Source organism: Ruegeria sp. YTSC192 (assembly GCF_059609705.1).
On sequence record NZ_JBXWMG010000013.1, the window covers coordinates 54,359 to 111,238 of the forward strand.

Consider the following 56,880-nt stretch of genomic DNA (forward strand, 5'->3'; position numbering starts at 1 on the left):
ACAGGCTGTCCACGGCCTCATTCGGCAGGATGCGGTCATAGACCACCATAGTGAACAGTGATGTCGCCAATCCCAGAATACTGGTCACCATCGCCGCGAGGATGATCTGAACATACACGCCGCGCAGATCGTTGAACGCCGACCAGAACCAATGACCTTGCGGTGTCGCGCGATCCTCGTCCGCGCGGCGGGCGCGTGAGGCGCGCAGGATCCAGCGCGCCTTGGCGATGCGCTGGTCCTTACGTCGCCATATCTGCGGCTCGGTCGATCCGCTGCTGGCATCAATGACAAGAAAGCGGTCCTTGTCTTCGCGGTCGAGAACCACAAACGGCACCCCATCCGCATCGAAGGCCAGAACCGGGAACAGGATCGGGTCCAGCTTGGTCAATCGCGCCTTGCCGAAATCGGCCTTGTATCCTGCCGCCTCAAGCGCGCTGACCGCGTCCTTGACCGCGTAAGCCTCGTTGCTGCCCTTGAAAACGCGGAACAAATCCGCCTCGGACAGCCCGTGGCCCAACCGCTCGGTCAAAAGCTGAAGATGTGTGATCAGCGGGTCTGCGGCGGCTGGGGTCATGGGGATATCACAAGGTTGGATCAGTCGGTTGCGCGACGCCCACTGCATCCAGAATATCGCCGGTCACGGCCAGCACCGCATATTCGGCCCGACGCGCCTGCGCCTCAAGCTGGATGACCCGGACTTGCGCCAGATTCAATTCGCGCAGAGCGTCCAGAATCTGCACTATGGTCGAACGACCGATGTTGAACTGCCCCCGCGCCGCATCAAGCGCCTGTTCGTTGATTTCAACCGCACGGCGCGCTGTCGCAAGACGTCGCTGGATCGAGCTCGTCTCTTCCAGAGCCTGAGACAGGCTGCGTTGCAATTCGCGGCGCAGCTCTTCTGCGTCGGCCTCACTTTGCTGCAGATTGGCCCTTGCCGTTTCCACATTGGCACGGGCCGACCCACCCTGATAGATCGGGACATTCACGCCCAGACGGGCCTGCGCGCCATTGTCGATACTGCCTTCGTTGAAGTCGGTCTCAAGGATCGCGGACAGGGTCGGGCGGGTGGCACGCTCGGCCAGGACAACCTCTTGCTGACGCACCTGGGTGACGGCGACCTGTGTGCGCAGACGTGGGCTGCGCTCGACCATCGCCTGCGAGGTCGTACCCGCCAGAACCGGGGCCGGAGGGATGGTTGGAATGACGCTGGGGCGGCTGCCGAACAGTTCGATCCAGGTGGCGGTCGCCAGTTCGACATCCGTTTCGGCCTGCGCCAATTCCGTCTCGGCATTGGACTGACGGCCCTGACCGGCCAGCAGATCCGCAACCGAGCCTGCACCGGCGTCAAACCGCGATTGCAGGTCACTGACCAGTGTCTCGGTGCGTTCAAGGTTCTGCCGTGCCTGATCTTCAAGACGACGGTTGCGATCAAGGTCAATGATGGCCTCGATCGCCTCAAAACTCTGGGCGCTCAGCTCGGACAGTTCGCTCAGCCAGGTCTGGCGCGCCTCGATCTGTCGCAGCCCGATACGGCCCGAGACCTTACCCCCATCATAAATGATCTGGCTAAGCCGCAGGATCGGCACCGTATCCCCCTCGGACGTCAGCGAGGTCTCGGCATTCAACTGAGGTCGGAACGCACCCCTTTCGGCCTCGATCCGGGATTGCGAGGCCAGAACATTGGCGGTTCCCGCCGCTGTCGTCGGAGAGGTGGCGACCGATCTGCGCACCAGCTCGGCAAATTGCGTGCGCGCAACGCTGCCCTTCAGGTTGCTTTGCGCCGCCGCAGGCTGCGTGGTGGGTTCGGCTGCAGGGTCAAACGACTGCGTGCCCCGCAAATCCTCACTGCACCCCGCCAAAACAAGTGTGGTCATCACAACCGACAACCAAGTCTTCATGGTGCCAACGCTCCTGGTTTCAATTCTGCGCCCGCCAGAAGATCATCGGTCAATGCATCCAGAAAAGCGCTGTCTTCCTCTCGCGTTACAGGAGTATTCCGCGGTTGGGAAGCAACCTTGGGACTTGCCGTTCTTTTTAAATGTGTGCGTGACAATAACTGCGCATATGCGGCCCCCAGCGCACCGGTTTTCGCCAGATCAGACAGGTTTTCTGCCGGCAAAGCACGCAGCGCATCCTCATCCGTTTGAAACAGTTGGACCGTGTCGCTGGTTTTGTGAGACGTCGGCTCCAGAACACCCGCCTCATGCAGGGATGCTCCGATTTTATGCAGCGCATCCAAGCCCGTGACAAAACGGGAGAACGCTTTGGTAAGCGGCTCTAACCTCGGGTGCAATTGCGCGCCGTCATAGATCGGTTGTCCGGTTTCGCCGATACAGCTGGAATCCTGCCAGATGCCAAGCACAAAACTGTCGGCGTCCGGCAATAGGGTAAACGGATACATGCGCAGCAGGAACGGCACGTGGGTCAATTCCAGCCCCGCCTCCGAACGCAACGGGGCAAGCGCGTGCCACTTGCCTTTAGCCTGCGCAAAGAACCAGGGCATCTCCAGCGTTACAGATGACAGTTCAGATGCCCCGACCAGAACCGAGGGCACATGGTCGGCAAAACCGAAATCGGAAGGACTGCGCCAGCATAAGCCAGCGCAGTCCTTGTGTGTCAAAGGCCGCGGCGTGATCGCGACGGGTAAAGCCATGGGCACCCTCCGGGGCGTTAAACCAACTCGGACGCGGGCGGCAGGTCGATTTCCGAATAGACCAGGAAGCCGTCCAGATTGTACCCACCCAGATTGCTGCCCGAAAGCCCACTGACATCCGCGTTGGTAAAGCTCGCGATGGTATCGCCCAAGGTATAATTCGCCCCCGGCGCACCACCTTCAATCAGATCCTGCAATACGGCGTTTCCGCTTTGATCGAAGAACAGAGCGAATTCGCCCGGCCCAATCGGATCAAACGTTGCCGCAATCGAGTCCAGATTCCCCTGATCAGTCGCATCGGCGACCTCCCATGCGATTGAGAACACGGCCAGATCTTCCGCGACCACAATCCGGTCACCGGAGTCTTCGCTATCGGTGAAGCGGAAGCCGTTGATCACATTGGTGCCCGAGTCCGCAGGGTCGATATAGATGAACGCACGATCCTCCGCCGGGGTGCCTCCTGCGATATCGACCGTATCAGCGCCGTCGCCAAGGATGATGGCTGCATTGCCGCCCCCGCTGAAGGTCACGGCATCGTCGCCACCGCCCGCCTCGATCCAGTGATCGACGCCTTCGATACGGATATCCTGCGCCGTATCGTCAGCGACAACGATCAAATCGCGCGCGCCAAGGCCGAGCGAATAGTCAATCGCACCTTCGTTCGTGGCGCTGTCCAGCATCGCGGCAAAGTCGGCAAACGGAATTCCAAGATCCGTCAGTGACCAAACCGGGCTGCCATCCAGGGTCAGGGTGGCTTCGTTGACTGTGCCAGACAGAACCTCGCTGCCGGGTAGGCCGGACAGGGACAGCCCTGTGCCGGTGATCGACAAGGCGTAGTTTTCCGCCGCACCGACTTCGAAGAAGGTGAACTCGGTCGGCGATTGCGTCTGCAGGAATTCGGTGATTTCCGATGCGATCAAGGCAAGGTTCCCCGCGCCGTTGATCGTCAGCGTGGCCGGGTTGTTCATCCGCCCCGGCGACAGCGAAAGAAGCTCTTCCGCGATCGAGTTCTCAAGGTCCTGCGCGCTCAACCCAACAAGCGTGACCGTGTCATCCGCACCCAGATTGAACCGCAAGGACGGCTGACCATCAAAGGTGACATCCTCATAGTCCGGCAGCCCGAAGTCAAAATCACCATCGCGCGTTTGCAACTGATCCACATCGATGTCGAAGTTATAGACGACGTCATGACCCTCACCCACGATAAAGATGTCTTCGGATGCACCACCTGTATAGGTGTCGGCACCGCCGCGCCCTTCAAGGACCGAGCCAGTATCTGCTGCCGTCAGTGTGTCATCGCCGGTACGCGAGCCACGAACCTCTTCGACATTTGACAGGGTATGGGTAAAGGCCTGGCCATCCCATGTACCGGTTGCGATCCCTGTTGCCAGGTTCACGGTCACCCCGGTGGTCACGTCGCTCCGGTCATAACGCACAACGTCATACCCACCAGCCGCATCCAGAACATCGGTACCTGCGCCCAGAATGAAGCGTTCATCCCGGTCCGAGCCGGTCACGTTGTCATCCTCGTCAAAGGTCCGCAATTCAATCCGACCACCCGAGCCTGTCACGTTCAAGTCGATGGACCCGCCAGTAAAGGTAATGTCGCCGGTATCGAGGTTTGCAGTCGTCGGGCCACTGCCCGTATCAATACGGATGATGCCCGAGTTCAGGTCAGCATTGATTGTGTCATCACCGCCCGCATAGAACGCCCCGAACCACGAGAATCCGCTGCCCTGAGTGATATTGATCGTATCGTCCCCAGAGGTACTTGTGATCCCGAGGCCAAAGGCTTCGCCGGGTGCAAGTGGGTCGGTAATGGTATCGAAGCCATCGCCGAACTTATTCACCGAACCCTGATTGTTGGCATAGTCGACAAAGGCCTCAATCGGTCCGGTCAGACCGTCATAGCGCAGCTCGACAAAGCTCTCGCTGTCCGCGTTTGACAGATCAAACTCATCATCCCCAAGAGAGCCGTTGATGACGTCATCTCCATCGCCACTGGACAGCGGGTTGATGAAGTCGTTGCCATCTGTCCCGTCGATAACGTCCGGACCGTCTGTTCCGATGATCGGATTGACCGCAAAGCGATCCGCGTATTCCTGCTGGAAATTCGCAACTGTCCAGTCTTCGAACAGAATCGTCGCGCCATCTGGCAAGGTAATCCGGATATCATCGCCGATCTGTTCGGCGTTTTGCACAGCTAGGGCGATCTCTTCATCCGTGGCACTGTTGTCCAGTTCGATATCGTCGATCCCGGCTTCAAAGTCGCGAATGATGTCGTTGCCGCGCCCGACGATGAACAGGTCCTCGCCAGCGTTGCCCTGCAACGTATCATCACCTTCGCCACCGATGAGGATATCGTTACCCGCACCGCCGGTGACCGTGTCGTTGCCGCCACGACCATCCAGGAACGAGCCCGTATCCGCCGCTGTCAGGGTATCGTCGCCTGTCCGGGACCCCCGCACCTCTTCGACGTTTGACAAGCTGTGCGAGAAGGCCTGACCAGCCCACATACCTGTCGCAAGCCCGGTCGCAAGGTTCACGGTCACACCGGTTGTCACGTCACCACGGTCATAGCGCACGGTGTCGTAGCCACCACCTGCATCCAAGGTGTCAGTTCCCGCACCCAGAATGAAGCGCTCATCCGCGTCTGAACCGGTGATAGTATCATCTTCGTCAAATGTCCGAAGCTCAATCCGGCCGCCAGAGCCTGTCGCATTCAACTGAATGCTTCCGCTGGCAAAGCTGATCAGACCGGTCGAAAGGTCGGCCGTGGTCGCCTCGCCGCTTGTGTCGACACGGACGATACCCTCGTTCAGGCTCGCGTTGATCGTGTCATTGCCGCCAGCATAGACAATCCCGGCCCACGAGAAGCCGGTGCCCTGCGTGATGTTGTAGGTGTCATCGCCAGCGGTTCCGACAAGCCCGATACCAAGGGATTCCCCGGTTGTGTTGGGGTTGGTCAGCGAATCAAACCCATCCGCGCCCTTGTCGACAAAGCCCGTATTGTTGGCATAGTCGATCGAGGCCGTGATCGGGCCGCCCAGCGCAGAGTAGTTCAGCTCTACAAAGCTCTCGCCACCGGAGTTCGAGAAGTCGATCTCATCATCACCGGTCGAGGCATTGACGACATCAAACCCATCATCATTGCCCTGCGGGTCGATGAAATCGTTCCCGTCGGTGCCCTCCAGTACGTCATCACCGAAGGTACCGATAATGTCCTCACCGCCAGCGTCGTTTTCGGCCTGTAGCTCGGCAACCGTCCAGCCTTCTAGCCGGAGCGTTGCACCGGTCGAGGCGAATGTGACCACAACTGCGTCGCCGTCCTGCACCGCTGCTGCTACGGCTGCGTCGACTTCAGCGTCGGTATAGGCAGGGTCCAGCTCAATCGAGTCGATGGCATCGCCCTGATAGTCCTGAATGGTGTCGTTGCCACGCCCGACAAAGAACGTATCCGCACCATCACCACCGATCAGCAGGTCGTCGCCGTCACCGCCGATCAGCGTGTCATCGCCACCGCGACCTTCCAGACGTGAGCCGGTGTTGGCCGCCGTCAGATTGTCATCTCCGGTTCGTGAGCCGCGCACGCGTTCAACATTGGACAGGGTATGGGTAAACGCCTGACCGTCCCAGATACCGGTTGCCACCCCGGTTTGCAGGTTCACGGTCACTCCGTCAGTCACGACGCCACGGTCATAACGCACGGTATCGAAACCGCCGCCCGCGTCCAGCGTATCGGTGCCTGCGCCCAGAATGAAACGCTCATCCGCATCAGAGCCGGTCACATCGTCATCGCCGTCGCCGGTCTCCAGCTCGATCTGGCCACCGGAGCCGGTCACGTTCAGATCAATCGAGCCGCTGGCGAAGGTGATGTCACCCGTGGTCAAATCCGCTGTGACATCTTCATCTACCGGGCCAGGGGTCACCGCATTCACACGCACGATGCCGGTGTCCAGCGTCACATTGACCGTGTCATCGCCGCCTTCGTAGAAGATGCCCGCCCATGTCTCAACGCCGTCCTGTACGACGGTAAATGTGTCGTCGCCCTGCGTGCCGACAAGGCCGACCCCGAACGCCTCGCCCGGTGTTTCGGGGCTGATCAGCGTGTCGGTACCATCGGCGCCTTTGTCTACCGAACCCGTATTGTTGGCATAGTCCAGTGTCACGTTGATCGGGCCATCCAGCGCAGCGTAGTTCAGCTCAACAAAGCTGGTGCCGCCGGATGTGCTCAGGTCGATTTCGTCATCCCCCAGTGAGCCATTGACGATATCGAGGCCTCCAGCCTCACCATCATTGCCTTCGGGGTTGATCGTGTCGTCACCGGGTGTGCCCGACAGCTCATCATCGCCGCTGGTGCCGGTGATCGTCTGACCGACCGCACCCACCAGAACCGACCGATCTGTCGTCGCGCTGGTATTGCCCAGCGCGTCTTCGGCAACCGCGGTGACCTGGAAATTTTCGGTCGGCACATCCGCCGCGGCGAAAGTGACCGAGAAATCACCATTCACGTCCGCATTTGCCTGCTGGGATTCTGCACCGATCGTGACGGTAACTGTGCTGAACGCCTCGGCCGTGCCCGAGATGACCAGATCGTCAGCCTGCTCGGCCGGGTCGATGAAGTCGTCACCGGATATTACGTTCAAAACCGGGGCATCAGGCGCTGTCACATCAACCGAGAACCCTCCGCCATCAACCGAACCACTGCTGAGAGAGGTCGGCGGTAGGGTTGCCTCGGCGGAAACAGAATAATCACCGCTGGCATCCGGCAGGTCCGCCTCAGCGAAGGTGACGCTCCAGCTGCCATCGGGGGTCACAGCGGCCTGCTGATCCTGACCATCAATCGTTACGGTGACCGTGCTGCCTAACCGGCCCAAGCCGGACACCACCAGCCCGGCGGCCAGTTCGGTCGGGCCAAACGTGCCCGAGACCGGGTTGATTGTGGGCGTCAGTGTCGAAATCGGCTCAACCGTCACGGCCTGAGTGGCCTCGGCACCGGTATTGCCCGCCGCATCCGTGGCCGTTGCGTTGATTGAGAAATCCGCGTCCGGGACATCCGCTGCGTCGAAGGTCACCGAGAACACGCCGCCATCGTCTGCGACGGTGGTTTCCACGACCCCATTGATCTCAACCTCGACGGTGACAAACGCCTCAGCGGTGCCGTTGATGGTCAAGTCTGCGTCTTGCTCTTCCAGATCCAAAGCATTGTCGCCTGCAACACTGTTTATCACTGGTGCATCGGGGGCGGTCACATCAACCGAGAACCCTCCGCCATCAACCGGCCCGCTGGTAAATGCAGTCGGCGGCAAAGTGGCGACGGCAGAAACTGCATAGTCACCAGTCGTCGCAGGCAGGTTGGCCTCGGCGAAGGTCACGCTCCAGTTGCCATCGCCGTCCACGACGGCCTCCTGATCCTCACCGTCAATCGACACGGTGACCGTGCTGTCGGTGCGACCTGTGCCGGTGACCGTCAGACCCGCGGCCAGATCGCCCGCACCCAGAACACCCGAGACCGGGTCAATAGTGGGGGTCAGGGCTGATTCCGGCTCGACCGTGATCGCCTGCGTCGCCGAGGCGCTGGTATTGCCCAAATCATCCGACGCAACTGCGCTGATGGAAAAGTCCGAAGTCGGAACGTCAGCGGCATCGAAGGTGACGCTAAACACGCCGCCGACACCGGCCACGTCTGACAGGGTGACGCTGCCGATTGTAACCTCAACTGTCGCGCCTTCATCCGTGGTCCCGGTCACCGTCAGATCCGCGCCGCTTTCTTCCAGTTCGATGGCGTTGTTGCTCGCTACCGCATCCAGAACAGGTGCAGCTGCCGCGTCCAGATCGACTGAGAAACCACCACCCGAGACCGAACCGCTGGCGAACGATGTGCCTGCCAAAGTCGCCGTGGCAGAGACCGTGTAATCCCCCGTCGCATCCGGCAATGCGCTTTGAGCAAAGGTGGTTGTCCAGTTGCCATCGCCATCAACGGTTGCGTCCTGCGTAACGCCGTCAATGTCCACGGTCACGGTGCTGCCCACGCGCCCGGTGCCGGACACCACTAGCCCTGCGGCCAGTTCGGTCGGGCCGAACGTGCCCGAGACCGGCGTGATTGTGGGCGTCAGTGTCGAAACCGGCTCAACCGAAATAGGCTGCGTGGCAGCGCCGCTTTCGTTGCCCAGCGGGTCTGTCGCCGTCGCGCTGACCGAAAAATCGGCGCCGGGAACATCAGCCGCGTCAAAAGTAACCGAGAACGCGCCGCCCACATCCGCAACCGCCGTTTCAACAGCACCGTTGAGGGTGACCTCAACCGTCGCGCCCGCCTCGGCGGAGCCGGTAATGGTCAGGTCTGCGCCCTGCTCTTCAAGCTCCAGCGCGTTGTTGCCCGCGATAGTGTCTAGCGACGGTGCATCGGGGGCTGTCAGATCAACCGAGAACCCTCCGCCATCAACCGAACCGCTGGTGAACGAGGTCGGCGGTAGGGTTGCCACGGCAGAAACAGTATAGTCACCGCTCGCGTCCGGCAGAACGCCTTCGGCAAAGGTCACGCTCCAGTTGCCGTCGCCGTCCACGACGGCGTCCTGATCCTCGCCATCAATCGAAACGGTGATGGTGCTGCCCGCACGACCTGTGCCGGTGACCGTCAGGCCCGCTGCCAGTTCCGCAGCCCCCAACGTGCCCGAGGCCGGATCAACAGTCGGGGTCAGGGTCGACTCCGGTTCGACCGAGATGGCCTGTGTCGCCGGACCGCTGGCATTGCCCAGATCATCCGACGCGACAGCGCTGACGGAGAAACCCGAAGTCGGAACATCAGCGGCATCGAATGTGACACTGAACGAGCCATCTGTAGCGGCCGTATCCGTCAGAGTCACACTGCCGATCGTTACGGCGACAGTGGCACCCGCCTCGGCGGTACCGGAAACAGACAGGGGCGACTCGCGCTCTTCCAATGCCAGGGCGTCGTCGCTGGACACCGCATCCAGGACAGGTGCCGCTGGAGGCGTCAGATCAACGTCAAAGCTGCCACCCGAAACCGCCGGAACGGTGAATACAGACGACCCCGAGGGCGCGGCAGCGACCTCAACCGTGTAAGCCCCGCTTGCTGTGGGAAAATCAGCGGCATCAAAGGTGATTTGCCAATCGCCATCGCCATCAACTGTCGTGGTCCGGCTGACGTCAACGGTTGCGTCGTCGCCATCGCTGAAGGTCACGCGGACGATACTGCCAGGGCGACCGGTGCCCGACACGACCGGGGCGCTATCCAAGTTTGATGGGCCGTATGTAGCCAAGAAGTTTTCAGAATCGACAACTGGTTGCAGCGGAACGATATTGTCCGCCTCGTCAGCAAGATCTTCAGGATCAGTCGTAGCGATATCACCGGATTCCACCAGATCGACCAGCGTCCCTTGAGCGACTTCCTGGTTGGCAACGATGTCGTTTTGCAGCTCTCCAATATCACTTGGGTCCGCGTTTTCTACAGCTTCATCAATGTTTTCGTTCAGCGCCTGAACCGCATTCGCAATCGAAGTTGCCTCGCCCTCGTCGACGTCAGCCTGCTCCAGCGCTTCGGCAATCGCATCTGCGTCGCTCAGAACCGCAGATGGGTCAGGATCACCGGGGCCAGCCGCGGCGTCCAGCAACTGTTGCGCAAGCGATGCAGCCGCGGCCTCGGAGGCGTCCGAACTGCCTTGGGCGTCATCCTGCGTTGCAGCCGCTGCTGAAATGACAGCGGCAACTTGCGCCGCCGCCGCGAAAGCTGCGGCATCCGAGGGGTCGCTGGCGTTTTCGATCTGTTCAACCGGGTCAAGTTCCAGCAGGTTGGTATCGCTGCTCAGACCCAGCGCGACGGCCAGTTGCTCATTCGCTTCGGCTGCGGTCAGCGGCGTGTCGCTGTCAGCGCTGGCTTCGACAAGGCTCTGAACAAGTGTGGTCAGGGGGGTGATGACGGTCGAACCCGCCGGAGCCGTCAGGGTGCCTGTGAAAGCCTGACCTGTTGACGAATCCGTACCACCAATCGACACGATCTTGGCCGTTGGGTTGGAGGCGTCCAGGGTGATCGAATAGTTACCCTGTTCATCGGTGATCGTATTCGGCTCGCCCGCGTCAAAAATCGTGTTGCCGTTCAAATCCTGAAAGACGGTGGCGTTGACCAGATAGCCATCCACAACCGTTCCGGTGGTGGGGCTGCTCGTCGAACCCGAACCACCATCGCTGCTGCCTCCGCCGCCGCCGCCACCTGCGGCCCCGGCAAGGGCGAGCCCGCCACCAACTGCGGCCAGCGTTCCCCCGGAAACGCCTCCGCCCGCTGCTGCGGCTTCTGCCATCTGAATGGCGACTGCTTCAGAGACGAGAACCTCGCTGCCCGACACGGTGAAGCTGCCCGCAGGCAGGCGCATGACAGCCCCGTTCTGCAGCGTGACCTCGGCGGCGCCATCCGGCAGAATCTCAATGGATTTCACCCCGTCCAGGGTGCGCAAGGATACCTCTGACGACTGCGCCTGCGCTGTCTCTGCACTCATCAACACAAGGATCAGCGCCGTGCCACCTGCGGCCATCTTGGCAGCGGATTTCGCCGCCAGTTGCTTGAGAAAGTCGCCCCGCCCCTTGGTATCGGTGGGAACCCGCACAGGTTGCGCCATCGAAGCTGGCAGCGCTTTGATGGACTGATCAAACTCGGCTGAGACACCGCGCAATTCAACCGTGGACAGGGAAAACGAAGACGTGCGGGCCAGGCGGCCTGTCAGTTGCGACTGCATATTCATGTGAGAGATGGCTCCATCGAAAATACTGGTAAAGAGGGGCCAATAACGAACCCCGGCTATTCGTCGGCGAAAATTTGCTTCTGCACCTTAGAAAACAGGCGATGTTCGCCCAAGGTAGAGATATTTATACCTTCACAGGTCAATTAGGTTTTCTTTCAAGGCGATGGCGAGCGCCTGCTCGCGGGTTGACGCACCCAATGCCTTGCGGGCGAGTGAGAAGTGCTTGTTCACAGCGGCTTCGCTGATGCCCAGACGTTCAGCGATACGGGCCGTCTGGCACCCGTTGGCCAGCAACTCCAATACTTCTTGCTGACGTTGTGAAAGGACCTGGGTCATAGCTTTCAACTTCAGATTGGCTGGTGAATGAATTGGTTCGGTAATTGAAGTGGCCAAAAAGGCCGACAGCATCGTCAAATCGACAACACTGTTGTTTTGCGCAGTCTGCATGCTGTCGCCTGAACACAGCGTTACATATACCCCGCGCCGCCCAGGCTTGCCAAAGCGGGACCCGATCAACGAGGCCAGCCCGGCGGATTTCAATCCGTGGTCCAGCGCGTATTCCTTGTCGGATCGCGCATCCATGCGCTTCATCTGGCCGGATTCGACAATGTGGTATTCGTTCTGCCAGGCCAATGTCTCGAGCATGGCGTCGACCGACATGTAGTCTTCTTCAAGATATTCGGTAATCCAGTCATCCGGCATGTTGGTGTTCATCCAGAAGATCTGCTTTTTGGTCCCGTCGGCCTCACCAACCAGAATTGCGCCAATGCCCTGCTTCTGAGATTGCGCGACAGCTTCATTCCATCGATCTTCTGCGGACGTAAGTCCGGCCAGAGCATCAACGAAATCTATCAGCGCATTTTTCATAACGATCTGCGGCGTTCATTTCACTTGTTAAATTCACTTTTAATAAACAAATAGAGAAATTAAAATTTAGTCAACATTTTGGTGCTTTTCAGGTCTGGAAGAGGCAGTTTGTTTTCAGTGACTTGGCTTGTGATGAAGGTCTTCAATTATTCAAATAATTGATATCGTTTTGAGAGTAACCTCTCAACACTTGGAAAAGGGTCATGGAAAAAATACTATTCGACGATCAGTTCTTTTTGGGATTGCACCTCATCGCGGCACACTCCTGACTTTTTGGGCTTATTGTTCGTAATTCCAGAAGAACAGCCTGCATGGAACTTGGGCTAGCACCAATCCCCCAAGGCCTGCTGCCACATGGTCAAAGCAGCCACCGCTGCCGTATCAGCGCGCAGAATTCGTGGGCCGAGGCTGACAACATGCGAAAAGGGCAGTGCGCTCAATCGGGCGCGCTCGCGATCCGAAAACCCACCTTCGGGGCCGATCAGAATGGCCCAGGGTTGGCCTTTTTCCTGCGCGGCCAGTCGCAGGGCTGATCCGACCTCGGCCTCATTGCAGAACATCAACTGCCGATCCTGAGGCCATGCGTCCAGCATGCGATCCAGTTTTTGCAGCTCCGCGACCTCGGGCACGTAGGTGCCGCCGCACTGTTCGGCGGCCTCGACCGCATGCGCCTGAAGCCGATCCTGCCGGATACGTTCGGAGTTTGTATACTCTGTCTGCACCGGCAGAATGCGCGCGGCCCCCATTTCTGCGGCCTTCTCGACAATGAAATCCGTCCGCGCCTTTTTGATCGGCGCAAACAGGAACCACAAATCCGGCGGCAGTTGCAAAGGCCTGGTCTGCTGCAGGCAGGACAGAACGCCGCCGCGCTTGCCCGCCTCAGAGACTTCGGCCAGCCATTCGCCATCCCGGCCATTGAACAGCGCAATCTGCGCGCCAACGGATTGCCGCATCACGCCGAACAGGTAATGCGCCTGCTCACGCGTCAAAGGAACCGATTGCCCCTGACCCAAGGGCTGCTCTACATACAGTCTGATCTTCGCACTCATGAGACCCTACATATGCAAGGCAATGCTCCAACACCAGACGGTCAGGTCGCTGACGCTGTCACCGGCAATTGGGTGGACACCCGCGCGCCCGCCTTCACCCGCCCCTATCTGCGGCTGAGCCGGGCGGACAGGCCAATCGGAACATGGCTGTTGCTGATCCCCTGCTGGTGGGGGCTGGCGCTGGCGATCCTGAGCGATGGCGCGCCACGGCTGGAGGATGCATGGATTGCGATCGGCTGCGCCCTTGGGGCCTTTTTGATGCGCGGCGCGGGATGCACTTGGAACGACATCACCGACCGCCATTTCGACGCGCAGGTCGAACGCACAAAATCCCGCCCGATCCCCTCAGGTCAGGTCAGCGTACTACAAGCCGTGGTCTGGATGGGCCTGCAGGCGCTGATATCGCTGGGGATTCTGCTCAGCTTCAATACAGGCGCCATCCTAATGGGCGTTCTGTCGCTGGCGCCAGTTGCCCTCTATCCCTTTGCCAAACGTTTTACATGGTGGCCGCAGGTGTTTCTGGGACTGGCCTTCAATTGGGGCGCGTTGCTGGCTTGGGTGGCCCATACCGGATCGCTGGGCTGGCCAGCGGTGACGCTGTATCTGGCGGGTATCGCGTGGACGCTGTTCTACGACACGATCTATGCGCATCAGGATACCGAAGACGACGCGCTGATCGGCGTCAAATCCACCGCGCGTTTGTTCGGGGCGAATACGGCCAGATGGCTGAAGTATTTTCTGATCGCCACGGTCTCGCTGTTGGGGTTGGCGATCATCGACGCAGGCGTGCCGGATTCGCCGTTCTGGATTGTCACGATCGCATTGGGCGGGCCATGGGCCATGGGCTGGCATATGCTATGGCAGTTGCGCAATCTGAAAATCGAGGACAATGCCAGACTGCTGATGCTATTCCGGTCGAACCGGGATACCGGCCTAATTCCGCTGATCTTCCTCTGCGTCGCGCTGCTGCTCTGATTGCACCTGCGCGCCGGGGCCTGTACAAACCCGCCCAAACGCCCGAGGAGTCTGAAGCCCGCATATGCGTCTGCCCTATTTTGTAGCTGTTTGCCTGATCTTCCTTGTCTCTGCGGGCCTGTCCTTTTTGGCTGCGGGCTTCGCCGTGACAAAGGTCGAGGACGCCTCGGAATTCGCCGTCCGGCGCGCGCTGGACCTGAAAGGTCACAACTGGGCCGAGGTCGAATCCGACGGCCTGCGCGTCATTCTCACAGGCATCGCCCCGGATGAGGCGATCCGATTCAACGCCCTGACTGCCGCTGGAACCGAGGTCGATACCTCCAGGGTCATTGATGAGATGGACGTGGCCGCCACATCGGCGCTGGCTGCCCCAAGGTTTTCCGTGGAGATCCTGCGCAATGACAGCGGCGTTTCCGTCATCGGCCTGATCCCGGCCAGCGAGGACCGCGCGTCCCTGATGGACGGGTTGCAGGCGCTGGACAGCGACCATGCCGTTTCGGATTTGGTGGAAACCGCCGACTACCCGAAACCCGATGGCTGGGACGATGCGTTGGCCTATGCGGTGCTGGCTCTGTCCGACCTACCACGCGCCAAGATCTCGGCCAGCCCCGGCCTTGTCCGGATCACCGCGATTGCCAACAGCCAGCAGGAAAAAGAGCAACTGGAGCAAGACCTGACCCGCGCCGCGCCGCCGAGCGTGCGGATTGGTCTGTCCATTTCAGCCCCGCGCCCGGTGATCACGCCCTTCACCCTACGCTACCTGATTGACGAGGCCGGAGGGCAGTTCGACGCCTGTTCCGCCCAGGATGAAGACGCACGCGACCAGATCATCGCGGCGGCGGAGGGGGCTGGTCTTGCCGGACCCTCTTTCTGCACCATCGGTCTGGGTGTGCCATCCCCGCGTTGGGCGGAAGCCGCCGAACAGAGCATCAACGCGCTTGCCGAAATCGGGCAAGGATCGGTGACGATGTCGGATGCGGATATCACTCTGGTCGCCGTTCAGGGTACAAACCCCGCGCTGTTCGACCGCGTCGTGGGTGAGCTGGAAAACGCATTGCCCGAGGTGTTCGCCCTGCATGCCGTGCTGCCCGAACCCGAGGTCGCGGATGAAACCGGACCCGTCGAGTTCTCTGCCACCCGCAGCCCCGAGGGTTTGATCCAATTGCGCGGCCGTGTAAGTGACGACGTGTTGCGTGACATGGTCGACAGCTATGCCCGTGCGGCGTTTGGGTCCGACAATGTCCATACCGCGACCCGCGTCACATCAGATTTGCCAATGGATTGGCCCGTGCGTGTTCTGGCCGGGCTTGAGGCCCTGTCACAACTGCACAACGGCGCACTGACCGTAACGCCCGAATTGGTTGAGCTGAACGGCATCAGCCATGACGAAGAGGCCAAAGCCCGGATCGCGGGTCTGCTGTCGGACAAGCTGGGCGATGCGCAGAACTTCACCCTGTCGATCACCTATGTTGCTCCGCCCGATCCCGAAGATGCGCTGCCCGATCCTGAACTTTGTGAAGAAGGTATCGCTGAAATTCAGGCCACCAGCAAAATTGCGTTCGAGCCGGGCTCGGCCACCATTGCCTCGGAGTCGCGCGATACGGTGAACCAGATTGCCGACATCCTGCGTGATTGCGGTCCGATCCGGATGGAAATTCAGGGCCATACCGACAGTCAGGGCCGGGAAGAGATGAACCAGCAGCTCAGCCAGGCGCGGGCGCAGTCGATTTTGAACGAACTGCGCGGACGACGCATTCCGACCTCAAGCTATACGGCTGTCGGTTATGGCGAAACGCAGCCTATTGCCGACAATGACACCGAAGCGGGCCGCGAGGAAAACCGCCGGATCGAGTTCCGCCTGATCCGCCCGGAACCCGTTGAAGCGTCCGAGACCGGCCTTGAGGCGCTTGAAGCCGGAACGGAAGACCAGAGCGATACCTCCGCATCGGATGCGGAAGCAGAGGACCAGTAAGTTGAACAGACTAGAATTCATCATCGCCACCGCCGTCATCCTGTTCGCTGCTTTCTGCATGGGATGGTTTGCCAACTGGCTGGCCCACCGCCTGTCCCGCGTGCGCCAAAGCGACGTGGCCGATCTGGACCGTATGAGCCAGGAACTGCACGAGGCCGAGGAAACCCGAGATCAGGCCATCACCTATCTGCAGCAGCGCGAAGCCGAGTTGACCAACCAGCTGACCCAGACCGAGGCAGAACTGACCGCAGCCATGGACGGCCTGCGCGCCGCCCGGCAAGAAGCCGAAGAACTGCGCGGACGCATCAACAACGCGGACTAGGAATTTCTCAGGATTGGGATCTTCATGCGTATCAGTTGGTGAACGTCACACGAACCTGACCCAACCGTCATAGTTGGACCAGTAGTTAGATGAGAGTTCGACATCACACGGCGCCCCGGATCAAACATCCTTTGAGCAAAGAAATTAGGCGCAGAAGTGTTGATCAGTACGACGCGCGGCAGAAAAGGTCCGCAAGGAGCCCAAAGTCACTCATGCTGCAGAGACTTCAAACGACCGCTAAAGGAAAACCAGTCCAAGCCCTAATCAGCCCCGCCAGTCAAATCCTGGGCAAGCATCAACGCGTTGCCGTCGGGATCATAGAAGGTTGCTGTTTTGACCATGCCTTCAACGACATCGGTTTCGCCGTCAAATTTGACATTGGCCTCTTCCATCTTTTGCCGCGCCGTATCCAGGTCAGCGATACCGAAGACTGGAACACAGTTTCCAGGTGCGGGTTCCGTGTGTTCGCCCAAACCGATTGTCACACCCGTCGTCTTGGTCTGAAGCTCTGACCACCCGGCCTCATCCGCGTGGTAGATCGTTTCAAACCCAAGAACGCTGCCGTACCACTCTGCGCTTACATGACGGTCTTTGACAGACAGTGCGATGTTGATGGTTTCTTCTAGTGAGATGAGTGACATGGTCTTCCCTTTTGCGTACGGATATATTAACTATACTTTATGGACATAGGAACCTTTGTCAACACTACCTCAAGGGCTTGGGCCATTCCTATTCTGTCGAGCTTGCATGCAGGCATTGCCGGAAGACAAGCGCCGCTACTTGCCGCCACCGGAGCGAGCAGGACCGCTTTCGCGCAAAGCATGGACCACCTCGTTGCGATCGGACTGCTGGAAAGAAACCCCGGCTATGGCCATCCGTTGCGCCCAGAGTTTCGACTGACAGAGCTAGGAGTTTCCGCAGCTGCCCTTGCCAACAAAATTCAAAGTGTCATTGCTGAGAGAGATCAAGATTTGCTTCGGCGCTCATGGACCTTGCCCGTCCTGACTGCGATCCATCAGCCGCGTCACTTCAATGAGATCAAACGAAACCTGCGACCGATTACGGATCGTGCCTTGTCGCAATCGTTGAAGACGATGGAAACCAGAAGCTGGGTTCAACGGCAAATTGACGAAGCCGCCCGCCCGCCACGATCTATGTACTGTGCTGTGAACACTGGTGGTTTGATAAGCAGTGTTGCGGCCAGTGAAATCAGTTTTTCCGGATAAGCAGTCCTTCTTCGGCAAGCAACGAATGACGGCAATGTCCGCACATCCGACATTGGGTCAGAATTGCGTCACGTTTGGGCCAATGCTACGTGACGTGATACTGATTTGATTCAGAAAATTCGCGTCAAGAATCAGAGAATTGCGACGTCCCATCCCACCGCGTCAGCGCGTCTTCGTCTTCGTCCTTGGCCGCCACCCAATCGGCGCCCGAATTGGTGACCTCTTTCTTCCAGAACGGCGCGCGGGATTTCAGGTAATCCATCAGATATTCTGCAGCCTCGAACGCATCCTTGCGATGCGGTGCGGCTGTCGCGACCATCATGATCCGATCACCCGGAGCCAGCCTGCCGTGGCGATGGATCACCAGAACATCGCCCAATGACCAGCGCTGCTGCGCCTCTTGCGCGATCCTGGTCAGCGCGCGTTCGGTCATGCCGGGGTAGTGCTCGATCTCCATCACGTCCAGATCGCCCGAGGCCAGATCGCGTACGACACCCGTGAAGGTCACGATCGCACCGTTGGCGTCGTCACCTGCGGCAAAGGCGTTGGCCTCGGCCCCCAGATCAAACGCCTCTTCCTGAACCGCAATCCGCATCTCAGCCGCCCGTCATTGGCGGAAAGAACGCAACTTCGCGCACGCCGGCCAGTGGGGCGTCAAAATCCGATAACTCCTGATCCAAAGCCACCCGAAGCGCCGAGAGATCGGCAAAAGCCACGGCATAGCGATCCTCGCGCGCGCTGAGTTCGGCCACCAGATCAGACACGGTCGCAGCCTGCGTTTCGACCTTTTCTTTGGGCAGGCCGATGCGTTCGCGGACCCAGGCGAAATACAGCACGTCCATCGGTTAGCTCTCCTTCAGATGCGGCATGGCTTTACGTAGGTAGTCATAGCCGCTGATCAATGTCAGCGCTGCAGCAATCCACAGCAGCCACAGGCCGATGCGACCTGACCAGAACATCCCTTCAAGATGGGCACGAATGTTGTTGATATCCTCAACCTCTCCGGTCAGGACCTGATCTATGGTCGTGGGGTCCATGCCAAAGGTGGCCATAACGAAATTGTGCTCAAAAATCCCCTGCGAGAACAGAATGGCGATGGCAAACATCTGGGCCGTGGTCTTCCACTTGGCCAGTTTGGTCACCTTGAGCGTTCCGGCGACGTCACCCAGATATTCACGCAGGCCCGAGACGAACACTTCGCGAAACAGGATCACGGTGGCGGGTAGCACCAGCCACGGGGTCCAATGCTCGGTCGAATAGCCAACAAGGATCATCAGCGCGATCACGACCATGGCCTTGTCGGCAATCGGGTCCAGCATCGCGCCCATCTTGGTTTCCTGCTTCCAGGCCCGCGCCAAGTAACCATCGAACCAGTCGGTGATCGCGGCGGACATGAACAGGATCAAGGCAAACCAGTCGGCATAGGGACGGGTGAAATACAAAAACATCACGGCCAGACCGGGCGCGGCCAGCAGGCGGAGCAGGGTCAGAAAATTGGGCAAGTTCCATTTCATGCAGCGACACTACATCGCCGCCCGACTACATAAAAGACAGACAAATGAAAAACTGGCCCTTTCACAGAGGGTTGCGCGACAAAAAGTCAAAGGGTCGCAACCATGACCTCTCGGCCAAATACATCTTGGCGCGGGGCGGCTTTGCATTCAGATTGGCGCACGGCTCAGCAGCGACGGGATCCCATGACCGCACATATTCAGACCGACCCCCGATCGAACCTGATCGGAAGCACATGGATGATCGCCGGTATGGCATTGTTTGCGCTGGAGGATGCCTTGCTGAAAGGCGCGTCTGCGACTTTGCCGATCTGGCAGATTTTGATCCTGTTCGGCGCTGGTGGAACGGTGATCTTTGCAACGGCGGCTCTGCTGCGCGGGGCGAACCTGTTTCATCCCGACGTGCTGTCTCGCCCCATGAAAATCCGAGTGCTGTTCGAGATTCTGGGGCGGATGTTCTACGTGCTGGCCATCACGCTGACGCCTTTGTCCGCGGCAACCGTGATCCTGCAGGCCACTCCTCTGGTCGTGGTCGCGGGCGCTGCGTTGGTCTTTGGCGAAACCGTCGGCTGGCGACGTTGGAGCGCTATTCTCATCGGTTTGATCGGCGTTGTGATCATCATCCAACCGACCGGAGACAGCTTCTCGGCCCTTTCGATTCTGGCCGTTTTGGGCATGCTGGGTTTCGCTGGGCGCGATCTGGCCAGCCGCGCCGCACCCGCGACGCTGGGGACCGATGTTCTGGGCTTCTACGGCTTTCTCTGCGTTATCGTGGCCGGTCTGGCCTATCAGTTCTGGGAAGGGGTACCGATGGCTCCGCTGGACCTGAACACCGGCCTGCACGTGGCCGGAGCGATCCTGATGGGCACAGCCGCCTATGCCTCGCTCATGAAAGCCATGCGAACGGGTGAGGTCTCGGCCGTGACACCGTTCCGCTATTCCCGCCTGCTGTTTGGTGTCGGGTTGGGCGTGGTGATGTTTGGCGAGACGCTGGATCAGACCATGTGGATCGGCAGCGCACTGATCGTGGCCTCGGGGCTGTATATCCTGTGGCGCGGTCGAAAGGCCTAGATCGCTTTGCGTTTGATTTGAATCGAAATACGCTGCCTCTCCCTGCGGTCGAATGCGCATTTCGATGGTCTCACCTCAAGTAAAACGCAAAACGCTTTAACCCTTGTCGTGGAAGAAATCATAGACCTTCTGCGCCAACCCGGCCGAGATCCCCTCGACCGCTTTCAGATCCGCCAGATTGGCCCGGCTGACCGCCTTTGCACTGCCGAAATGAGCTAACAGTGCGCGTTTGCGCGCCGCCCCTACACCGGGAATTTCATCCAAGGGCGTCGCGCCCACGGCCTTGGCCCGTTTTGCACGATGGGTACCGATGGCAAAACGGTGCGCCTCATCCCTCAGGCGCTGAATGAAGTACAAAACGGGGTCGTTGCGTTTCAGGGCAAAAGCGCGTTGGCCGATGCGGTGGAATTCCTCTTTGCCGTGGTCGCGATCCACGCCCTTGGCGACGCCGACCATCGGGATGTCTTCGACGCCGTGTTCAACCATGATCTCATGCACCGCACTCACCTGCCCGGCCCCGCCGTCGATCAGCAGAAGGTCGGGCCACATGCCCTTTTCACGATCCGGGTCTTCCTTTTGCAGGCGAATGAAGCGGCGGGTCAGAACCTCTTTCATCATCCCAAAGTCATCGCCGGGCGTGAGGTCATCACCGCGGATGTTGAACTTGCGATAGGCGTTTTTCATGAACCCCTCGGGGCCAGCGACGATCATACCGCCGACCGCATTGGTGCCCTGAATGTGCGAGTTATCATAGACCTCAATCCGACCCGGCGGGGTATCGAGATCAAATGCCTCGGCCACACCACGCAGCAGTTTAGCCTGTGTGGCACTTTCCGACATGCGGCGGGCCAGAGATTCACGCGCGTTGCGCAAGGCACCTGCGACCAGTTCCTGTTTCTCACCGCGCTGGGGCACGAGAATTTCCACCTTGCGTCCGGCTTTCTCGGCCAAAGCTTGCTCCATCAGGTCAGTGTTTTCGATCCCGTCCGACAGGATCAGCTGACGCGGTGGTTCCTTGTTGTCGTAGAACTGACCAAGAAACGCCTCCATGGCCTCAGCCGGGGACACATCTGCGCCGACCCGAGGATAGAAATCCTTGTTCCCCCAATTCTGGTTCGCGCGGATAAAGAACACCTGCACACAGGCCTGCCCGCTATCCATATAAAGGCCGATCACATCCGCCTCGGCGACGCCGCGCGGGTTGATGCCTTGGCTGGTCTGCACCTGCGTCAGCGCCCGGATGCGATCCCGCAGACTGGCGGCACGTTCGAACTCCATCGCCTCAGACGCGGCCATCATCTGTTCGGCCAACTCTTCCTGCACCTTGGTGGAACGCCCCGACAGGAAGCGTTCGGCATCCTTGACGCTTTCGCGGTAGTCATCCTCAGAAATCAGCCCAACGCATGGCCCAGAACACCGCTTGATCTGATAGAGAAGACAAGGGCGCGTGCGACTGTCGAACATGGAATCCGAACAGTTGCGCAGAAGGAACGCTTTTTGCAGCTGGTTCAGCGTCCGATTCACAGCACCTGCATTGGCAAAGGGACCAAAATACGCACCCTTTTCCTTCTTCGCGCCACGATGCTTTTTGATCTGCGGAAAGGCATGATCCTTGGCGACCAGAATGTTCGGGAAACTTTTGTCGTCGCGCAGCAGGACGTTGTACTTGGGTTTGAGCTGCTTGATCAGGTTCTGCTCCAGCAGCAGCGCCTCGGTTTCGGTCCTCGTGGTCAGGAACATCATCGACGCGGTCGAGGCGATCATCTTCTCGATCCGCCCGGAATGTCCGGGGCGTGTGTAATTCGACACCCGCGCCTTTAGATTCCGCGCCTTGCCCACATACAGAACCCGGCTGTCCGTATCCAACATCCGATACACACCGGGCGAGCTGTCCAGCGTTTTCACATAGCGCTGAATACAGGCATAGCCGGTGGGCTGAAGCTCGGGTGTCGATTCGTCTTGGGTTGTCATGGGCCTGAGATATGATTCCCTGATCATGGCTGCAATCTTGCGCGCCCCAATTCAAGAGAAAACAAATCCACGACTTCTGTGGATAACTATGAAGATAAGTTTCCTTGAACGCGGATTTTTCCTTGTTTCCTTGCCTCTTCGTTAATTTGCCTAAAAAATAGGCATATACTCAAGTGATTGATTTATATGTTTATTTTTTTGTGCACTTAGCAAGTGTATGAAAAATAAGACGTTTTTGTAACGAACAAGTAACGAAAAAGGGAGCAGTGCAAAACTTGCGGCGGAAATACCTATTCCACACCCAGCACATCCGGCGTCTGCCATCCAAGATGCTGTCCGCCGTCCACACACAAAAGCTGCCCGGTGACGGCATGCGCGTCCAGAAAATAGCCCAGTGCGGCGGTGATATCTGACGGGTTCGACCCACGCTCCAGCACTGTGTTGGCGCGCTGCGCTTTGAAGTGCTGCGCGCTCTGACGATGGCCCTGCATAGTGGGCCCCGGACCGATAGCGTTGACGCGAATTGCGGGCGTCAGCGCCTGTGCAGCCGTGCGCGTCAGCGCCCACAGGCCCATCTTGGCGATGGTGTAGCTCATGAATTCGGGCGTCAGTTTCCGCACCCGCATATCAACCATGTTGACGATCAGGCCAGCGGCCTGCGGCTCTCCCTGCGCATCCGTCTCGGGTTGCAAGCCTTGGTCGGCCATGGCCTGAGTCAGAACGAAGGGTGCGCGCAGGTTGCTGTCGAGGTGCCGGTCCCAGCTTTTGCGCGTGGCCGTATGAATGTTGTCATACTCAAATACCGATGCATTGTTGACCAGACAGGTGATCGGCCCGCCCAGAGCCTCGGCCGCGCGCGGCAGCAGGGTGGTCACCTGCGCCTCATCCAGAAGATCGGCCTGTAGCGCCTCAGCTTGGCGGCCCAGCGCCTGTACTTCGGCAACTGTCTCAGCCGCAGGCTGTTCCGAGGTCGCATAGTGAACGGCCACATCGTACCCGCGCCCCGCCAGATACAGGGCCATGGCCCGACCCAAGCGGATTCCGGCTCCGGTTACTAGCGCGCGGGACATGGGTACCTCTTTCCGTCAGATCACATCAGCAATGTGGTGACATAAAGCGCATAAAGGAACGTCAACGCCAGCCCCCAGATCCGCGAAATGTCCTGTTTGAAGAACACAAACGGGATCAGCAGCAGCGATGCGCCCAGCATGACCCACAGGTCGAATTCAAGGAATTCCGGATCGACCGGGATGTTGCCGAACCAGGTGGCAATGCCGACGATGGCCAGCAGGTTGAACATGTTCGAGCCGATCACGTTGCCCAACGCCACATCCGCCTGACGCCGCAGCGCCGCCATGACAGTCGTCGCCAGTTCGGGTAGAGAGGTTCCGAGTGCCACAAGCGTCAAACCGATCACCGTTTCGCTGATCCCGTACATCAGGGCAATTTCGGTGGCGTTCTCGACCAGCAGATGCGCGCCCATGGGCAGACCGATCAGACCTAGGATCACGTAGATCAAGATCTTCCAATAGGGCATGTTCGGATCAGCCTCTTCCAGGCCGTCCAGCTCCTCATCATCATCGCATGCCCCTGCCGCATCTGCGCAGGCCTTGCGATGCGCCTTGGCTTCGCGAAAGGCGTTCCACAGGACCAGTCCGAGGGCGGTAAGCAATATGGCGCCGCTGATCAGATTGAACACGCCACAGAAAGCCAGCCCGATGAACAGGACACTCGCCAACAGCATGAAGACATAGTTCCTGCGGCTGTCGCATTCGCTGGTGTGTAGCGTCGCAAACAAGGCAGGCAGGCCCAGCACCAGAAGGATATTCGCCGTGTTGGAGCCTACTACATTGCCCAGCGCAAGGCCGGGGGCACCTTCGTCAATCGCGCTGATCGCAATCAGCAACTCGGGCGCAGACGTACCAAATGCGACGATGGTCAGGCTGATGATCAGCGCGGGCACACCCAGTCGAAGGCTCAGGTTCACCGCACCGCGCACCAGCGCATCACCCGCCAGCAGCAAGATCACCAACCCAAGGCCGGAGAGCAGCCATGCCGTCATGTCCGGCCTCCTTTTTCACAGGCGCAAGGGCCCTTGCCGATTCTGAACCGACCGCAGCGCGGGCATTTGGCAGAACTAAGGCGGTTTTGCCCCGGAAAGCGCAGCTTGCCGAACATCGCCAAAACACCCATGGCGACCAGAAACAGAGTGACGATCTTGATGATCACGCTACAGACCGAAACGCGCGAAGGCCGCCCGCTCCTCTAGCCCCGCTACGGCGTCCTGCGCCAGCGCGGCCCCGAAACGTGACCAAAGTGGTTTGCGCACGCCGTAACGGCGGAACTTCACCTTGTCGCCGAACCGCTCCTGCATCTTGGGTTTCAGATGGGCGACGCCTTCGATCAGGCCCAGCTCCTGCGCGCGCCGCGCCAGCCAGACCTCACCTGTGAACAGATCGGCATCCGCATCCAGTTTGTCGCCGCGACGGGCTTTGACATGGGTGATGAAATTCTCGTGGATGTCCTCCAGCAGGCCTTCCAGCCGCGCGACATCCTCTTCTTTTTCCGGGCGGAACGGGTCGAGCATGGATTTCGATTTCCCGGCCGTGTGAACGCGCCGCTCAAAACCCTGTTTTGCCAGGAACTCATGCGCCCCGAACCCGGCCGAGATCACACCGATCGACCCAAGGACCGAGCTGTCATCGGCCCAGATCTCGTCCGCTGCCGCCGCCAGCCAATACCCGCCCGAGGCCGCAACGTCCTCGACAAAGGCCACGACCGGTATCTCAAGCTCATCAGATAACCGCCGGATACGCGCGCCGATCAGAGAGCTTTGCACAGGCGACCCGCCGGGCGAGTTGACCTCAAGCGCGACGGCCACGGGCTTGCCCTTGCGAAAGGCCTTTTCCAGCACTGGCGCCAGCGCGGTATCGTTCAACGCGCCGCGCCCGGCCATGCCGATAGCACCGGACAGGCGAACGATGGCCACAACGGGCGGTTTTTTGACAAATGGCAGGCTGAGCTTCATGGGTGCCGATGTAGAGTGCCCCCAACGGCTAAACAAGGGACTCGCAGAACGCAAAACGCGGCGTTAGACAATTTCCTTACACCGATGGGCAAAAATGCAACGCCTTGACGCGTTTTGCGTTTTAGCTGCGGATGCGCCAGCCGGTTTTGAAGATCCACCAGATGATCGCAAGACACAGTCCGGTGAAGGCCACGATGGCCAAAAGGCTGAACACAATCGGAACATCAGCCAGCCCATAGAACGACCAGCGGAAGCCCGAAATCAGGTAGACTACAGGGTTGAACAAGGTGATCGTCTGCCACAACGGCGGCAGCATCGAAATCGAATAGAATGTGCCGCCCAGAAAGATCAGCGGCGTCACAATCAGCTGCGGCACCAGCGACATCTGTTCGAAATTGCTGGCCCAAATTCCGATTATGAACCCCAGAAGCGAGAAGCTGAGGCAGGACAGCACCAGAAACGCGGCCATCGCCAGTGGATGCTCGATCCGGATGTCGACGAAGAATGTCGCGGTCGCAAGAATCACCAGACCGACGAATAGCGCCTTGGTCGCCGCCGCACCCACATAGCCTATGACAATTTCGATGAAATTGACCGGGGCCGACAGCAATTCATAGATCGTGCCCAGAAACTTTGGAAAATAGATCCCGAACGACGCGTTCGAGATCGCCAGCATGACCACCGACAACATGATCAGCCCGGGCACGATGAATGCCCCGTATGAGACGCCCTCAACCTCTTGAATCCGGCTGCCGATGGCCGTGCCGAAGACCACAAAGTACAGCGAGGTCGACAGGACCGGCGACAGAAAACTCTGGGCCAAGGTGCGAAAAAACCGGGCCATCTCAAACCGGTAGATGGCGGCAATGGCGGTCCAGTTCATGCGGCCTCTCCCGATACCAGATTGACGAATATCTCTTCCAGACTGGATTGCCTTGTCTGCACATCCCGCAGGACTAGCCCCGATTGGGCCACGTCATTCAGCAATGTTGTGATCCCGGTCCGGTCCGCATTGGTGTCATAGGTATAGATCAGCGCATCGCCATTTCCGTTCAGAACCAGATTATGCGCGGCCAAACTGTCCGGGATCGCGGTGATCGGCTGGGTCAGCATGACCTCGATCTGTTTCTTGCCCATCTGCGCCATCAGGGTATCCTTGTCCTGCACCAGCAGCAGTTCACCCTTGTCGATGACGCCCACACGGTCGGCGATGGCTTCGGCCTCTTCGATGTAATGCGTGGTCAAAATGATGGTGACGCCCGCCTGCTTCAGCTCGGCGACGATCTCCCACATATCCTTGCGCAGCTCGACATCGACACCGGCGGTTGGCTCATCCAGAAACAGAATGCGCGGCTCGTGGGCCAGGGCCTTGGCGATCAGAACCCGGCGTTTCATGCCGCCGGAGAGTTCCTTGATCGCGTTCTTGCGTTTATCCCACAGCGACAGTTTGCGCAGGATCTCTTCGATCCGCGCGCTGTCGTTGCCATACCCAAACAGCCCGCGGGAAAACCGGACTGTGTTATAGACCTTCTCGAACGGCTCCAGCGCAATCTCCTGCGGCACCAGCCCGATCATCTTGCGGGCGGCGCGGAACTCGGCCTGTATATCGTGCCCACCAACCGAGACACTGCCCGAGGTCGGCGTGGTGATCCCGCAAATGGTCGAGATAAGCGTTGTCTTCCCCGCCCCGTTCGGCCCGAGCAGAGCAAGGATTTCGCCTTCCTCGATGTCCAGCGACACGCCTTTCAGCGCCTCAAACCCGTCCGCATAGGATTTGCGCAAATCCTTGATCGACAAAATGGTAGTCATGCCTGTTTCCCCGTTCTGGCAGAGACCCTATCGTTTCGCCTCCCGGTGGAACAGGCCAATTTCGCACAGAGCTCTGCGCAGAATTGCTGTAGGGTCCGGGGAACGCTGCACATACCGGAGAGATCCATGCTGAACGGAATACGCATCATCGAGATCGAGGGCCTGGGCCCCGGCCCTTTCGCCGCCATGTTGCTGGCTGATCTCGACGCGGATGTGATCACCATCCACCGCAAGGGCGGTAGCGTGACACCCGGCATGCCGGAACGCTCGGTGCTGGACCGGGGCAAACGGTCCATTGCGCTTGATCTCAAGGATGCAACCGACTTGAACACCGCCAAGGAACTCATCACCACCGCCGACGCGCTGATCGAAGGTTTCCGCCCCGGCGTGATGGAGAAACTGGGACTGGGGCCTGACATCTGCCATGCGCTGAACCCAAAACTGGTCTACGGCCGCATGACCGGCTGGGGACAGGACAGCCCCTTGTCACACACCGCCGGGCATGACCTGAACTACATCGCCCTTTCGGGCGCGCTTTGGTACGCGGCGCAACCTGAAACACCCCCACAAACCCCTGCAACCCTCGTCGGCGACATTGGCGGCGGCGCGATGTACCTGGTCACAGGCCTCCTTGCCGGTTTGCTCAACGCCCAGCGCACTGGTCAGGGTACCGTCGTCGATGCGGCCATCTACGATGGTTCGGCGCATATGATGAACCTGCTGATGAGCATGCGTCAAACCGGCAACCTGTCAGAAACGCGCGGCCAAAGCCTGCTTGACGGTCCACACTGGAGCCGCACCTACCGCTGCGCCGATGACGGCTTTGTCACGGTCCAATGCCTAGAGCCAAAATTCTATGCCGAATTCCTGAACATTCTGAACCTGTCACAAAACCCCGACTTGCAGCAGCAATTCAACCCCACGCTCTGGCCCGACCAAACCAAGCGACTGGAGGCCCTGTTCCTGACCAAACCCCGAGACCACTGGGCGGCGCTGTTTCACGAAACCAATGCCTGCGTCGCCCCGGTCCTTGACCCGGTCGAGGCGCAAAACCACCCCATGAACACCACCCGCCAAACCTGGCAAATCGTGGATGGCACGTTGCAAGCCGCCGCCGCGCCCCGTTTCTCGACCACGCACTGGAGCGCCAAACCCAGCCCGGCCCGAGGCGAACACACCCAAGACATTCTGGACGAACTCTCCGACCAGAACCAATCCGCCTCTTCATCTGGCTAAAAATATCTCGGGGGATGAATTGGCCAAAGGCCAAGAAGGGGGCTGGCCCCCTTCCTTTTACCGCCCGCGCACCGTGTCGATCATCAACTGCACGTTCTCAGGATCCGCATCCGGCGTAATCCCATGTCCAAGGTTGAAGATATGCGGTCCCTTGGAAAACGCCTCAACAATTTGCCGCGTCTCATCCACCAGCGCCTGACCGCCGGTGACCATATGGGACGAGGCCAAATTCCCTTGCACACAGCCATCAACCTGCACATGCGCCGCCGCCCAATCCGGCGCGACCGAGTTGTCCAGCGCGACACAATCCACACCAGTTGCCTTGGCAAACCCGACATAGCCCTCGCCCGCCTCGCGCGGGAAACCGATGACCGGAACACCGGGATGGCGTGCCTTTATGGCCTGCGTGATCACGCGGCATGGCTCAACCGCGTATTTCTGGAATGCGTCGCCTTTCAAAGACCCGGCCCAGCTGTCGAAGATCTTGACCACCTCGGCCCCGGCTTCGATCTGAGCCGACAGATACTCGATCGTCGCCAGTGTGATCCGCTCCAACAGAGCCTCGAAAAGGGCATTGTTCCCCTCGCGCAGCGCATGCGCAGGACCCTGATCAGGCGTACCACGCCCTGCGATCATATAGGTCGCGACAGTCCACGGCGCGCCTGCGAATCCGATCAACGTCGTCTCGGATGGCAGTTCCTTCGACAGAATGCGCACCGTTTCATAGACCGGGGACAGGGTCTCGTGAATGTCCTCAACCGGCTTCAACACGTCAAAGTCGGATTGCTGCGTGATCGTCGAAAGGCGCGGGCCTTCGCCTGTGACAAACCACAAATCCGCCCCCAGCGCCTGGGGAACCAGAAGGATGTCGGCAAACAGGATCGCGGCGTCAAACCCATAACGGCGGATGGGCTGCAACGTGACCTCGGCCGCCAGTTCGGGATTATAGCACAGCGACAGGAAATCCCCGGCCTTCGCGCGGGTGGCACGGTATTCCGGCAGATACCGCCCGGCCTGACGCATCATCCAGATCGGCGGAATCTCCTGAACCTCTCCGGCCAGTGCCCGCAGCAATGTCTTCGTCTCAGCCATCATCGCCCTCAATCTTGCGTTTCGCCCACGGGTCGACGCTCAGTGGCAATTTGTCAAGCACTGCCCCCATTGTCAGGGCAATGTGACGCGACTAAAGCTGTGCCCATGACACTGACTCTGCCCACCCCCGCATCGCCGCTGAAAATTGGTACCCGAGGCTCTCCGCTGGCTTTGGCACAAGCCTATGAGACCCGTCAGAGGCTGCGCGATGCGTTCGGGCTGAGCGATGAGGCCTTTGAGATCGTCGTGATCAAAACCACCGGCGACAACCGCGCCATGATCGATGCGGATCGCCCGTTGAAAGAGATCGGCAACAAGGGCCTTTTCACCAAAGAGATCGAAGAGGCGATGCTGCGCGGCGATATCGACATCGCCGTCCATTCCACCAAGGATATGCCCGTCGAACAGCCCGCCGGGCTGGTGTTGGATACGTTTCTACCGCGAGAGGATGTGCGCGATGCGTTCATTTCCCCGCAATTCACCTCGATCCACGACCTGCCGGAAGGCGCCGTTGTCGGCACGTCGTCCCTGCGGCGTCGGGCGCAATTGCTGAACCGCCGTCCCGACCTGACTGTGGTCGAATTTCGCGGCAACGTTCAGACCCGCCTGAAGAAACTGGCGGACGGCGTGGCTGATTGCACCTTTCTGGCCATGGCCGGCATCCGCAGATTGGGGATGGAGGACGCCCCCGCCACCGCCATTTCAACCGACGACATGTTGCCAGCCATCGCACAAGGCGCAATCGGTATTGAGCGTCGCGAAACAGACCACCGGGCCGCCGAACTGCTTGAGGCGCTTCATCACGCTGAAACCGATAAACGTCTGGCGGCAGAACGTGCGCTGCTGGCCGGGCTGGACGGATCTTGCGAGACCCCCATAGCCGGGCTTTGCGAAATCGAAAGCGGCCAGATGCGGCTAAGGGGCGAAGTTCTGCGCCCCGACGGGTCCGAGGCCATCGCGGAAAACGCAACAGGCGCTATCGAAGACGCCGCTGAAATGGGCCGGGCAATGGCCGATAAACTGCTGCACCAGGCAGGCCCCGGTTTCTTCGATTGGAAAAAATCTGATTAATTTTAACCAAAGTGAACTTGTTCACTGTAGCGTTCCGAAAAATCAGGCATTAATAGGACATACCGGTTGCAAGACTGGACAGCCTCGAAAGTATCGAAAGTTTTCAGATTGTTGGTGTTTTAATAAGTATTCGAGGGGGCGAGGCTACGCCCGGACTGCAATAGGTAGAAGGGCCGCTGTCAACTTTGACAGCGGCCCGTTTTCTTTTGATCAGCCCTTTTTTGTCAGCACAGAGCCGCAACCGCTTGTTTCACAGCTTCGCGCGTTTGTTCCAGATCGGCCTCGGTCACCGCCAGAGACGGATAGAGTTTGCCCGGAGATTTGAATATCCCGTTCTCGCGCAGGACATCATTGTAGCGCGCGTTCCGTTTGGGATCGTCGTGTTTCGCGCTGCGATAGTCGCGGCATGGGTTTTCTGTGAAATAGATATCAAACAGCGTTTCATCGCCGCAGATTTGATGGGGAATGCCCGCTTTGGTCAGCTCATCCGCCTGCATCTGCTGCAAGGCCGCGCCGGTTGCGCGCAACTGGTCATATGCCCCCTCGCGCCGCAGAATCTCCATCGTTTTCAACCCGGCGACCGAGGCCACTGGGTTACCTGACAGAGTGCCCAGTTGCATCAGCCATCCGGCCTCACCCACTTGCGATTTATCGAAATGCTTCATGATCTCGGCGCTTGCGCCCAGTGCGGCCAGAGGGAAACCGCCGCCGGTGATTTTACCCAGCGTGCAGATATCGGGCGTCACACCATACCGTTCCTGCGCCCCGCCATAGGCCAGACGGAATCCGGTGACGATCTCATCAAAGATCAGCAGCACATTGTATTTGTCACACAGCGCGCGCAGACCCTGCAGATATCCCGGCAGCGGGGGAATGATTCGCTGCAAAGGCTCTGCCATGATCGCAGCGATATCGTCATGTTCATTCAACAGAGTCTCAACGGCCTCAAGGTCATTGAAAGGCGCGATCAGCATCTGGTCTGCGACGCCTGAAGGGATACCGGCACTGTCCGGCACGGCTTGCGGGAAGTTCACCTCGCGGCTGGGGGCGAGGCTCATTTGCGCTTCGGCGCTCATGCCGTGATAACCGCCTTCGAATTTCAGGATCTTGTCCCGCCCGGTATAGGCGCGGGCCAGACGAATCGCGTACATATCTGCCTCACCACCCGAGGCGACAAAGCGTACCTGTTCACAGCAGGGCACGGCGTCGATGATCGCCTCAGCCAGTTCGACGCCTTTGCTGTTATTTGCAAAAAAGGTCATGCCATTGGGCAGTTGCTCCAAAACAGCCTCGAGCACTTCGGGGTGGCCATGACCCAAAAGCATCGGGCCCGAACCGATAAGGTAGTCGATATATTCGTTCCCATCCTCATCCCAGACGCGGCTGCCTTCGCCGCGTGAGATCATGATGCCGGGGTCGAAATTGCCGAACCCACCCGCCGGCAGAGCCGCCTTTGCGCGGTCGATCCATTCGGATTGAGTGTTGATCTTGAGCATATCACGCGATCTCCATCGTCAAAAAAATCAGGGTCTGTAAACGGCCACCGGGGCGCCCAGCGCGTCTTCGTCGGGTTGCACACCAAGGCCGGGCGTGTCGGGCAGATGCAAATGGCCGTCCTCGTTGCGCGGGCCGCGTCCGCCTGCGATGTCGACGGTGATCATGTCCTGACAGGCCCAGACGGCGTGGCAATTGTCATCGGGGATGGTGGCGGCCAGATGCAGCGCCTCGGTATCTGCCAACACGGACCCTCCAGTCGCCATGACGAACATGTCGATCCCATGAGCCAGCGCAATATCTCGCATCCGCGCAGCCTTGGTCAGCCCACCGACCCGGTTCAGCTTGATCCCAAAAATCTCGGCCAGGCCATCCCGCGCGATCCGGGCGGCGTCCTGCAATGTGACAAGCGATTCGTCTACCGAAACAGGCGAGGCATGTTTCGCCGATATCGCTGCGATGTCGTCCAGCGTCTCGCCCGGCTGTTCGAACATCACGTTCAGGTCCTCACAGGCGCTCATCACGCGCAGGGCCTGTTGCCGGGTCCAACATCGATTGACGTCATAGAGGACAATCTCACCCGGTCGGCGGAGGCTTTCCACATCCCGAACACGGGCGATGTCGCGTTCCACATCACCACCGATCTTGACCGAATGCGCGATGTATCCCCGGCTGCGATAGCGTTCGATGACTTCGCGGGTTTCTTCAACGGTCTTTGCCCCGACGGACGAGGCAATCGGGCGCGGCGTTCGGGACCCTCCGCCCATCAGATCGGCGATGGGCAGGCCCGCTGCCTGACCGGCGATATCCCAACACGCCATATCAATCGGGCTTTTGGCATAGAGGTGACCGGGCAGCGCGAGGTCCATCGCGCGCTCGACCTCCAGCACCTTGCGGGGATCAAGACCCAGAATGAACGGAGCGATGGTTTCGATCCCGGCCCGGATGCCCGGCCCGTGTGCGGGAACATACGTATGCCCCCAAGGGGTGCCTTCGCCCCATCCCGTCAGGCCCGCATCGGTTTCAACCTTCACAATCGTTGCGTCGAGGTTTTCGAACTTCAGCCGCCCACCGGACAGCCAGTAGGGATGCTCCAGCGGCAGGTCGACCTGAAAAACCGTTAGTCGCGTGATCTTCATTTCAGTTCCACTTCGACAAAGGACATGAGGTGGTCCCCCGCGTTTATCACATTGTGTTCGACCCCTTGATCCCGGCGGTAGGATGTTCCCGCAGGCACTGTCACTTCATTGACAGTTCCATCGGGCAATTCCAAACGCATGTGGCAATCGGTGACGGCGGTGATCACATAGTCCATCGCATGGCGGTGCCAGCCGGTTTCGGCACCCGGGGCAAAGTCAAACCGTGTCACCCGTACGCGCGCGTCGTCGATCATCAGGGTTGCTTTGGCTTGGTCTCTCACAGGCGGAACTCCTCTACTGGCGTGCCGAGGCTTTCGAAATCGGGCACGACCCCCAATCCGGGCGTGTCCGAGGTATAGAGCTTGCCATCCCGCGAAATGGGGCCGCCAATTCCGGTCGACCGGGTATTGTAGTTCATCAAATCGGTCGTGTTCTGAAGATACTCGGGCGGGGTCGAGGCCGCAAAATGCGCCACAACCGCGCTTGTGATCTCACCCCCCCAGGTGTCTTCGCTGACCACGGGGATACGGTTTTCCACCAGAAAATCCCGCACACGTCGCGCCTTGCTGAGCCCACCAAGGTTCGAGATTTTCAGACAGCAGATCTCGGCCCCGCGATCGGCAACAATCCGTTGCGCCATGTGGATACCGGTCACGCATTCATCCAACTTCATCGGTTGTTCGGCAACACGGCGGACCTGCTGACATTCTTCATAGGTGCGGCAGGGCTGTTCGAGGATGAAATCCAGATCTCGCGTGGCCCGTGCCACCCGGATCGCATTATCGACCCGCCAGCCCTGATTGGCATCCGCCATCGCCTTTTCGCCCGGCTGCAGCAAAGGAACCGTGGCGCGGATCCGGTCTATATCGGTGGCCCAATCTCCTCCGACCTTGATCTGAAATTGCCGGTAGCCCTGATCGCGATAGGCATTCATCTCGGCCACCGTCTCATCTACCGCCTTTTGCGGCGCGACCCGGTACATGGGCGCGCCATCGGTCAGCTTTCCACCCAGCAGCATCCAGACCGGCTGATCACAGGCCTGGCCCAGGATATCCCAGCAGGCCGCATCGAACGGAGCCTTCGCGTAGCCATGACCCTGCACCAGACGATCCATCAATTGCTCGATCCGGCCAACCTGACGCGGGTCTTCCCCCATTAAGTGCGGCGCGACCAGCCGCGCCAGCGCGACGACGCCTTCGGAATGCGCGACCATGTAGTTCTCGCCACAGGGTGTGAACTCACCACAGCCTTGCAAGCCTGCATCCGTGTCGATGACCACGACCGAGGCGGTGGCCGTTTCGATGGCGTTCCCCGCGCCCCAGACATACGCGCCGCCAACATAGGGCAGCCCGGTCTGAAACACGCGGATCCGGGTGATCTTCATGCTGCGTCCATTCTGGGCAGATCCCCCATCCCTTCGCCGCGCCAAAGCACAAAAGTCAGGATCGGCTGATCCGTTGTGATCATCGCATGACTTTGCCAACTTTCGTGACTGCGTGTCTGACCTTGACCGACAAACGCCTCCTCCCCATCGACCTTGAACAGAGCACCCCCGGCCAGCGTCAGGTAAAGCTCCTCGGCCTGATGGCTGTGCCAGTCATAGGCCAAACCCGGCCCCCAATAGCCGACATAGCCGCGCAGCTGGGTTGAATGAAAATGACCGGTCGGGCCGAACAATTCGTAGTAGCCATAGCGGCTGAGGAACTCGGCACCGACCTCCTCCATCGTGTAGGTGTGTTTCCACTGGGCCAAATGCGCGGTCGCCTTGATCGCCTCGACCAAGGCCCGCGTCTCAGCACTGCCCGAGAGGGTCAACTCGCGCACCTGATCCGCAGCAGGGATATGGTTCGGTTCCAGTTCCGACGCCGACAGGTCAGTCGGCCATTCGCCAAAGGCGGACAGATCATGGTGCGTTTGATGCACCAAATGCGCGGCCCGCAGCACATCACCCAAAGTCATGGGATCACCACGATATTGCCGGTGTGATGCTTGGCGATGAAGGCGGCTTGCGCCTCGCGCAGTTCCTCAAGCGGATAGGTGGCCGCCAGCGCCGGTTTGATCTCACCCGCTTCGATATATGTCACAAGGTTTTGCATGACCTGCGGGTCAATCACAGTTGAGCCAGTGAAGGTCAGATCGCGCAGATAGAACGTGCGCAAATCAAGCTCGACCATCGGGCCAGCGATGGCACCTGAACAGGTATAACGCCCGCCCCGCTCCAGAATGTCGATCAACTTCGCCCAATAGGGACCACCGACCACGTCGGCCACCACAGTGATCTGCTCATCGCCCAGCGCAGCACGCAGGTTTTCCGGCGCGCGCGGAAGAATCATGTCTGGCCCCAAAGCTGCAACATCGGCGTGTTTAGCCTCGGACGCCAACGCAATCACCCGCGCGCCACGGCGCTTGGCCAGTTGCACAAGTGCGCCACCAACACCACCAGAGGCTCCCGGCACCAGAACCGTGTCTTTGTCTGTAACATTTGCCCGGGACAACATGCCCTCGGCCGTAGAATAGGAACAGGAAAAGGTCGCAAGCTCGGCATCCGACAAGTTCGATGTGATCGGCACCGCGTTGACAGCTAGCGTCGTTGCGTATTCGGCAAAGCCGCCATCCCGTTCGGACCCATAGTAGCCTGTTTTGTCCATATTGCCGGGATCATCCGGATCGCGCAGCCAGCCATCGGTGATCACCCTTTGGCCAATCCGCGCTGCATCCACGCCTGCACCGACGGCAACAATTTCACCGCAGACATCAGCACCCTGAATGCGCGGGAAAGTGATCGGCGCACCGCCCCATGTGGGGTCATCTTCACCCACCTCTTCAAACGCGCCGCCTGTCGTCGCATCTGTAACAGTCTTGGAATACCAGCCCGAGCGTGTGTTCACATCCGTGTTGTTCAAACCGCAAGCGGCAACCTTGATCAGCACCTCACCTGCAGCGGGTTCCGGGCGAGGCCAGTTTTCCTGCAGCACCATCTGCTCCAACCCGCCGTGACCCATGGTCACCATCGCCTTCATTGTGTCAGGCAAACTCATCCACTAGTCTCCTCAAATGCGCCGCAGGTCGGCAGAGGTGTTTCGGGGGCCACATACCGGCGTTTTCGATCATCTTGGTGCGGCCGGTGTGCGAATCTGCTCGACAGGCTAATTTCACAAGTGTACCACGGTCAACAATGAATGACACAAATGTATCATCAATCGTTCTTGACCGTCTGGCCGAGGAATGGGAGGCCCTGACACCCGAGGCCCAAAAGGCCGCGCGCTATGTGTTGGAAAACCCCACCGATGTCGGCGTCTCGACCGTGCGCGAAATTGCCGAAGCCGCGAATGTCAAACCGAACACCTTTGTCCGCATGGCCCGACAAGTCGGCTTTGAGGGGTATGAGGATTTTCGCGCCCCGTTCCGGCAGGCGATCCGGCAGGGATCAGTCTCATTCCCTGACCGCGCCCGGTGGCTTCAGGATATCGGCAAGTCCGGCGAGCTGGGCGGGCTTTATGCCGACATGATCGGCGCAGCGATCCGCAATATCGAAGAGACCTTTGCCAGAATCGACGCCAAACAACTGCAGGCCGCCGCCGAGGATATCTGGAACTGTCGCCAGATCTTCACGCTGGGCGTCGGGGTGAACAACTCGAACGCCCGCAACTTCACCTATCTCGCCTCGACCGGCATGAAGCAGTTTCACGCCATCCCCCGTTCCGGCTCGACCCCGGTGGACGATCTGGCCTGGGCGGATGAACAGGACGTCCTGATTGCGATCACCTGCCACCCCTATCGGACCGAAGTGATCGAGGCGATCAAGCTGGCGCGCCAGCAGGGTATGACGGTCGTTGGCATCTCGGACAGCCCGGCCAGCCCGGTGATCCTGAACGCACAACACGGGTTTGTTCTGTCCGCCGACACGCCGCAATTCTTCCCCTCGTCCGTCTCGACCATTGCTTTGCTTGAGACGCTTTTGTCTTTCGTGATCGCCGTTTCCAGTGATGAGATCGTCGATCGGGTTGCGCGGTTCCACCAGCGCAGGCATGAGCTTGGCCTCTATACGGCAGAGCCTGAATAGTCACATCCGACCCCGCTCGGAAAACCTGTCATGAAATCGCCACATGAGCCCGACAAATACGGGTCGCGTGCCCGCCTCGAACAATCAACAAGCGAGGCGCATTCTGCCGATTGCATGCATGACGAGAGTGAACTAACGATAGCCCAATGCGTTTTTTGACGGCCCTTTTTCTATCGTTTCTTTTCTGCGGTCCCACATTGGTGACAGCGCAAGAGAAGGCGCTTTCTCCGACCGAGCTTAGCCCCTCGGGGAAGGACTATCTAAAGACGGTTCGGTATCGCGGGATCGACACGGATGTGGTGTATTTCGACCCCACCCAACCGGCACCCCCGCTGGACACCAAATTCACACCCGCGCCCGAGGAAGAGTCTCAGACTGTCTCGGTTGATACCGACTGGACGATGGGGATCATCTCGGCACTGGTTCTGGCATTGTTGGCATGGATCCTGTACCTCAGCGTGGGTCGAACGTCGGTTTCTTTCCGGTCGGGGGCGGGCAACGCAAGACGCACCGGAAAGCCGTCAGTGGACACTGCCGAGACGGATGAGGAATTACCCGATCTGGACGCTGTTTTAAGGCAAGAGGATCGCAACCAGGCCGTCGTTGGACTGGCGCAACTGGTTCTGACCCGTTGCCTCAGCGCCAATGAGGTTCTGTTCAAGCGAAGCTGGACCCACCGCGAGGCGCTGCGCAGCCTGCCACAGAGCCTCTGGTATATCACTGATTTACGTGCGCTGGTGCTGGAAAGTGAACGGGTGCATTTCGGCCATCGATCCATCAGTGATACCGACTTCAACGCGCTGCTGACGCGCATCCGCCCGATCTTGCGCGAGGTCCGCGCATGAGTGATACGACCAACATTGCTGCAACCGGCAGGGTTCGGGTCGACTGGATCATCTTTGGCATCATCGGCGCGTTGTGCATCGGTATCTTCCTCTATGTGATGGCCGGTCGGCAATACGCGCTGCGCGACTCCTCGACCGGGTTCGACGGGCTAGAGCTGTGGCTGCGCGATCAGGGCCACACCGCGCAAACCTTTACCGGAGGCTGGTCGCTGGATCGCAGCACCATCGGCCTGTTGATCCAGCCCATCTATGACACCCAGCTGGACAAAGATCGCGCGCGCGCACAGACCAAAGACGACCTACTGCTGCAACCGGATGAGTTTGATCAGACTCTGGACGTGATCCGTGAAAAGGCGCAATCCGCGCCCAGTCTTGTAATATTACCCAAATGGCGCTCGGGCCTGCGGCTGACCGGGTTGGGGCACCCCATCCTTTTGTCCCCCGAAGAAGGGATCGAGGGTGCTCTGCATGGGATCGTTGGCTCGGATGTCGGCACAATCCGCTCGGCCCGTGTTCCATTCACCGATTTTGACGTGGCCTCTGACGATGCGCTGACCGCCCGCCTCTATGCGGCGCAGGTTTTTGACGGGCGAGGCTGCGAGCCGTTGGTGGGGCGTCGGGGCGCAATGGTTCTGGGTCTTTGCCCGCTGCCGGGCGACGGCGTGCAGCAAAAGGTCCATGTTCTGTCCGACCCGGATTTGTTGAACAACCATGGGCTGGCTCTGGGCGACAATGCCCGGATCGCGGCGCAGTTGCTGCCCGAGATCGCGGGCGAGAAGCGGATCATCATCGACTATAGCGATCGAAACTGGCTGACCGACCCGCAACAGCATGTCGCGCGCGAACGCACCTGGGATGACCTGAAACGCCTGTTCGAACCGCCATTCCTGACGCTTTGGATTGGTGCGGGGCTGCTGCTGGCGCTTGCGGTCTGGCGCGGAGGGGTGCGCAGCGGGCCGGTTGCCGATCTGACGCTAGGCCTTGGGACGGGCAAACGGACCGCCAACCGGGTTCGCGCACGGCTGATGCGGATGACCGATCAGGACGGTGCGCTGCTGTCGGATTTCATCGACACCCGCCTGCGCGCCCGCGCGGCGTCGGTGTTCGGCACCTCGCATGCCCTGCGCGGCACGCCTGAGGACGCGTACCTCAACTACGTTCGCGCCCGAAAACCAGACCTGACCGCGAAACTGGAAGATCTGATCGCATCCATCCGCGCCCTGCCTCCGCATCTGGGGCCGGAACACGCCATTCCCTATGTGGACCAATTTGAGTTGATACTGGAGCAACTTGCCGATGACGCTTGATGAATTGTTTTCCCATGCCGAAAGCCTCAGGGCTGAGATCGGCAAAGTTGTGCAAGGCCAGGAAGAGGCGGTTGACCTGCTGCTGACGGCGCTGTTTGCGCGAGGTCACGTGCTGCTTGAAGGGCCACCGGGCACGGCCAAGACACTGCTGGCGCGCAGCTTTGCAGGGGCTCTGAACCTTGAGTTCGGGCGCATTCAGTTCACGCCGGACCTGATGCCGGGCGATGTTCTGGGCACCTCGATCTACAATTTCCAGACCAGCGAGTTTGTTCTGACCAAAGGCCCCGTCTTCAGCCAAATCCTGCTGGCCGATGAGATCAACCGCGCCCCGCCCAAGACACAAGCCGCGCTGCTGCAGGCGATGAACGAACGTATGGTGACCATCGACGGCACCGACCATTCGCTGGGGTCCGAATTCATCGTCGTCGCCACCCAGAACCCGATTGAACAGCAAGGCACCTACCCGCTGCCCGAGGCGCAGCTGGACCGTTTCCTGTTCAAGGTAAACCTCAGCTTCCCACCCGAAGACGTGGAACTTTCGATCCTGCGCAAACACGCCAATGCGCCGTTGGATCCGCTGAGTGCGACGCAAACGGTGCGCCCTCTGTTGGATGCCCCGACGATGGCAGCGGCCCGGCAGTTGATTGATGAGATCGTGCTGGATGACGATATTCTGGCCTATATCCTGCGTCTGGTGCGCGCGACGCGTGAAAGCGCGGATATCGCCTTTGGGGCCTCGACCCGCGCGGCGGATGCCATCGCTGGGGCGACCCGCGCAACGGCGGCCTTGAACGGGCGCGATTTTGCCATTCCTGATGACGTCAAAACCCTGATCATCCACGCGCTGCAACACCGTATCGTTCTGTCCCCCGCCGCCGAAATCGAAGGGCGCGGGCCGCAGCAGGTGTTGGAAAACATCCTCAACCAGATCGAGGCCCCCCGCTGATCCGACCCTCGCGCATATTTCTGGCGATGGCCTGCGTGGCCCTTGGCCTGTCACTGGTGGCCGTTGTCGTGGGCGATGCAACCCGCACCGTGGCCGGGGCGCCATGGGTGATTCTGTGCGCGCTGGCCATCGGCGACCTGCTGCTGTCCTGGCCACGCCGCCGTTCGGTCTCGGTCGAGCCGCTGAGTGATATCTTCGTAGGCGAACAGGATGAGATCGCCCTAACCGTCACACCTGCGACCTCGGGCATGACCGGGCAGGTACACTGGCCCGAAGGGATCGAAGGACCGGCCCGGTTTGACCTGTCCAGCGGTCAGGCGCGCATTCCGTTTCGCGCCATTCGCCGGGGGAAATGGCGCCTCTCGCATCTGTGGCTCAGCTGGTCTTCCCGGTTCAAACTGTTCGAATTCGTCCCGAAAATCGCCTTTGGTCTTGAACTGGCGGTTGTGCCCAACATCCGCCGGGTGCAATCGGGTGAGATTTCGACAACGGTTCAATCGCGCCTGTTCGGCGTAAAGGAAAACCGCGCCATCGGTGAGGGCACCGAATTTCACCAGTTGCGGGATTTCGTGCCCGGCATGGATGCGAACTCGATCGACTGGAAGCGGTCGGCGCGGCATCGGTCTTTGGTCGCCAAAGAGGTCCGGGCCGAGCGCAATCATCATGTGATCATCGCCTTGGACAACGGCTATCAGATGCGTGAGGAGATCGCGGGCCTGCCCAAGATCGACCATGCGATCACCGCCGCCCTTGCCACCGCCTGGGCCGCGGCCATCGGGGGCGATCTGGTCGGTCTATACGCTTACGACGCCAAGCCGCGCATGTTCCTGCCCCCCGAACCGGGCCGCGCAACGTTCACCCGACTGCGCAGCCGCACGGCCGAGCTGCAATATGAAAGCGTCGAGACCAACCACACCCTCGCCATGACCGAGCTGAACGGGCGCACCCCGAAACGCAGTCTGATCATCGTGTTTTCGGATTTCGTCGACACCACCTCGGCCGAGCTGATGGTCGAGAACATCAACGCGCTGGCCAAGCGGCACCTGATCGTTTTCGTCACCCTGCGCGATCCGATCCTCGAGGCGCAGGTCAACACGGCCCCGCAGGACATGAACGACGTGGCCGAGACCGTCTCGACCGGACAGCTTCTGCGCGAACGCCGCCTTGTACTGGAACAGCTGCAACAGATCGGGGTAACCGTGATTGACGCCGAACCGGGCGAGATCTCGGCGCGGCTGATCTCGACCTATCTGGAAATCAAAGCGCGAGAGATGATCTGATGTCTGACGCCGATCTGATCCGCTCGGCCCGGTTCCGGCAGGAACGCGAAGGCGACTGGAGACGCTTGTCCGATCTGGTCGACAAGGCCGAAGGTCAGGGCCTGCATCGCATGAGCTTTCAAGAGGCGCGCGATCTGGCCGACCTCTACCGGCAGGCAACAACATCGCTGTCCATCGCGCGCGAAATCTCATTGGATCGCGGCTTGCTGGAATACCTTGAGGCGCTGACAAGCCGCGCCTATTTGAGTGTTTATGCCCCGCAGCAGCGGCTGGGCGGGATCATCCGCAAGTTCCTGACCAGCGGTGGGCCGCAAGCGATGCGGTCCTCCTGGCGCGTCACCCTTCTGGGGTTCCTGTGCATGGCGGCTGGCGCCATCGCCGGGTATTTCTTCTACGTCGACAATCCCGAATGGTTCTTTGTTTTTATGCCCACAGACCTGGCAGGCGGGCGCGGGCCAGATGCCAGCACGGACTACCTGCGCTCGGTCATCTACGGAGAGGAAGACGGCTCCGGGCTGGGGGCTTTTGCCACTTACCTGTTCTCGCACAACACACGCATCGCGATCTTCGTGTTTGGGCTGGGGGCATTCCTTTGCGCGCCAACAGTTCTTTTGCTGTTTTACAATGGCTTAATTCTAGGCGTGTTTTACGCGCTGCACGTTGATCGGGGCTTGGGCTGGGACCTGTTCGGCTGGCTGTCAATCCACGGCGTGACCGAGCTGTCGGCGATCTGCATTGCGGGCGCAGGCGGGCTGAAACTGGGCCTTGCCGTACTTTTTCCCGGCCAGCACACACGCCGCGCAGCCCTGCGCGCTGCCGGGCATGATGCGGTGAAACTGGCGCTGATCGCCGCGATGATGCTGGTCGCCGCTGCTCTGCTGGAAGGTTTTGGCCGACAGCTGGTACAGGACCGTACCACACGCATCGCCATCGGTTGGGGGATCGGCGCGCTGTGGCTGCTGTGGTTCTGCATGGGCGGAAGGAAACGGCAATGACCCAACCCAAGCTCGACCGTCTGCTGCCCCCCGAGGGCGTGCCGCTTTACTTCCGGGTTGCAGGTGTGGGCGTGCGCATGGCCGCCCAATTCGCCGATATTCTGATCACCGGGGTCGGCGCCATTGCCCTCTTCCTGCTTTTGCTGGCCATCGACGTTGTCCCGCCCGAGGCGCTTGTGGCCGTTGCCGCGATGCTATTCTTTGTCATCCGCATCCCCTACTACGCCGCGTCTGAACTGGTGTGGAACGGCCAGACCATCGGCAAGCGCATGATGAAGATCAAGGTGGTCTCAGCCGATGGACAGGCGCTGACGACGCAATCGCTTGTCGTTCGCAACCTGATGAAAGAGGCCGAGATTTTTCTGCCCGGCACGCTGATCTTGACCCTGAATGCCGAGGCTCTGATCCCGTCACTGATCTCGCTGGCCTGGGTGCTGGGCGTGGTTGCGGTGCCGGTGTTCAACAGGCGCAATCAACGGCTGGGGGACATTATCGCAGGCACCTATGTGATCCACCTGCCCAAGCCGATCCTGCTACCGGATATGTCCAAAGCAATCAAACCCGCCACAGCCACCCAGCCCCGGTTCCAGTTTCTGACCCATCAGCTTGAACATTACGGAGCGTTCGAATTGCAGACCCTCGAAGGGTTTCTGCGCGGCTCGGCGCGCTCGACCGGGCCCGAGGCGCACAAGCGGAAAAAGGAAACCATGGCCGCAATTGTCGAACAGGTCCGGCGCAAGATCGACTATGCCGATGCGGTACGGCCCGAAGACCAGCTTGCCTTTCTCGAAGCCTTCTACAAGGAACAACGCGCCTTTCTGGAACAGCGCCAGTTGTTCGGCGACAAGCGCGCCGATAAATTCCACGCCGAGGCAGACAAGCAAGGCTAACCACGCCTGTTGCAGATTTACCCAAGCGAGAAGCAGAAAAACGAAACTCGTCTTGAGGATGAACCCGTTCTCAAGGCTCTATCAGAGACAGAACATCAAATTGATTTGGAACAAAGAATGACAGATACAGCCAATCCCGAATACCCCGAGGCGCACATGCCCCTAGGCGTCGGCGTGATTGTCGGCGAGACGTTCTCGATATTTTTCAAAAAGATTCACCTTGTGCTTCTGCTGGGATTCATTCCGGCCCTGATCGAAGTTATTGTGAACAACTATACGGTGGCGCAGTCTTTCGACAATATTGGAACCACAGGTTTCGACAATACCGCCTTTTATGCCGGCGTGATCGTGTCGACTCTGATCACATTGCTGGCCTATGCCGTAACCACGGCCGTGATAATACAGTTCGCCTATGACGCAAAACTGGGGCGTGCGGCGCGTGTTGGCAGCTATTTCTCGGCGGCTGTCGTCAACCTGCCTGCCATTGCGGTTCTGTCGGTCGTAACGACGATCCTGTACTTTATAGGCCTTGTTTTGCTGGTCGTTCCGGGTATCTGGATCTACGCAGTGTTTTCCGTCATCGTACCAGCCATCGTAATCGACGGGGCCGGGTTCCGTGCGATGGGGCGCAGTGCCACCCTGACCAAGAACTACCGTTGGCCCATCATCGGCGCGTTGATCCTGATGGTTCTATGTATTGTGCTGGTCGTCGTCGTAATCACATTTGCCTTTGCAGCCATGTTCGGGTTCTCCGGGATTGCTGATCCAACGGGAGCCCTGGGTCCGTGGGCCTTCTTTGAGGCCGCACTCAACGCGATTGCATATGGTTGGCTCAGCATCACCATCGCCCTGATCTTTGCCCGCCTGAAAGAGATCAAGGAAGGCGTCAGCGTCTCGGATCTGGTGGACGTGTTCAAATAACTCGGCGACCCGCAGCCCAACCACGGGGCTGCGGGCACCAGCACGCCTGTGCGTGACATTTTCGGCTACACTTAACTGTCCAATTGCAACAACGTGTCTGCAACGGCTGGCGGTGCGCGCTTTGCTGTTGTATCAACCCGAAGGTAATGCAGGACGGCGGGGTCATATCTACACAACAACAGGGCGATCTGGGGCAGCGGCGTCAGGTCTCGGTCCTGTTTGCGGATATGGTTGGCTATACGTCGATCGTCTCGAAACTGGGCGAAGAACAGGCGCTGGAATTTGTGCGTCTGGTCTACGACACCCTTTCGGGCGCCGTGTCTCAGCATGGCGGTACGGTCCGTGACTTTGCCGGGGACAGCATCATGGCACTGTTCGGCATCCCAGACGCGCTGGAGGATCCGGCTGAACGGGCCTGCCGCGCCGCGGACGCCATCCATCACACGTTCCGCGCGTCTGCCCAAAAGATCGAGGCCCGCTTTGGCGTGCGCCCTCAGATGCGGGTCGGTATCAGCTCCGGCACTGTTCTGATGGCCGCCGTGCAAGGCGCAGACGGGCCCGCGACTGCGGTGGGCAGCACGGTCAACATGGCCTCGCGTATTGAAAATCTGGCCCCCTCGGGTGGCACGCTGATATGCGACAAGACCCGCGGCCTTGTCGAATGGGTCACCGACCTGCGCTTTGCCGGTGAACATCAGCTCAAAGGTCTCGCTGCCCCTCAGAAACTGTGGCAACTGCAATCCGTGCGGGCTGACGCCACGCGATTTGATGCCTCGATCGCGCGCGGTCTCAGTACCTATGTGGGGCGTGACAGCGAACTGACTATTCTGGCCGATGCGCTGGCTCGGGCGCGCGACGGCGTGTCGGTCGTGGATCTGGTGGCCGAGCCGGGCTTGGGAAAAACCCGGCTTGCATTTGAGTTCCTGAACCGCCTGCCCCGCGATCAGGTTGACGTTCTGACCGGCTACTGTTTTGCAGACCGGCAACAGGTTCCGTTTCTGCCGATCCTCGAGATTGTCCGAACCACGTTCCGCATCAAGGATCAGGACAACCCGACCCGCATCGCATACAAGATCGAGACCGGCCTGAAGGCCTGGGAGTGTTTTTCCCAGCAAAACCTGGGCCTGCTGATGAACCTGCTGGGTTTGACGCCACCTCCGGAGGCATTGGACGGGCTTGACGGCGTTCTGATTGGCCTGCGCACCCGTGAATTACTGCCGGAACTGCTGAAAGCCCGATGTGCCAAGCAGCCCGTAGTCCTGTTCATCGAAGACAGCCACTGGATCGACAGCGCCTCGGAAGAGTTGCTACAGGGCATCGTCAACCGGACAGACCTGACCAACCTGTTGCTGATCCAGACACACCGCCCGGAATACACGCCTGCGTGGCGCGATGACGACAAGGTTCGGACCATCGCGCTGAAACCGCTGGTAACCGAGGATTTCGCCAATCTGGCGCGCAACCGGCTGGGCGTGACCACTCTGCCTGCGGGGCTAGACAGGCAACTGGCCGAACGTGCCGGTGGCAACCCGCTGTTTGGCGAAGAAATCCTGACCTATCTGCTGGAACAAGGCAGCCTTCGGATCGACGCAGCCGAAGCGCATCTGGACATAGACATGGCGCAGGCCGACCTGCCGGCCAGCATGCTGAACCTGTTGACGGCCCGCGTTGATCGCCTGTCAACCGAGGATCGGGACCTGCTGCAAGCCGCCGCCGTGATTGGGCGACGATTTGATCCGGGTCTGCTCTCACAACTGGCCAAAGACGCCGGCGAAACCGGTGACGCGCTGCAGCGACTGCAGGCTCAGGACGTGTTGTATCGCGACGAGAACTCCTCGGACTACGTGTTCAAGCATGTTCTACTGCGCGATGCCGTGTATCAAAGCCTTGTGGCCACTCGCCGCGCAGGCCTGCATCTTGAAGTGGCCGAGTGTCTGGTTCTGCGCAATGCAAACCGCCTGCAAGAAGTGGCTGAGATGCTGGCTTACCACTACAGCCAGACGGACCAGACCGACAAAGCGTTTCGGTATACGGCGATGGCGGGGGACAAGTCTCTGGGCGTCTATTCGCTGGATGAGGCGAACAACTACTACACGGCAGCCTACGCGCTCTATGAAAGCGACCCGGACTGCGCCTCAAAGCCCGAGTTCGCCGCGTTTCTGGCAAGCTTTGCGCTGTGTTCGAACATTTCACTCAAGGTCAAAACGATCATTAACCTGGCCGGTTCCGTGCGCCCAATTCTGGAGCAGGTGGGCGACAGCTCTCATCATGCGTTGTTCCTGCACCACTACGTGTCCTGCCTTGTCTGCAACGGCAAGTACCGCGAGGCGCACTGGGTACAACAGGATCTGACTGCCATGGCCGAACGTCTGGGCGATCCGGCCTCACGCGCCTATGCCATGGTGAATGAGCTTTCGGTGTCGATCTACTTCGCCCCGATTTCAAACGCCGAGTTCGAAGCCAAAGCGCGCGTGATCGAGGCCGAGCTGGAGAAGATCGACGACGCCTATATCCAGAACTTCTACCTCGCCACTATGGGGTGGAATGAACTGACCCGCGGGCGGGTGGCCCGGGCCCACGCGACCGCAGACAGGATGATTGCGCTTGGCAAGAAGACCAATGATCCGCGGGCGCTGGGTTATGGCACAGCGATGAAAGCTCTGATCGCCATGGTCGCCGATGACCACGAAAAAGCGCTGGCCATCGCGGAAGAGGCGCAAAAGGCTTCAAAGGTCGAGTTCGAGCGCGCCATCGCCGAGGCCGCGCGCGTATCAGCCATGGTGCCCACCGAAACACCAGCTGCGATCGAAATCATCGAAGCCCATATCGCCAATTGCAACGACCATGGGTGGACCCTGTTCACCATGGGTCCGGCAACGATGCTGGGGGTTGCCTATGCCCTGAAGGGGCGTATCGCAGACGGGCTGCAGCAAATCGAACGAGCCATCCAAAAGCGCACGGACGAAGGGACCAAAGTTTCAGCAGACTGGGCGCGTCTGTTCCTGTGCGAAATGTACCTTGCTATCCTGACCGGTGAGGGCGGAGCTTCGGCTGGGGTCTTTCTTCGGAACTTCCGCTCGATCCTGTGGGTGCTGTTCTTTGGCGAGAAGAGGCTGGTTGCAATGCTGGATGAGGTGCGTAGCAACCCACAATTCGACGAAAAAGGGCACTACGTCGCCCGCTGCGACATGATCCTTGGATTGCTCTACAAGGCCCGCAAGAAAAGGCAATTGGCCGTGCAGCATTTAAGCAAGGCTCGCGTCATCGTTGAAACCGCAGGCCAATCCCCGATGCTGTCCCGGATCGACACGGCACTGGCCGAACTGGCCTAGCAATCCATTTTCAACGCCAGAAATTGAGGTGATGGCGGAGACGAAGGGATTCGAACCCTCGAGACGGTTTCCCGCCTACTCCCTTAGCAGGGGAGCGCCTTCGACCACTCGGCCACGTCTCCGTCGATGGGTATATCCGTGCAAGCAACGGAAATACAAGGCCATTTCTTCAGAGATTAAATTTTTTTACGAACCTGTGCGAAGCTGTTGAAATAGCAAGAAATAGCTCTGTTTGACTACGAGTATTGGTCGTGCGGCCTGTACAACAAGGTTCACGATCATGCTGAAACAACAGCAGAATCGTAACTGAGATACGCACTGACCGCACCGCCAACATGGGCATTGTTGCACAAATCGTTTGAAGGGCGATCTTCCCCTTTCTGCGGACGGACTTATCCTATGGGCATAGTGACGAGTATAATCAACATAGTTTGAGACGGCGCACCCGTCCCTGTACGGCTTCTACCGGAGGTTCAAGGCAGCCAAGGCCGTTTCATGTATAACGGAACCAACCAAGACAGCCTTACCGTTCAAGGTGTTAGGAGGATTTTCCGGAAAAGTGCTAAATGGTGCTGCTGGAGAGAATTGAACTCTCGACCTCTCCCTTACCAAGGGAGTGCTCTACCTCTGAGCTACAGCAGCATCGTGGGCGGGTGATTAGACTCAAACGAAACGCGGCGCAAGGGTGTCTGGACGGTTTTTTTCGCCTCCTGTAGAGAAAGACCATGGCAGACAAAGACACACCTAAAAAACACGGCAAATCCGGGGATGCACGGGAAGAGCGGCTGAAAGCGGCGCTCAAGGCCAACATGGCGCGGCGCAAGGCGCAGGCCAAGGCACGGGCGGCTTCGGATGACAAAGTCGACAAGGACGAGGGATAAGAGCAGATGGATTCGATTCTGGTGACAGGCAACGGGCCGCTGAGCGGTCAGATACCGATTGCGGGGGCCAAGAATGCGTGCCTGACGCTGATGCCCGCGACACTTCTCAGCGAAGAACCGCTGACGCTGACCAACGCGCCACGCCTCAGTGACATCAAGACCATGACGGCTTTGCTGCAATCACTGGGGGCCGAGGTCTCATCGTTGCAGGGCGGTCAGGTGATCGCGATGTCCAGCCATGATCTGACCAGCCAGACGGCGGACTATGAAATCGTGCGCAAGATGCGGGCCTCGAATCTGGTGCTGGGGCCGTTGCTGGCGCGATTCGGGCAGGCGGTCGTTTCTCTGCCGGGTGGCTGCGCTATTGGCGCGCGGCCGATGGACCTGCATGTCGAAGGGCTGGAGGCCCTGGGCGCCGAGATCGAGTTGAAAGACGGTTACCTGCACGCCAGGGCGCCGGGCGGGCTGAAAGGCGCGGTACATGAGATGCGCTTTGCCTCGGTCGGGGCGACCGAGAACATCGTCATGGCTGCCACACTGGCCAAAGGCACCACTGTTCTGAAAAACGCCGCGCGCGAGCCCGAGATTGTCGATCTTGTTGAGTGTTTGCGCAAGATGGGCGCTCAGATCTCGGGCGAAGGGACATCGACGATCGAGATTCAGGGCGTCGACCGCCTGCACGGCGCCACCCATCAGGTGGTGACGGACCGGATCGAACTGGGCACCTACATGCTGGCCCCTGCGATCTGCGGTGGCGAGGTAGAACTGCTGGGCGGGCGCATGTCGCTGGTCAGTTCCTTCGTGGAAAAGCTCGAAGCCGCAGGCGTCAGCGTTTCGGAAACCGAAAAGGGCCTGAAAGTTGCGCGCAAGAATGGCCGTGTGCAGGCCGTGGACGTGGTCACCGAACCTTTCCCCGGCTTCCCCACCGACCTGCAGGCGCAAATGATGGCGCTGATGTGTACGGCCGAAGGGACCTCAGTTCTCGAGGAGCGTATTTTCGAAAATCGCTTCATGCACGCGCCGGAACTGATCCGCATGGGTGCGCAGATCGAGGTGCATGGAGGGACGGCCACGGTCACCGGGGTTGAACGGCTGAAAGGCGCGCCGGTCATGGCCACGGATCTTCGGGCGTCGGTTTCATTGATTCTGGCAGGCTTGGCGGCAGAAGGGGAAACAACTGTCAGCCGGGTCTATCATCTGGACCGCGGATATGAGCATGTGGTGCGTAAGCTGGAAGGCGTGGGCGCCAAAATCGAACGGATCAAGGGCGAATGACAGACGCAAGTTTTGAAGACGGCCGCGAGGCACCGCTGAATCTGGGCGCCGAAGACGGTGATGACCTGCAGGTGATCTCATCGCTTGCGCAGGATGCGGTATTCCCGGTGACCGAGATGAAATGGCAGCCCGCGCAGCGCCGTTTCGGGCTGCTGCTGAACCGCTTTCGGTGGGAAGACAAAGACGCCGCCACCCGCCGCGACCGTCCGTTTGAACGCGTGCAGTCGGTTCTGGTGTTCGACTCGGTTTTGTCGGTTGCCAGTCAGGGGATCGACCGCGGTGAGACGGATATGGTGATGTCGCTGCTCTCGGTCGATTTCGAGGCGGGCGAAGACGGCGCGGGCCAGATCCTGCTGACCCTTGCAGGCGACGGCGCTATCCGTCTGACGGTCGAGGCCATAGACGCCACCCTGAAAGACGTGACGCGCCCCTATCTGGCACCTTCGGGCCAGGCGCCGCATCATCCAGAATAAGCGCGGCATATCGCAGGCCTTCTCCGGACCCGCCTCGGGTCTGGAGCTGCGCCGTGCAACCGTGTTCGATGTGTTCCAGATCAGTCAGGTGCTGATCCGCTCTATCACCCATCTTTGCGCGGCGGATCACCACAAAGACCCCGAACTTGTGGCGCTGTGGACCGTCAACAAAGACCCGCAGACCGTTCGCGGCTGGATAAAAAGCGGCTCGGACATCTGGGTGGCTGAGCTAGACGGACAGATCGTGGCCGTTGGCGGGCTACGCCACGGCTCGGTGATCTCATTGCTTTATGTCGATCCCGGCCATGTGCGGCGCGGTATCGGGCGGGCTCTGCTGGCCCGGTTGGAAAAGGCGCTGGCAGATCAGGGCTGCGCGCAGGCCTATCTGGATGCGACCCACACAGCACGGGCCTTCTACCTCAGATATGGCTGGGTTTCGGCGGGCGATGTGGAAGGGTGGCACGGGATGACCCAATTCCCCCTGCGCAAATCGCTGCACCCGGCCGAGAAGGCTTGAGGCCAACCCTTACGAACGATATGTCCCCGTGAAACGCTCCGGAGTGCCAGATCATGCCCGTTTTCCTCGACACCACCTCGCCCGAGTTTGAGGCTGCCTTTCAAACGCTGCTATCGGCCAAGCGTGAAGACAGCCCGGATGTAGATGCGGTGGTGGCCGGGATCATCGACGATGTCCGCAGCCGTGGCGATGCGGCGGTGATCGAGCTGACTGCGAAATTCGACCGGCTGGAACTGACGCCCGAGACACTGGCCTTTTCGCCCGAAGAAATTGCCGCAGCCGTCGCACAGGTGACCCCGGAAGACCGTGCCGCGTTGGAACTGGCGTCAGAGCGTATCCGCGTTTACCACGAAAAGCAGATGCCCGAGGATCATCAGTGGACCGATGAGGCCGGCGCAACGCTGGGTTGGCGCTGGTCGGCTGTCTCGGCGGCGGGTCTTTACGTGCCGGGCGGTTTGGCCTCCTACCCCTCATCCGTTCTGATGAACGCGATCCCGGCCAAGGTGGCAGGGGTTGAACGGCTGGCCATCGTGGTGCCCACGCCCGACGGTCAGGCGAACCCGCTGGTTCTGCTGGCTGCGCAACTTTCGGGGGTGGATGAGATCTATCGTATCGGCGGCGCGCAGGCCGTTGCCGCGCTGGCCTATGGCACCGAAACCATCCCTCCGGTCGACAAGATCACCGGTCCGGGTAACGCTTTTGTCGCCGCAGCCAAGCGCCGGGTGTTCGGCAAGGTCGGGATCGACATGATCGCAGGCCCGTCGGAAATCCTCGTGATTGCCGACAAGGACAATGAGCCCGACTGGATCGCACTGGATCTACTCAGTCAGGCCGAACATGATGAAAGCGCGCAGTCGATCCTGATCACGGATGATACCGGGTTCGGTCAGGCCGTGGCGAAGGCCGTCGAAAAACGCCTTGAGACCCTGCAGCGCCGCGACATCGCCGGGGCCAGCTGGCGGGACTTTGGTGCGATCATCACCGTGCGCGATCTGGATGAGGCCGCCGCCCTGTCGAACCGCATCGCGCCCGAGCACTTGGAACTGTGCGTGGCCGACCCGGTGACGCTGAGCGAAAAGACCATCCATGCAGGCGCGATTTTCCTTGGGCAGTACACCCCCGAGGCCATCGGAGACTATGTCGGCGGCCCCAACCACGTTTTGCCCACGGCTCGTTCGGCGCGGTTCTCATCCGGCCTCAGCGTGATGGATTTCCTCAAACGCACCACGCTTAGCCAGATGACCCCCGAAGCGCTGCGCGCGATCGGTCCAGCGGCCGAGACATTGGCGCAATCGGAAAGCCTTGAGGCGCATGGTTTGTCGGTAACAGCACGTCTGAACCGGCTGAACGGCTGACATGACGTAAAGATCGCCGACTTGTGGCGTCTCTGTACGTTGCCGAATGAAAGTCGTTGTTATAGGTCTTGGCAGACGTGAAGGATTGTGACCGTATAGATGACCCGTATCTCGCATATCGAACTGGATGACCGGAACCTGCCCCCGCCGACCCCCGAGATCGAGCAGGAGCGCAAGGTCGCCATCTATGATCTGCTTGAAGATAACAGCTTTGACCTGCCTCAGCGGGATGACCGCGCCATTCCTGACGGCCCCTATCACCTGCAGCTTTCGATCCGCGACAAACGTCTGGTCTTTGATATCTCGACCGAAGACAGCCAGAAAGCGGCCGAATTCCACCTGTCCCTCGGACCGTTCCGGCAGGTGGTGAAAGACTATTTCCAGATCTGCCAAAGCTATTTCGACGCGGTCAAATCCCTGCCGCCCAGCCAGATCGAAACCATCGACATGGCCCGGCGCGGCATTCACAACGAAGGCAGCCGCGTTCTGCAGGAACGGCTGGAAGGCAAGGCCGACGTAGATACTGACACCGCCCGACGCCTGTTCACGCTGATCTGCGTGCTACATTTCGGAGGCTAACGGGTGACGCCTCTGCCGCAGTCCATTCTGTTCTGTTGCGACCACAATTCGGTTCGGTCTCCGATGGCCGAAGGCATCATGAAAAAGTTCTACGGCACCGGCACCTATGTGCAATCCGCTGGCGTACGCAACGATCTGGACATTGACGGGTTCTGCATTGCGGTCTGTCAGGAAATGGGCGTTGAGCTGTCTCGCCACCGCACCCGATCCTTTGACGAGATGGAAGAATGGGGTGACGACCTAAGCTCGTTCGACCTGATCGTCGCGCTGTCCCCCGCCAGTCAGCGGCGGGCACTGGAGTTGACCCGGATTTTCCACCTTGATGTCGATTATTGGCCAATAATGGACCCTACCGGGATGGGCGAGACACGGGAATCAAAGCTACATCACTACCGACAGACCCGCGATCAGATCATCAAGCATCTGAAAGACCGCTGGGGCGAACCAACGGAGTGACCCATGAACCAGACCGTGAAGACCTATTTCGACGCCTTCAACGCCGGTGATGTCGATGGCATGCTGGCCTGTCTGTCCGATGACGTGGCCCATCATGTGAACGAAGGCCAGATCCGCGTCGGCAAAGAGAAATTCGCAGCCTTCTGCGCCCATATGAACCGCTGCTACAAAGAGAATCTGACCGATATCGTGGTGTTCGATGCCCAAGGTGGCACCCGCGCCGCGGCCGAGTTCATCGTCAACGGCACCTATCTTGAAACCGACGAGGGCCTGCCCGAGGCGCATGGCCAGACTTACCGCCTGCCTGCCGGGTCGTTCTTTGACCTGCGGGACGGCAAGATCACCCGCGTTACCACCTTCTACAACCTTGCGGACTGGACCAAACAGGTCTCGAATGGCTGAGGTCACTTCCGTCCGCCCCCTGACCGGAGCGGCGCTCGAGGCCGCTCTGGACGACGTCGCGCGCCTGCGGATCGAGGTGTTTCGGGCCTGGCCTTACCTCTATGATGGCGATCTGGAATACGAGCGCAGCTACCTGCAATCCTACCGCGACAGCGACAAGGCCATCGTTGTCGGCGCCTTCGACAATGACCGCCTGATTGGAGCCTCGACCGGCGCACCTTTGACCGACCACGCTGACGATTTTGCCGCCGCGTTTCAAGGAACGGGTCTGGACCTGTCGCAGATCTTCTACTGTGCCGAATCCGTCCTTCTGTCCGACTACCGAGGCCAAGGCGTCGGTCACAAATTCTTCGACCAGCGCGAGGCCCACGCCCGCGCACAGGGTTTCACCAAATGCGCCTTCTGCAGCGTCCAACGCCCGGCAGATCATCCCATGCGGCCAGAAACCTATCGCCCGCTTGATACGTTCTGGAGATCCCGCGGCTACGAGCCATTACCCGGCGTGATCGCTCAATTCTCATGGAAAGATGTCGGGGACGAGGGCGAGACGCTCAAGCCGTTGCAGTTCTGGATCCGGGATTTGTGACGCGCCCCGTAGAGACATGAAGACCAACTACAACTGAAAGTGGATATGGTCATCATGGCGCGCCGCGCGACACCCTTGGAACCGGATTTTCGGATGCTCAGCGCCCAAGCGATCCACAAGGTGAGGCTCAACGAAGACTTTCCCGACGCGCTCATCTTCGACCAGAACCTCTAGCACGGATCGGTTACGATTTTCTTCGATGTCATAACCATGCCAGAGAGATTGCAGGGCATCGAAATCCCATCGAAGTGTCGGCCACGTCTTTGAACAATTTGTAGGCCCCGGTTCGAATGCGAAATAGCCGATCGGCGAACGCGTCGCGCCTTTCAAATAGCCCGTTTCGTCCGCGTAGTAGAATGCAAGGTCTGCCTTTTCCCCGTCATCATGTGACAGATGAGGCAGTAGCGGGAACCCGTCTAAGTAGGGAAAGTTTGCGTCAAGCACAACGGTAACTGTGCCCGGGTGCCTTCTTTCCATTTCCTCCGCAGTGCTGGTCAGGACGTCATACATTTCGGGAGAGACGTAGTTTCTGTTCAACGCACAGTACATCCAACTTTGCACTTCAAAAGGACCCTCTTCCGAACAACTCAGCGCAACGCGCCCGAAATGCGGTGCGATCCAGATACTCGCCAAAGAAAGAGCCACGTAAGCGGCTAGAAACGCTGAGAGATGCCGTTTGAAAAAACGTGAAATCATCCAAGCGATGCCGCCAATTTGTGTCAGAAGCGTTAAAATCAAAACGATGAGAATGTGAAATGCAATTCGAACCATGCGCAATGGTTGTCATTCTCTAAAGGCGCACGCAATACGGTTGTTGTAAGGCCAATCAGGACTTTCAGGAATCTCTATTTCTCAACCCTGACGCCTTCGACTGATCAGACCGTATTTCACGGCCCAGCCGCGGAGTGACTTGGTCTTGCGCTTTTTCGGCGCCACGCTGTCTTTGCTCTGGGCGCCGCCTTTGCGATTGAACTCGTACACGTCAATGACACGTTCAGCACAGCCGCAAGCCTCGCCCATGCCGACCTTGGCGAAATAGAACTTCTCAAAGCTTTCAGGTTTTTGCATGGTGCCCTCCGGGTTCGATTAAACCACATGGGCCTGAGACCTCCAATTCACTTTGTCGTCGTTTCGTCGGGTGGAAAGGTTCGGCCTGTACACGCCCGGCCATCGTCACTTAGTGTCCCGGCAAATCCGTATCGAAGGACAGATGCATGAGAGTCGCCACCGCCGCTTACGACCTCGATTGGCTCGACAGTTGGGCGCAGTATGAGGACAAGCTGAACACCTGGGTCGCGCAGGCCGCCGGCAATGGGGCCGAGTTGCTGGTCTTTCCCGAATACGGCGCGATGGAACTGTCGACGCTGGACGGGGCCGACGTGGCAGGCGATCTGGAGCGGTCGATTCAGGCGGTCTCGGACCGGATGGAAGATGTGCAAAACCTGCACCAGCGCTTGGCGAAGGAATACAAGACATACATCCTCGGGGCCTCGGCCCCGGTTGCGACAGGTATGGGCCGTCCTGTGAACCGGGCTGAGCTTTATGCGCCGGACGGGGGGCAGGATCATCAGGACAAGCAGATCATGACCCGGTTCGAGCGCGAACACTGGGATATCGCCCCCGGAGGCCCCCTCAAACTGTTCGACACGGCATTGGGCAAGATCGGCGTGCTGATCTGCTATGACAGCGAATTCCCACTGCTGGGCCGTGCGCTCAGCGAAGCGGATCTGATCCTTGTCCCATCCTGCACCGAAGCGTTGGCGGGGTATTGGCGCGTGCGCATCGGGGCGATGTCGCGTGCCTTGGAAAATCAATGCGTTACGGTCATGGCATCGCTGGTCGGGAACAATGACTGGTCCGAGGCCGTGGATATGAACACCGGCACGGGCGGCATTTTTGGCCCGCCTGACAAGGGCTTTCCACAGACGGGCGTGCTGGCCGAAGGGGTGTTGAATCAACCGGGCTGGACCTATGCCGATATCGACCTGAGCGCCATCGCCGATGTCCGTGCCGACGGGCACGTCCTGAATCGAACCCACTGGGACGAGCAATCCCCCAGAGTCGAATCTGTCACATTCTCCACGCTTTAGTGATTCCGCCCTTGAAATAAGGGAAAAATAGGCTCATTTAAGCGCACATCCTCGCAGATTCTGCGAGTGCAACGTAATGATGGAGACAACATGGCCAAGGAAGATACGCTCGAATTTCCCGGTGTCGTGAAGGAACTCCTGCCTAATGCGACGTTTCGGGTCGAGCTGGAAAACGGCCATGAGATCATCGCACATACGGCAGGCAAGATGCGAAAGAACCGCATCCGTGTTCTGGCCGGCGACAAAGTTCAAGTCGAGATGACCCCTTACGATCTGACCAAGGGTCGGATCAACTACCGCTTCAAGTAACGCCCTACCTTATGGCGTTTATCCTCGGATCGGGCAGCCCAAGGCGGCTGGACCTGCTGGCGCAGCTTGGCGTGCAGCCCGATGCCGTGCGCCCTCCTGACATTGACGAAACGCCTTTGAAGGGCGAGCTTCCGGTTCC

Annotated in this window: 53 protein-coding genes and 2 tRNA genes (2 of these 55 only partly in view); 28 read left to right on the forward strand and 27 right to left on the reverse strand. The window is 59.6% G+C overall.

The genetic code is table 11. From position 1 onward, the window contains the following. From AC2FD8_RS17140 to AC2FD8_RS17165, 6 genes are all read right to left on the reverse strand, one after another. On the reverse strand, positions 1–574 hold the 5' end (the start) of the coding sequence (locus AC2FD8_RS17140) for a type I secretion system permease/ATPase (protein WP_496858124.1). 1,547 nt of this gene lie to the left of the window's left edge; the window shows 574 of its 2,121 coding nt (coding positions 1–574); the start codon lies at positions 572–574; its stop codon lies off the left edge, out of view. Between the two features lie 7 nt (positions 575–581). After that, positions 582–1,898, reverse strand: coding sequence for a TolC family protein (locus AC2FD8_RS17145; RefSeq protein WP_496858126.1), 1,317 nt, complete (start codon positions 1,896–1,898; stop codon positions 582–584). Then, positions 1,895–2,653 carry a SapC family protein gene (locus AC2FD8_RS17150; RefSeq protein ID WP_496858128.1) on the reverse strand — a complete coding sequence of 253 codons (759 nt, stop codon included), beginning with the start codon at positions 2,651–2,653 and terminating at the stop codon, positions 1,895–1,897. Before AC2FD8_RS17150 ends, AC2FD8_RS17145 begins: the two co-directional genes overlap by 4 nt. Positions 2,654–2,670: 17 nt before the next feature. Further along, on the reverse strand, positions 2,671–11,406 hold the full coding sequence (locus tag AC2FD8_RS17155; RefSeq protein ID WP_496858130.1) for an Ig-like domain-containing protein: 8,736 nt from the start codon (positions 11,404–11,406) through the stop codon (positions 2,671–2,673). A 132-nt stretch (positions 11,407–11,538) separates the two neighbouring features. Further along, entirely contained in the window at positions 11,539–12,273 is a 735-nt protein-coding gene (locus AC2FD8_RS17160) for a helix-turn-helix transcriptional regulator (RefSeq protein WP_496858132.1), read from the reverse strand. Between the two features lie 323 nt (positions 12,274–12,596). Further along, positions 12,597–13,322 carry a 16S rRNA (uracil(1498)-N(3))-methyltransferase gene (locus AC2FD8_RS17165; RefSeq protein WP_496858134.1) on the reverse strand — a complete coding sequence of 242 codons (726 nt, stop codon included), beginning with the start codon at positions 13,320–13,322 and terminating at the stop codon, positions 12,597–12,599. A gap of 12 nt (positions 13,323–13,334) precedes the next feature. Between AC2FD8_RS17165 and ubiA the strand changes: the two genes are divergently transcribed. The 3 genes from ubiA (at position 13,335) to AC2FD8_RS17180 (ending at position 16,591) form a co-directional block, all read left to right on the forward strand. Further along, positions 13,335–14,297: a 4-hydroxybenzoate octaprenyltransferase gene (gene ubiA, locus AC2FD8_RS17170; RefSeq protein ID WP_496858136.1), complete on the forward strand. Its 963-nt coding sequence runs from the start codon at positions 13,335–13,337 to the stop codon at positions 14,295–14,297. A gap of 64 nt (positions 14,298–14,361) precedes the next feature. Then, entirely contained in the window at positions 14,362–16,269 is a 1,908-nt protein-coding gene (locus AC2FD8_RS17175) for an OmpA family protein (protein ID WP_496858137.1), read from the forward strand. A gap of 1 nt (position 16,270) precedes the next feature. Continuing rightward, a complete protein-coding gene (locus AC2FD8_RS17180; RefSeq protein WP_496858139.1) occupies positions 16,271–16,591 on the forward strand; it encodes a hypothetical protein in 321 nt (106 codons plus the stop codon). A 260-nt stretch (positions 16,592–16,851) separates the two neighbouring features. On the opposite strand, the gene AC2FD8_RS17185 is transcribed toward AC2FD8_RS17180, so the two are convergent. Further along, a complete protein-coding gene (locus AC2FD8_RS17185; RefSeq protein WP_496858141.1) occupies positions 16,852–17,232 on the reverse strand; it encodes a VOC family protein in 381 nt (126 codons plus the stop codon). 39 nt (positions 17,233–17,271) lie between these two features. On the opposite strand from AC2FD8_RS17185, the gene AC2FD8_RS17190 reads away from it, so the two are divergent. Beyond that, positions 17,272–17,817: a winged helix-turn-helix transcriptional regulator gene (locus AC2FD8_RS17190; RefSeq protein WP_496858143.1), complete on the forward strand. Its 546-nt coding sequence runs from the start codon at positions 17,272–17,274 to the stop codon at positions 17,815–17,817. Positions 17,818–17,941: 124 nt separating this feature from the next. Here AC2FD8_RS17190 and AC2FD8_RS17195 read toward each other — a convergent pair whose 3' ends face one another. The 3 genes from AC2FD8_RS17195 to pgsA are packed head-to-tail and all read right to left on the reverse strand — an operon-like array spanning position 17,942 to position 19,331. Then, the gene (locus tag AC2FD8_RS17195; protein WP_496858144.1) at positions 17,942–18,412 is read right to left on the reverse strand and encodes a molybdenum cofactor biosynthesis protein MoaE; all 471 of its coding nucleotides are present in this window, start codon (positions 18,410–18,412) and stop codon (positions 17,942–17,944) included. A 1-nt stretch (position 18,413) separates the two neighbouring features. Continuing rightward, on the reverse strand, positions 18,414–18,659 hold the full coding sequence (moaD, locus tag AC2FD8_RS17200; protein ID WP_170462569.1) for a molybdopterin converting factor subunit 1: 246 nt from the start codon (positions 18,657–18,659) through the stop codon (positions 18,414–18,416). A gap of 3 nt (positions 18,660–18,662) precedes the next feature. Continuing rightward, the gene (gene pgsA, locus AC2FD8_RS17205; RefSeq protein ID WP_496858146.1) at positions 18,663–19,331 is read right to left on the reverse strand and encodes a CDP-diacylglycerol--glycerol-3-phosphate 3-phosphatidyltransferase; all 669 of its coding nucleotides are present in this window, start codon (positions 19,329–19,331) and stop codon (positions 18,663–18,665) included. Between the two features lie 183 nt (positions 19,332–19,514). On the opposite strand from pgsA, the gene AC2FD8_RS17210 reads away from it, so the two are divergent. Beyond that, positions 19,515–20,399: a DMT family transporter gene (locus tag AC2FD8_RS17210; protein WP_496858148.1), complete on the forward strand. Its 885-nt coding sequence runs from the start codon at positions 19,515–19,517 to the stop codon at positions 20,397–20,399. A 96-nt stretch (positions 20,400–20,495) separates the two neighbouring features. On the opposite strand, the gene uvrC is transcribed toward AC2FD8_RS17210, so the two are convergent. The 6 genes from uvrC to AC2FD8_RS17240 form a co-directional block, all read right to left on the reverse strand. Next, a complete protein-coding gene (uvrC, locus tag AC2FD8_RS17215) occupies positions 20,496–22,370 on the reverse strand; it encodes an excinuclease ABC subunit UvrC (protein WP_496858150.1) in 1,875 nt (624 codons plus the stop codon). 290 nt (positions 22,371–22,660) lie between these two features. Next, positions 22,661–23,440, reverse strand: coding sequence for an SDR family oxidoreductase (locus AC2FD8_RS17220; protein ID WP_496858151.1), 780 nt, complete (start codon positions 23,438–23,440; stop codon positions 22,661–22,663). Positions 23,441–23,460: 20 nt separating this feature from the next. Further along, positions 23,461–24,432, reverse strand: a complete 972-nt coding sequence (locus tag AC2FD8_RS17225; protein ID WP_496858153.1) for a calcium/sodium antiporter — start codon at positions 24,430–24,432, stop codon at positions 23,461–23,463. 168 nt (positions 24,433–24,600) lie between these two features. Continuing rightward, positions 24,601–25,398, reverse strand: a complete 798-nt coding sequence (locus AC2FD8_RS17230) for a S49 family peptidase (protein WP_496858155.1) — start codon at positions 25,396–25,398, stop codon at positions 24,601–24,603. A 121-nt stretch (positions 25,399–25,519) separates the two neighbouring features. Further along, positions 25,520–26,281, reverse strand: a complete 762-nt coding sequence (locus tag AC2FD8_RS17235) for an ABC transporter permease (RefSeq protein WP_496858157.1) — start codon at positions 26,279–26,281, stop codon at positions 25,520–25,522. Then, the gene (locus tag AC2FD8_RS17240; protein ID WP_496858158.1) at positions 26,278–27,207 is read right to left on the reverse strand and encodes an ABC transporter ATP-binding protein; all 930 of its coding nucleotides are present in this window, start codon (positions 27,205–27,207) and stop codon (positions 26,278–26,280) included. The genes AC2FD8_RS17235 and AC2FD8_RS17240 overlap by 4 nt, the downstream gene beginning before the upstream one ends. 126 nt (positions 27,208–27,333) lie before the next feature. Between AC2FD8_RS17240 and AC2FD8_RS17245 the strand changes: the two genes are divergently transcribed. Beyond that, positions 27,334–28,443, forward strand: a complete 1,110-nt coding sequence (locus tag AC2FD8_RS17245; RefSeq protein WP_496858160.1) for a CaiB/BaiF CoA transferase family protein — start codon at positions 27,334–27,336, stop codon at positions 28,441–28,443. A 57-nt stretch (positions 28,444–28,500) separates the two neighbouring features. Here AC2FD8_RS17245 and hemE read toward each other — a convergent pair whose 3' ends face one another. Next, positions 28,501–29,535: a uroporphyrinogen decarboxylase gene (gene hemE, locus AC2FD8_RS17250; protein ID WP_496858162.1), complete on the reverse strand. Its 1,035-nt coding sequence runs from the start codon at positions 29,533–29,535 to the stop codon at positions 28,501–28,503. 105 nt (positions 29,536–29,640) lie between these two features. On the opposite strand from hemE, the gene hemC reads away from it, so the two are divergent. Further along, the gene (gene hemC, locus AC2FD8_RS17255; RefSeq protein ID WP_496858163.1) at positions 29,641–30,606 is read left to right on the forward strand and encodes a hydroxymethylbilane synthase; all 966 of its coding nucleotides are present in this window, start codon (positions 29,641–29,643) and stop codon (positions 30,604–30,606) included. A gap of 224 nt (positions 30,607–30,830) precedes the next feature. Here hemC and AC2FD8_RS17260 read toward each other — a convergent pair whose 3' ends face one another. From AC2FD8_RS17260 to AC2FD8_RS17285, 6 genes are read right to left on the reverse strand one after another with little or no spacing between them, the layout of a single operon-like run. Then, positions 30,831–32,102: an aspartate aminotransferase family protein gene (locus tag AC2FD8_RS17260; RefSeq protein WP_496858165.1), complete on the reverse strand. Its 1,272-nt coding sequence runs from the start codon at positions 32,100–32,102 to the stop codon at positions 30,831–30,833. 27 nt (positions 32,103–32,129) lie between these two features. Next, positions 32,130–33,239 carry a mandelate racemase/muconate lactonizing enzyme family protein gene (locus AC2FD8_RS17265; protein ID WP_496858167.1) on the reverse strand — a complete coding sequence of 370 codons (1,110 nt, stop codon included), beginning with the start codon at positions 33,237–33,239 and terminating at the stop codon, positions 32,130–32,132. Continuing rightward, on the reverse strand, positions 33,236–33,493 hold the full coding sequence (locus AC2FD8_RS17270) for a cupin domain-containing protein (protein ID WP_496858249.1): 258 nt from the start codon (positions 33,491–33,493) through the stop codon (positions 33,236–33,238). The genes AC2FD8_RS17265 and AC2FD8_RS17270 overlap by 4 nt, the downstream gene beginning before the upstream one ends. Positions 33,494–33,516: 23 nt before the next feature. Next, entirely contained in the window at positions 33,517–34,623 is a 1,107-nt protein-coding gene (locus AC2FD8_RS17275) for a mandelate racemase/muconate lactonizing enzyme family protein (RefSeq protein WP_496858169.1), read from the reverse strand. Then, positions 34,620–35,198 carry a dimethylsulfonioproprionate lyase family protein gene (locus AC2FD8_RS17280; protein ID WP_496858171.1) on the reverse strand — a complete coding sequence of 193 codons (579 nt, stop codon included), beginning with the start codon at positions 35,196–35,198 and terminating at the stop codon, positions 34,620–34,622. The genes AC2FD8_RS17275 and AC2FD8_RS17280 overlap by 4 nt, the downstream gene beginning before the upstream one ends. Continuing rightward, positions 35,195–36,277, reverse strand: coding sequence for an alcohol dehydrogenase family protein (locus tag AC2FD8_RS17285; RefSeq protein ID WP_496858173.1), 1,083 nt, complete (start codon positions 36,275–36,277; stop codon positions 35,195–35,197). Before AC2FD8_RS17285 ends, AC2FD8_RS17280 begins: the two co-directional genes overlap by 4 nt. A 137-nt stretch (positions 36,278–36,414) precedes the next feature. Here AC2FD8_RS17285 and AC2FD8_RS17290 point away from each other — a divergent pair, with 137 nt between their 5' ends. The 9 genes from AC2FD8_RS17290 to AC2FD8_RS17330 all read left to right on the forward strand — a co-directional run bounded on the left by AC2FD8_RS17290 (position 36,415) and on the right by AC2FD8_RS17330 (position 47,818). Continuing rightward, positions 36,415–37,302 (forward strand): MurR/RpiR family transcriptional regulator, encoded by an 888-nt coding sequence (locus AC2FD8_RS17290; RefSeq protein ID WP_496858175.1) that lies wholly within the window; start codon positions 36,415–36,417, stop codon positions 37,300–37,302. A gap of 200 nt (positions 37,303–37,502) precedes the next feature. After that, on the forward strand, positions 37,503–38,147 hold the full coding sequence (locus AC2FD8_RS17295) for a DUF4129 domain-containing protein (protein WP_496858177.1): 645 nt from the start codon (positions 37,503–37,505) through the stop codon (positions 38,145–38,147). Then, complete coding sequence (locus AC2FD8_RS17300) at positions 38,144–39,454, forward strand: hypothetical protein (RefSeq protein ID WP_496858179.1); 1,311 nt, start codon at positions 38,144–38,146, stop codon at positions 39,452–39,454. Before AC2FD8_RS17295 ends, AC2FD8_RS17300 begins: the two co-directional genes overlap by 4 nt. Next, positions 39,444–40,400 carry an AAA family ATPase gene (locus tag AC2FD8_RS17305; RefSeq protein WP_170481089.1) on the forward strand — a complete coding sequence of 319 codons (957 nt, stop codon included), beginning with the start codon at positions 39,444–39,446 and terminating at the stop codon, positions 40,398–40,400. The genes AC2FD8_RS17300 and AC2FD8_RS17305 overlap by 11 nt, the downstream gene beginning before the upstream one ends. A gap of 26 nt (positions 40,401–40,426) precedes the next feature. After that, complete coding sequence (locus tag AC2FD8_RS17310) at positions 40,427–41,680, forward strand: DUF58 domain-containing protein (RefSeq protein WP_496858181.1); 1,254 nt, start codon at positions 40,427–40,429, stop codon at positions 41,678–41,680. Then, positions 41,680–42,675, forward strand: coding sequence for a stage II sporulation protein M (locus tag AC2FD8_RS17315; protein ID WP_496858183.1), 996 nt, complete (start codon positions 41,680–41,682; stop codon positions 42,673–42,675). The genes AC2FD8_RS17310 and AC2FD8_RS17315 overlap by 1 nt, the downstream gene beginning before the upstream one ends. Further along, positions 42,672–43,565, forward strand: coding sequence for an RDD family protein (locus tag AC2FD8_RS17320; RefSeq protein ID WP_496858185.1), 894 nt, complete (start codon positions 42,672–42,674; stop codon positions 43,563–43,565). The genes AC2FD8_RS17315 and AC2FD8_RS17320 overlap by 4 nt, the downstream gene beginning before the upstream one ends. Positions 43,566–43,682: 117 nt before the next feature. Then, positions 43,683–44,486, forward strand: a complete 804-nt coding sequence (locus tag AC2FD8_RS17325; protein WP_496858187.1) for a hypothetical protein — start codon at positions 43,683–43,685, stop codon at positions 44,484–44,486. A gap of 146 nt (positions 44,487–44,632) precedes the next feature. Further along, the gene (locus AC2FD8_RS17330; RefSeq protein WP_496858189.1) at positions 44,633–47,818 is read left to right on the forward strand and encodes an ATP-binding protein; all 3,186 of its coding nucleotides are present in this window, start codon (positions 44,633–44,635) and stop codon (positions 47,816–47,818) included. Between the two features lie 32 nt (positions 47,819–47,850). On the opposite strand, the gene AC2FD8_RS17335 is transcribed toward AC2FD8_RS17330, so the two are convergent. Both AC2FD8_RS17335 and AC2FD8_RS17340 read right to left on the reverse strand, forming a co-directional pair. Next, a tRNA-Ser gene (locus AC2FD8_RS17335) sits at positions 47,851–47,940 on the reverse strand. A 445-nt stretch (positions 47,941–48,385) separates the two neighbouring features. Further along, positions 48,386–48,460: transfer RNA gene (locus AC2FD8_RS17340), tRNA-Thr, on the reverse strand. An 83-nt stretch (positions 48,461–48,543) separates the two neighbouring features. Here AC2FD8_RS17340 and AC2FD8_RS17345 point away from each other — a divergent pair. From AC2FD8_RS17345 to AC2FD8_RS17385, 9 genes are all read left to right on the forward strand, one after another. Then, positions 48,544–48,699, forward strand: a complete 156-nt coding sequence (locus AC2FD8_RS17345; RefSeq protein ID WP_496858191.1) for a hypothetical protein — start codon at positions 48,544–48,546, stop codon at positions 48,697–48,699. A gap of 6 nt (positions 48,700–48,705) precedes the next feature. Next, a complete protein-coding gene (gene murA, locus AC2FD8_RS17350; protein WP_496858193.1) occupies positions 48,706–49,974 on the forward strand; it encodes a UDP-N-acetylglucosamine 1-carboxyvinyltransferase in 1,269 nt (422 codons plus the stop codon). After that, positions 49,971–50,447 carry a DUF2948 family protein gene (locus tag AC2FD8_RS17355; protein ID WP_496858195.1) on the forward strand — a complete coding sequence of 159 codons (477 nt, stop codon included), beginning with the start codon at positions 49,971–49,973 and terminating at the stop codon, positions 50,445–50,447. The genes murA and AC2FD8_RS17355 overlap by 4 nt, the downstream gene beginning before the upstream one ends. 61 nt (positions 50,448–50,508) lie before the next feature. Then, positions 50,509–50,964, forward strand: coding sequence for a GNAT family N-acetyltransferase (locus AC2FD8_RS17360; RefSeq protein WP_496858197.1), 456 nt, complete (start codon positions 50,509–50,511; stop codon positions 50,962–50,964). Between the two features lie 53 nt (positions 50,965–51,017). Next, a complete protein-coding gene (gene hisD, locus AC2FD8_RS17365; protein WP_496858198.1) occupies positions 51,018–52,319 on the forward strand; it encodes a histidinol dehydrogenase in 1,302 nt (433 codons plus the stop codon). 99 nt (positions 52,320–52,418) lie between these two features. Then, positions 52,419–52,898 carry a UPF0262 family protein gene (locus AC2FD8_RS17370; RefSeq protein ID WP_496858200.1) on the forward strand — a complete coding sequence of 160 codons (480 nt, stop codon included), beginning with the start codon at positions 52,419–52,421 and terminating at the stop codon, positions 52,896–52,898. A gap of 3 nt (positions 52,899–52,901) precedes the next feature. Continuing rightward, positions 52,902–53,354 carry an arsenate-mycothiol transferase ArsC gene (locus AC2FD8_RS17375; protein ID WP_496858202.1) on the forward strand — a complete coding sequence of 151 codons (453 nt, stop codon included), beginning with the start codon at positions 52,902–52,904 and terminating at the stop codon, positions 53,352–53,354. Between the two features lie 3 nt (positions 53,355–53,357). After that, positions 53,358–53,756, forward strand: coding sequence for a ketosteroid isomerase-related protein (locus AC2FD8_RS17380; protein WP_496858204.1), 399 nt, complete (start codon positions 53,358–53,360; stop codon positions 53,754–53,756). Beyond that, a complete protein-coding gene (locus AC2FD8_RS17385) occupies positions 53,749–54,342 on the forward strand; it encodes a GNAT family N-acetyltransferase (RefSeq protein WP_496858205.1) in 594 nt (197 codons plus the stop codon). The genes AC2FD8_RS17380 and AC2FD8_RS17385 overlap by 8 nt, the downstream gene beginning before the upstream one ends. Positions 54,343–54,369: 27 nt before the next feature. On the opposite strand, the gene AC2FD8_RS17390 is transcribed toward AC2FD8_RS17385, so the two are convergent. Both AC2FD8_RS17390 and AC2FD8_RS17395 read right to left on the reverse strand, forming a co-directional pair. Further along, complete coding sequence (locus AC2FD8_RS17390; RefSeq protein ID WP_496858207.1) at positions 54,370–55,113, reverse strand: hypothetical protein; 744 nt, start codon at positions 55,111–55,113, stop codon at positions 54,370–54,372. 81 nt (positions 55,114–55,194) lie between these two features. Continuing rightward, complete coding sequence (locus AC2FD8_RS17395) at positions 55,195–55,410, reverse strand: hypothetical protein (RefSeq protein WP_496858209.1); 216 nt, start codon at positions 55,408–55,410, stop codon at positions 55,195–55,197. Positions 55,411–55,556: 146 nt separating this feature from the next. Between AC2FD8_RS17395 and AC2FD8_RS17400 the strand changes: the two genes are divergently transcribed. The 3 genes from AC2FD8_RS17400 to AC2FD8_RS17410 form a co-directional block, all read left to right on the forward strand. Further along, entirely contained in the window at positions 55,557–56,432 is an 876-nt protein-coding gene (locus tag AC2FD8_RS17400; protein ID WP_496858211.1) for a carbon-nitrogen hydrolase family protein, read from the forward strand. A gap of 90 nt (positions 56,433–56,522) precedes the next feature. After that, entirely contained in the window at positions 56,523–56,741 is a 219-nt protein-coding gene (gene infA, locus AC2FD8_RS17405) for a translation initiation factor IF-1 (RefSeq protein ID WP_005978431.1), read from the forward strand. A gap of 11 nt (positions 56,742–56,752) precedes the next feature. Next, positions 56,753–56,880, forward strand: partial view of a Maf family protein gene (locus tag AC2FD8_RS17410; protein WP_496858212.1) — the 5' portion only. It continues 451 nt past the right edge of the window; 128 of the gene's 579 nt are visible here — the first part of the coding sequence; it begins with the start codon at positions 56,753–56,755; the stop codon falls past the right edge of the window.

Coding starts and splice junctions, on each gene's coding strand:
- AC2FD8_RS17145 (WP_496858126.1), bottom strand. CDS start 1,898: ATGAAGACTTGGTTGTCGGTTGTGATGACCACACTTGTTTTGGCGGGG.
- AC2FD8_RS17150 (WP_496858128.1), bottom strand. CDS start 2,653: ATGGCTTTACCCGTCGCGATCACGCCGCGGCCTTTGACACACAAGGAC.
- AC2FD8_RS17155 (WP_496858130.1), bottom strand. CDS start 11,406: ATGAATATGCAGTCGCAACTGACAGGCCGCCTGGCCCGCACGTCTTCG.
- AC2FD8_RS17160 (WP_496858132.1), bottom strand. CDS start 12,273: ATGAAAAATGCGCTGATAGATTTCGTTGATGCTCTGGCCGGACTTACG.
- AC2FD8_RS17165 (WP_496858134.1), bottom strand. CDS start 13,322: ATGAGTGCGAAGATCAGACTGTATGTAGAGCAGCCCTTGGGTCAGGGG.
- ubiA (WP_496858136.1), top strand. CDS start 13,335: ATGCAAGGCAATGCTCCAACACCAGACGGTCAGGTCGCTGACGCTGTC.
- AC2FD8_RS17175 (WP_496858137.1), top strand. CDS start 14,362: ATGCGTCTGCCCTATTTTGTAGCTGTTTGCCTGATCTTCCTTGTCTCT.
- AC2FD8_RS17185 (WP_496858141.1), bottom strand. CDS start 17,232: ATGTCACTCATCTCACTAGAAGAAACCATCAACATCGCACTGTCTGTC.
- AC2FD8_RS17190 (WP_496858143.1), top strand. CDS start 17,272: ATGGACATAGGAACCTTTGTCAACACTACCTCAAGGGCTTGGGCCATT.
- AC2FD8_RS17195 (WP_496858144.1), bottom strand. CDS start 18,412: ATGCGGATTGCGGTTCAGGAAGAGGCGTTTGATCTGGGGGCCGAGGCC.
- moaD (WP_170462569.1), bottom strand. CDS start 18,659: ATGGACGTGCTGTATTTCGCCTGGGTCCGCGAACGCATCGGCCTGCCC.
- pgsA (WP_496858146.1), bottom strand. CDS start 19,331: ATGAAATGGAACTTGCCCAATTTTCTGACCCTGCTCCGCCTGCTGGCC.
- AC2FD8_RS17210 (WP_496858148.1), top strand. CDS start 19,515: ATGACCGCACATATTCAGACCGACCCCCGATCGAACCTGATCGGAAGC.
- uvrC (WP_496858150.1), bottom strand. CDS start 22,370: ATGACAACCCAAGACGAATCGACACCCGAGCTTCAGCCCACCGGCTAT.
- AC2FD8_RS17220 (WP_496858151.1), bottom strand. CDS start 23,440: ATGTCCCGCGCGCTAGTAACCGGAGCCGGAATCCGCTTGGGTCGGGCC.
- AC2FD8_RS17225 (WP_496858153.1), bottom strand. CDS start 24,432: ATGACGGCATGGCTGCTCTCCGGCCTTGGGTTGGTGATCTTGCTGCTG.
- AC2FD8_RS17230 (WP_496858155.1), bottom strand. CDS start 25,398: ATGAAGCTCAGCCTGCCATTTGTCAAAAAACCGCCCGTTGTGGCCATC.
- AC2FD8_RS17235 (WP_496858157.1), bottom strand. CDS start 26,281: ATGAACTGGACCGCCATTGCCGCCATCTACCGGTTTGAGATGGCCCGG.
- AC2FD8_RS17240 (WP_496858158.1), bottom strand. CDS start 27,207: ATGACTACCATTTTGTCGATCAAGGATTTGCGCAAATCCTATGCGGAC.
- AC2FD8_RS17245 (WP_496858160.1), top strand. CDS start 27,334: ATGCTGAACGGAATACGCATCATCGAGATCGAGGGCCTGGGCCCCGGC.
- hemE (WP_496858162.1), bottom strand. CDS start 29,535: ATGGCTGAGACGAAGACATTGCTGCGGGCACTGGCCGGAGAGGTTCAG.
- hemC (WP_496858163.1), top strand. CDS start 29,641: ATGACACTGACTCTGCCCACCCCCGCATCGCCGCTGAAAATTGGTACC.
- AC2FD8_RS17260 (WP_496858165.1), bottom strand. CDS start 32,102: ATGCTCAAGATCAACACTCAATCCGAATGGATCGACCGCGCAAAGGCG.
- AC2FD8_RS17265 (WP_496858167.1), bottom strand. CDS start 33,239: ATGAAGATCACGCGACTAACGGTTTTTCAGGTCGACCTGCCGCTGGAG.
- AC2FD8_RS17270 (WP_496858249.1), bottom strand. CDS start 33,493: ATGATCGACGACGCGCGCGTACGGGTGACACGGTTTGACTTTGCCCCG.
- AC2FD8_RS17275 (WP_496858169.1), bottom strand. CDS start 34,623: ATGAAGATCACCCGGATCCGCGTGTTTCAGACCGGGCTGCCCTATGTT.
- AC2FD8_RS17280 (WP_496858171.1), bottom strand. CDS start 35,198: ATGACTTTGGGTGATGTGCTGCGGGCCGCGCATTTGGTGCATCAAACG.
- AC2FD8_RS17285 (WP_496858173.1), bottom strand. CDS start 36,277: ATGAGTTTGCCTGACACAATGAAGGCGATGGTGACCATGGGTCACGGC.
- AC2FD8_RS17290 (WP_496858175.1), top strand. CDS start 36,415: ATGAATGACACAAATGTATCATCAATCGTTCTTGACCGTCTGGCCGAG.
- AC2FD8_RS17300 (WP_496858179.1), top strand. CDS start 38,144: ATGAGTGATACGACCAACATTGCTGCAACCGGCAGGGTTCGGGTCGAC.
- AC2FD8_RS17305 (WP_170481089.1), top strand. CDS start 39,444: ATGACGCTTGATGAATTGTTTTCCCATGCCGAAAGCCTCAGGGCTGAG.
- AC2FD8_RS17310 (WP_496858181.1), top strand. CDS start 40,427: ATGGCCTGCGTGGCCCTTGGCCTGTCACTGGTGGCCGTTGTCGTGGGC.
- AC2FD8_RS17315 (WP_496858183.1), top strand. CDS start 41,680: ATGTCTGACGCCGATCTGATCCGCTCGGCCCGGTTCCGGCAGGAACGC.
- AC2FD8_RS17320 (WP_496858185.1), top strand. CDS start 42,672: ATGACCCAACCCAAGCTCGACCGTCTGCTGCCCCCCGAGGGCGTGCCG.
- AC2FD8_RS17325 (WP_496858187.1), top strand. CDS start 43,683: ATGACAGATACAGCCAATCCCGAATACCCCGAGGCGCACATGCCCCTA.
- AC2FD8_RS17330 (WP_496858189.1), top strand. CDS start 44,633: ATGCAGGACGGCGGGGTCATATCTACACAACAACAGGGCGATCTGGGG.
- AC2FD8_RS17345 (WP_496858191.1), top strand. CDS start 48,544: ATGGCAGACAAAGACACACCTAAAAAACACGGCAAATCCGGGGATGCA.
- murA (WP_496858193.1), top strand. CDS start 48,706: ATGGATTCGATTCTGGTGACAGGCAACGGGCCGCTGAGCGGTCAGATA.
- AC2FD8_RS17355 (WP_496858195.1), top strand. CDS start 49,971: ATGACAGACGCAAGTTTTGAAGACGGCCGCGAGGCACCGCTGAATCTG.
- hisD (WP_496858198.1), top strand. CDS start 51,018: ATGCCCGTTTTCCTCGACACCACCTCGCCCGAGTTTGAGGCTGCCTTT.
- AC2FD8_RS17370 (WP_496858200.1), top strand. CDS start 52,419: ATGACCCGTATCTCGCATATCGAACTGGATGACCGGAACCTGCCCCCG.
- AC2FD8_RS17380 (WP_496858204.1), top strand. CDS start 53,358: ATGAACCAGACCGTGAAGACCTATTTCGACGCCTTCAACGCCGGTGAT.
- AC2FD8_RS17385 (WP_496858205.1), top strand. CDS start 53,749: ATGGCTGAGGTCACTTCCGTCCGCCCCCTGACCGGAGCGGCGCTCGAG.
- AC2FD8_RS17390 (WP_496858207.1), bottom strand. CDS start 55,113: ATGGTTCGAATTGCATTTCACATTCTCATCGTTTTGATTTTAACGCTT.
- AC2FD8_RS17395 (WP_496858209.1), bottom strand. CDS start 55,410: ATGCAAAAACCTGAAAGCTTTGAGAAGTTCTATTTCGCCAAGGTCGGC.
- AC2FD8_RS17400 (WP_496858211.1), top strand. CDS start 55,557: ATGAGAGTCGCCACCGCCGCTTACGACCTCGATTGGCTCGACAGTTGG.
- infA (WP_005978431.1), top strand. CDS start 56,523: ATGGCCAAGGAAGATACGCTCGAATTTCCCGGTGTCGTGAAGGAACTC.